Consider the following 55,456-nt stretch of genomic DNA (forward strand, 5'->3'; position numbering starts at 1 on the left):
CATCTGACCGGAGATGACCACGCCGAAGTGCTTGGCCTGGCAACTGTCTCCACCGACGACCGGCTTGATGCACTCCGACCATTTCCAACCGGGCTGCGCAGTCAGTCGGGCGGCCTTCTGCCCGTTCACGTCAACGACGTCCACCCGCGTCTTCTCCGGGCTTCGGGTCTCGTCGGGGCTGTCGAAACTGCGTGCCTTTACTCCTGCCATGACTCTCTCCTCACCAACTATCGCGATACCGATCTGGTACCCACTGTCGATCGTCGTCCCGTCGCCAGGACTGCGAAAGACATAGAGCCAGGTCGTCACCGTTCTGTCAGGAGCGGCTGCGCATGGCCTAGGTTCGAGGCGTGACGAAGACCCATCCCCCACTTCGAAACGGGTTGAATGCGGTCTCGATGCGGCTGCCGGCTGGTTCTTTCGCGACGGTCGCCGAGTATCTCGTCAGCCGGTTCGGAGAGACTGCGATCGAAGCCGTGAACAGCGAAAACGTGCTCGACGAGCGGTTGGCTCCGATCGACCTCGACACGCAGTATCGAGCGAACGCGACGATCTGGATCTATCGCGAGCCCGCCGAGGAGGTGGCGGTCCCGTTCGACATCGAGATCGTGCACCGCGATGACGATCTGGTGGTCATCGACAAGCCGCACTTCCTCGCGACGATGCCGCGCGGACGCCACGTGACCGAATCCGTGCTCGTGCGTCTGCGGAGGCTGCCCGGACTCGAAGCATGCTCCCCAGCCCACCGCCTCGACCGCCTGACCGCGGGCGTGCTGATCTGCACGGTTCGGCCAGAAGTCCGTGGCGCGTACCACGAACTTTTCGCATCGGGCCAAGCCGAGAAGACGTACGAAGCAATCGCCCCGGTCAGCGACGCGGAATTCCCGCTCACCTGCACGAGCCGGATCGTCAAGGAACGCGGCGTGCTGCAAGCCCGCGAGATCACGGGCGCGCCGAACAGCGAAACCGTCGTGTCGAAGGTCGAAACCCGCGGCGATTTCGCCCGCTACGAATGTCGTCCGATAACCGGGAAAACGCACCAGATTCGGGTGCACCTCAATGCGCTCGGCATTCCGATCGTCGGGGACCCGCTCTACCCCGAGGTGCTGCCGGATGCGGCTCCGGACTTCACCAATCCGCTTCGGCTACTGGCGAAGTCGATCGCGTTCCGCGATCCGATAACCAGCGTGCTCCGCGAGTTTCGGAGCCACCGAACACTCGATTGGCCGGATCAAGCGAAGTCAAAATAAGCGACCCAACGGTCCACGAGCGCCGCCTCGACCTCCTCGACGGTCGGCATCCGGTCGACGTTCACCTTGAGCGCGATGTACTGGGCCTTCTTGTATCCGAGCTGCTCGAGGATCGCGTGGAAGACCTTCGCCATCTCCATGCGATCTTCGACAACGGTCACGTGTGCGCGCTGCATACCCTCGCCAGTCGTGACGTCGATATCGGCGCCGCCGCGCAGGTTGTAGCGCCATTTCGCCCCGATGCTGGCGACAGTCCGGCCGTTGAGCTCGTGCCGCCCGATGAGCACGTCGAACTTCTTCCCCGACTTACGCCCGACGATGTGCACGATCATGAAGTTCTTGCCGACCTTCCGGCGCAGCGGCGACTTCAGAAGCAGCGTGATGACTCTGTTGGCGACGGCCTTCATGCGGTCCGGCGGGAAGAACGGCTCAACCGCGGGTGTCTCGGAGCTCATGGCGGCGAATGTAGCACCGAGTTATTCGCCAGGACGCTGATCCACGTCGTAGCGAGTTCGCTCCGGTGCCCGCCGCCGACGAGGTGCCCGTCGCAGTGCCCGGCTGACCCCGGAGATCGTGCCGTAGACGCCGTCCGCGATCGTGTCGTGGATTTCGTGGACCACCTTGGTGACCGGCGCGGTCGCCGGGATCGCCTCGAGAATGCCGAACGGAATGTTGGCGATTGCATGGTGGGCCTGCTGGACGATCGAGTTCGTCACCTCGACACTCGCCGTCGTCGCTTCGAGCGCTTCCAGGGCAGCGGCCATCCGCGCGTTCTCGGCGATGATCGCCCGCAGTCGTCGAATCTCGGCCGTGGTTCGGGCGGTTTGCGCGCGCTGCTGGATCACTACTCGACCGCCGGCACCCGTGAGGACGAGTGCGGCGAGGGTGAGAATCCAGCTAGCGGACATGAATCTTCACGTCCGCTTCGACGCCATGGCCGGCAAGTTGTTCGCGCAGAATTCCAGCGGCCTTGACGTACACGATCTGGTTGAGCAGGTTGGGCGCGACTGCTCCCGCGACCGGTGCCAACTTGTTCTCCGAGGCCGCCAACTCGCCTGGGTTGAGGATCTCGATGGTGATGAACCGGCCCCTCCCCGGCATCGCCGAGGCATCGGGACTCCGGACGGCTTCGGCACGCAGCGGAGCGACCGCGGCTTCGAGCTTGGCGTTCTGCTGACGGATCTTCATCGTTTGGGCGAAGAGCACCGCCAGCAGAACGGCGATACCGACCAAGACGATGAGGTGCACGATCTCCACCTCATCAGCCTAGGCCGTAATGGGACCCGGGGTCCCGGGAGATTTACTTCAGGCCGATGCGCTTCATGAGCGACAGGCTCACGGTCATGGCCTGCGCGTACAGCTTGTCCGAGACGCCGGGCGGCGGCGCGATCGGGTGGATGCGCTGTGCGGCGATCGTCTGGGTGCTGACGTACTTGAGGATGCCCTCGGTTCCGTGACGACGGCCGCTGCCGGAGTCACCGAGACCACCCGACGGTGCGTCCACGCTGCCCCACGCGGCGGCGAAGCCTTCGTTGATGTTCACGGCGCCGGCCTTGATCTGCTCAGCGACCTTCCGGCCCTCGCTGACGTCGCTGGTGAAGACGCACGCATTGAGGCCGTACGTGGTGTCGTTCGCGCCGTCGATGGCCTCTTGGTCACTGCTGACCTTGTAGATCGAGACCACGGGGCCGAAGGTCTCCTCGCGGAAGACGGTCATGCCTTCCTTCACGCCTTCGAGCAGCGTCGGCTCGTAGAAGAACTGCCCGAGGTCCGGACGCGCCTTTCCACCGACGAGCACCCGGGCACCCTTCGCGACCGCGTCGTTCACGTGCTCGTTCACGGTGTCGAGCTGGCGGGAGAACGTCAAGGAGCCCATATCGCTGTTGAATTCCAGGTCCGAACCGAGAACCATGTCGTTGATCTCGCTCACAAACGCCGCGACGAAGTCGTCGTAGACGTCCTCGTGGACATATGCGCGCTCCATCGACTCACACAGCTGCCCTGCGTTCGCGAAGCAGGCGCGGATGGCGTGCTTGGCGGCGGACTTGACGTCGGCATCGGCGCGAACCACCATCGGGTTCTTTCCGCCGAGCTCGAGCGAGCAGCCGATCAGACGGCTCGCGGCCTGCTGCGCGACGGTCTTTCCGGTCGCGGTCGAACCGGTGTAGTCAACGAAGTCGGTGCGCTTGATGAGCTCGTCGCCGATGACCCGGCCACGACCAAGGACTGCCTGCCACAAGCCGGCCGGCAAACCCGCCCGCTCGGCGAGTTCAATCGCATAAAGGGCGGTGAGCGCGGTCTGGTTGTCCGGACGCGAGATGACCGCGTTACCTGCGATGAGTGCCGGCAGCGCGTCCGACGCGGACAGCGCCAGCGGGTAGTTCCACGGCGAGATGACCGTCACGACACCCTTGGGTCGACGGATCTCCTCGGCCTGGGTCAGCAGCGGAATCGCGCCGCCGCGGCTCTTCTTGCTGAGCAGCCCCGGTGCGACCTTGCAGTAGTAGCGAGAGTTGTTCGCCACGTCCAGCACCTCGTCGAACGCGTGCAGACGCGACTTCCCCGACTCGGTCTGGAGAATGTCGAGCATCGTCTTCTGCTCGCTCAGGATGAGGTCGTGGAACTTGCTGAAGATGGCAACGCGCTTCGAGACGGGAAGCTCAGCCCATTCCTTCTGCGCGCGACGGGCGGTCGCGAAGGCGGCGTCGATGTCGTCGATGGAGGACTGCGGCAGATTGCCAATCTTCTTGCCGGTTGCGGGCGCGAAAACTTCGACCGATGGCGCACCGCCCGCAATGGCACGGGAAGTCAGCCGCTCAACGAGATCCGACGGGAGAGCCGTTTCGGTCGTCTGCTGCGGTGCAGTTGTCATCTTCGACAGTCCTTAGTGTTCGGAACATTGTTGGTTGTGCGGGAACACAGTGCCGGGGCGGAAATCGTGTTCGGCAGAACATTTCCTTAACAGCGGTGTTCGTCTAACAGTGATGTTAAGTTAAACGCGGTGAATCCATGAGTGTCAAGCAACCCACCCCGAAACGCGGCAGGCGTCCACAGTCCGCCGCGGAGTCTGATCGCGTCCGTGCTCATATCGTGTCAGCTGCGGGAGAAGTGTTTGCCGAATTCGGCTCGCGAGGCTGCAACGTTGCCCGAATCATTGAACGCGCCGAGATCGCCCGGCCGACGTTCTACCGATATTTCGCCAACGCGATCGAGCCGCTGAACGTCTTGCTCGACGACTCCGACGAAGCGTTGGTGAGAGGCGTCGCCGCGGCGGTCGCGAGCACCGACGACTCGATCGAGATGGGCATTCGGGTCATCGACGCCTACCTGGAATGGGCGCACACGCGCGGGAGCGTGCTGCGGCCGCTGTTCGCCGAGCTGTATGACCTCTCTTCTCCGGTGTGCGCACACCGGGAACGCGCCCTGGACCTGATCCGAAAGCTCATCGTCGAGAAGACCGTCGAACTCGGGCGGCCGGCGCCGAGCCCACTGGTCCTGGACTCCATGCTCAACGCCTGCGAGTTCGTCGTCTTCCGCGTTCTTTCCGAGGGCCTCCAAGACACGGAATCGCTTGCGGAAGCACGCATCACGATGATCCGGATGGCTCTGGTCACGGTGGGCAACACCGACGACATCGCGCGCGCGTTGACTGTGCCGGGTCTTTTTCTCGCACCTCCAACTCCAGGCGACCAAGCCTCCTAATGTGAGGGGCGACAGTCCCATCGTTCAGGAGGTCCGCCGTGACCGAAGCCGTCATCGTTTCCATTGCCCGATCCCCGATCGGCCGGGCCTTCAAGGGTTCGCTCAAGGACATGCGCGCGGACGACCTCACGACGCAGATGGTGCAGGCGGCGCTCGACAAGGTTCCGGCGCTGGACCCGAAGGACATCACCGACCTCATGCTCGGCTGTGGCCTGCCCGGTGGCGAGCAAGGCAACAACCTCGGTCGAGTCGTCGCGGTGCAGCTCGGCATGGACCACCTCCCCGGTACGACCATCACGCGCTACTGCTCGTCGTCGCTACAGACGACCCGCATGGCGTTCCACGCAATCAAGGCCGGTGAAGGCTCCGCGTACATCTCGGCCGGCGTCGAAACTGTGTCGCGTTTCATGAAGGGCAACTCGGACTCGCTGCCGGATACCCGGAACCCGCTCTTCCACGACGCCGAGGCGCGCACGAAGGCCGCCGAGGCCGGTGGTGTGAAGTGGCATGACCCGCGCGACGACGGCCAGATCCCCGACATCTACATCGCCATGGGACAGACCGCGGAGAACGTCGTCACGATCACCGGCATCTCCCGCGAGGAGCAGGACCGCTGGGGTGTCCAGTCGCAGAACCGCGCCGAGGCCGCGATCAACGCCGGTTTCTTCGAGCGCGAAATCACGCCCGTGAAGCTGCCCGATGGCTCGACCGTCTCCAAGGACGACGGCCCGCGCGCAGGCACCACCTACGAGGCTGTCTCGCAGCTCAAGCCAGTGTTCCGGCCGGACGGCACGGTCACCGCCGGTAATGCGTGTCCGCTCAACGACGGTGCAGCGGCGCTCGTCATCATGAGCGACAAACGGGCCAAGGACCTCGGACTGACGCCGTTGGCGCGAATCGCGGGTACCTCAGTCACCGGCCTGTCGCCGGAGATCATGGGCCTCGGCCCCATCGGCGCCATCCGAGCCGTTCTCAAGCAGACGGGAATGTCGATCGAGGACATCGACCTCTTCGAGATCAACGAGGCCTTCGCGGTCCAGGTCATCGGATCGGCGCGGGAGCTCAACATCGATCCGGAGAAGCTCAACGTCTCCGGTGGTGCCATCGCGCTCGGTCACCCGTTCGGCATGACCGGTGCTCGCATCACCGCGACGCTGCTCAACAACCTGCAGACGCAGGACAAGCAGTTCGGCATCGAGTCCATGTGCGTCGGCGGCGGCATGGGAATGGCGATGGTGCTGGAGCGGCTCAGCTGACCAGTTCGGTCGCGCAGACATCGGGCCGTGCGCTATTGCCTCCAGCGGGGCGGGCACATATCGTGCTATGTGAATTTCCATTAATTTGACATAGCTCGTTGCCGATCATCGCTTCAGGCACGCTCGAAGGAACCCCATGCACCTCACCCAGTCGCTGCACCGCGCCGTGCAGCAGCGCCCCAACGCCATTGCCACCATCTATGGCAATCGGAAGCGCACGGTTGCCGAGTCTGCCGATCGGATCGCGCGGTTCGCGGGTGCCCTCCGAACGCTTGGGGTGAGCAAGGGCGACCGCGTTGCGATTCTGGCGCTCAACAGCGATCGGTACCACGAGTACTTCTTCGCGGTGCCGTGGCTGGGCGGCGTCGTCAACCCGGTCAACATCCGCTGGAGCCCCGCGGAGATCGTCTACTCGCTGCAGGATTCGGACACGAAGGTCCTCCTCGTTGACGATGCCTTCGCACGGGCCCTGCCCGCAATCACCGCACAGCATGAACTCGAGCGCGTCATCTTCATCGGCGACGGTGAAGCGCCCGCGGGCACACTCGACTACGAAACTTTGGTGAGCGCTGCCGACCCGATCGAGGACACCGAGACGGGCGGCGACGAACTGCTCGGAATCTTCTACACCGGCGGAACGACAGGCTTCCCCAAGGGCGTGATGCTGAGCCACAACAACGTGGTCACCTCGGCCCTCGGCGGGGCGGCCACCACCGACCTCGTGATCCGCGGCGGAAACCTGCTCCACGCTGCACCGATGTTCCACCTCGCGGATTTCGCAGCCTGGAACCTCGGCAACATCTGCGGGTCGACGCACGTGATCGTCCCGATGTTCACACCCGGCGGAGTTCTGAAAGCCATCGCGGACCACCAGGTCACCGACTCGCTGCTCGTCCCGACGATGATCCAGATGCTCATCGACGATCCGTCCGTCGCACAATTCGACACGACGAGTCTTCGCCGAGTCCTCTACGGCGCCTCCCCGATCTCCGAGGCAGTCCTTCAGCGCGCACAGAAGACGTTCCCCGCGGCCGAATTCGCACAGGCCTACGGAATGACCGAGTTGTCACCGATCGCGACACTGCTCACTGCCGAAGACCACAAGCGTCCCGAACTGCTACGCGCCGCTGGCCGTGCGGTTGCGCACGCCGAGGTTCGCATCGTCGACGACGCAGGCAACGAGGTTCCCCGCGGCACTGTGGGCGAAATCGTCGTCAGCGGCGACAACGTCATGCTCGGTTACTGGAACAAGCCAGAGGCGACGGCCGAAGCCATCCGAAACGGCTGGATGCACACGGGCGACGGCGGCTACATGGACGAGAACGGCTACGTCTTCGTGGTCGACCGCATCAAGGACATGATCGTCACTGGCGGGGAGAACGTCTACAGCGCCGAGGTCGAGAACGCCCTGGCGAAGCACTCGGCGATCGCGCAGTGCGCGGTCATCGGCATCCCCGACGCCGAGTGGGGCGAACGGGTGCATGCCGTAATCGTCCTGGCGCCCGGACAGACCGCCACTGCCGAAGAATTAAGCACGCACTGCAAGACGCTCATCGCCAACTACAAGGTCCCGCGCAGTGCCGAGTTCGTCGACGCCCTACCTGTTTCGGGCGCCGGCAAGATCCTCAAACGCGAACTACGCAAGCCGTATTGGGAAAACGTTTCCAGCGGAGTTTCCTAGGGCGCCCAGCAGTTTCCATGAGCTGACCCCGGGTACTCGTCTGTTGCCAACCAAACCGGGAGGTCAACAAATGGTTGTCTTGGGTCTGCTCATTCTCATTCTTTCCGTCGTCGTCGGGGTCGGGGTCATCTTGATGCCGGACAACAACGACGCCGCCGACACCCTCACGGTGTTCGGCTTTCACGTCGACCTGTCGCAAGCCGGAGTGTTCATCTTCGGTGCGGCCGTCGGTGCGCTCGCTCTGCTCGGCCTAGCCCTGATGCTCAGCGCCCTACGACGTTCGAGCCATCGGCGTAAGGCCGCCGAACTCGACCACTATCGGCATGACGCCGAATCCGCGCGGCAGGAGCGCGACGAACTGCTCGAGGCACGCGAGCGTCAACTCGAGCAGGAACGCGAGCTCCACGCCCGGCACGAGCGGGAACTTCGCGAGGTGCGAGAAACAAGCACCACCCCCGAGGCCCTCGAGGATGCGCCGAGAGCCAGGGATACGCGGGAGCCCCGTTTAGACGAGCCAACGACCGTGACGTCTTCTCGCCGCGAGTCGGTCGAAGACACTCGTCGGGCCGTCCCGGAATCGCGCCAGCCTGCCGTCCACACCGACGACAGCGGGCACAAGGAAGGGCTCTGGCACCGTCTGACGCATAGCCCAGCCCATCGATCCTGATCCTGAATTCACCCGGGAGCCGCCGACATTCGTTCGGCGGCTTCCGTCTTTGGCGTTCAAATAGGCACGAACCGGGTACCCGAGACAAGACAGATCGTCGAGGCATTGGAGCTGTCATGGTTATTTTGGGATTACTCGTACTCGTCGCCGCAGTCGTCGCCGGAGTCGGCGTCTGGTTCAACAGCATGAACGAACACAGCGCGGACGTCGCCGTCTTCAACTGGATGCTGAGCGGTCAGATGAATCAGATCGTCATCATCGGCATGCTGGTCGGCGCACTGGGCATGCTCGGACTCATGATGGTCGTTGGTCGCACGTCTGCTATCGCGGGCGATCGCCGGGCCACCCGACGTGAGCTGCGGGAAATTAACCGCGAGAACAAGATGATGCGCAAGGACCGGGATCGCCTCGCGCGGGAGAACCGCGATCTTGCACAGACCACAGCTGTACGCGACGAACCGGGTTACGTGGCAGCGCCGCGGCACCACTGGTGGCACCGGTTCTCCCACCGTCAGCCAACGCACGCATGATCACCCCTTGACTTTCCTATGAGGAAAGTGGCAGCCTTACTTTCCAGACAGGAAAGTGAGGTAATGCCATGGGACACATCGCCCCCGAAGATGCTCGCGCCGCGCTCGACGCCGTCGAACACGCCAGAGCCAACATTGCCGAAGAGATCGGCCTCCCCCGCTGGTACTGGTGGGTGCTGGCGGCGGCCTGGCTCGGCTTGGGCATCGTCGGCGAGACGTGCCCCGAATGGGTCACCGCCGTCGCCACCCTGACGTTCGGTGCCGCGCACTCAGCCATCGCGTCACGTCTGCTGAGCGGACGTCGACGCACCGGTTCAGTGCAGGTCAGCGCGGACGTCGCCGGGCCACGCACTCCCGCGCTCGTGATCGGGATGCTGCTCGGACTCGTCGCACTGACGGTCGGGGCCGCATTCGCGCTGGCCGCCGACGGGGCGCGCCACCCGGGTATCGGCGCGGCTGTGCTGGTGGCCGCGGTCGTCGGACTCGGTGGGCCGGAGATCCTCCGGGTACTGCGGCGGTGGGCGCGGGCATGACCCCGCCCTCGAAGACCCCGGCGCGCTTCGATGAATTGATTCATCCGAGCACTCGGCTCGCCCTTGTGGCCACCTTGGCGGCCGCGGACTGGGCCGAGTTCGCCTTTCTCAAGGAGAAGCTGGCGTTGTCGGATTCAGCGCTGTCGAAGCAGCTCACCACGCTGGAGGAAGCCGGTTATGTCGCAACCGAGCGCCGTCTCGAAGGTAGCCGCCGAAAGGTCCGGGCACGGCTGACCCCCACCGGCCGAGACGCGTTCAACGGCCACGTTGCCGCGTTGCAGGCGATTGTGGGAGGGCCCTAGATACGCCGAAGAGCGGATCGACTGAGCTGGCCTGGCGCGGTGAATCCCGCCAGGCCCAGCGTCAGGTCGAACTCGGCGATGACGTTCCGCAGAACGTCGACAACGCCGTTGCGGCCGTCGAGCGCAAGTCCGTACATGTAGGGACGGCCCAAACAGACCGCATCCGCACCGAGCGCGAGCGCCTTGAAAACATCAGCGCCGCCACGAATTCCAGAGTCCACAAGAACCTTCGCCCGGCCGTCGACCGCGTCAACGACATCCGGCAGGGCGTCGATCGCCGAGATCGCACCGTCGATCTGCCGACCACCGTGATTCGACACCAGAATTCCCTCGACGCCCGCCTCGACTGCGAGCTTGGCGTCGTCCGGGTGCACGATCCCCTTCAGGACGATCGGCAGCTTCGTCTTCTTCCGCAGGTCAGCGACGTCATCCCAGTTGAGCGACTGGCGGGAGAACACATCCAGGAACGTCTCGACGGACGCCTTCGGTTCCGCCGCGATGAGGTTCCGGATGGTGTCCCCCGGGTAGTGCCGGGCCATCGATGCCAGCGACTTGATCGCCCCGAGAGTCACCCGGAGGTCCTGCTTGGTGCCCTTCGCATTCCGGATTCGCTCGGCGACGATCTCGCGGAACCGCGGGTCGGACGTATATTGCGCGATCCCCTCCCCTTGCGTGAACGGCAGCGAACCCAGGTTGAGATCCTGTGGGCGCCAGCCCAACTGGGTGGTGTCGAGGGTCAGCACGAGAGCGTTGGCGCCGACCGCTTCGGCCCGTCGAATGAAGCTGTCGGTGAGGGCATCGTCCTTCGACCAATAGAGCTGGAACCAGCGCGGCGCATCCTGGCGAACGCGGTCCATCGCGGCCGCGACGTCTTCCATCGCGTTGCATCCCTGGCTCGAGAAGATGTACGGAACGCCGAGTTCAGCGCCAGCTTCACCGATCGCAACGTCCGGGTCCGGACACACCACTTCGCCGGCACCGACGGGCGCAAGCAGCACCGGAGCGGGCAACTTCTGACCGAACAGTTCGATCGACAAGTCCCGGTCCGACACATCCCGAAGCATCCGGGGCAGGATCGCCCACCGCTTGAGTGCCTCACGATTGGCGTCCATCGTCTCGCCGTCGCCCGCCCCACCCGCGATGTAAGCCCAGGCTCGCTCACTCATCACCGCCTTCGCGCGGCTTTCGAGTTCGCTGAAGTTCGTGGGGACCTTCGGCTTCTCGCCGTACACCCCGTTGGTGTAGATCGTGCTCTGGCGGGTGCGACTGGACAGATCGGGTGCGCTGCTCACGGCTGCATCCTAAGTGCCATCCCGAGCGCCCGGGACGAAGAGCCGAAGGTCCCTGGTCCCTTGCGAAGGGGTCCGCCGGCCCTAACGGCGCACGGAGCCGCCAAGTCGAATGAGATCAATCTCTTCATCGACTCCGGAGGTTCCTGATGCATGCGGTGTTCGCGGCCCCACGATCGGCAACGACCAGTGAGTGGATCCGGACCGTCACGCTGGCCGAATTCGTCGGCTTCAGCGCGCCCGCGATCGCTGGTGCGCTGACGGTGAACATCGCCGAGTGGATCGCGTTCCTCATCCTGATCAGCGCCGGAACGCTCGAGGGCTTGGTCCTCGGAATCGGGCAAGGTTCGGTTGCCAAGCACGCTCTCCCCCGTTTCCCGAGGCGTGCCTGGGTGTCCGCGACCGCGCTCGGGGCGGGACTCGCCTGGCTGGTAGCGATGCTGCCGAGCATCTTCGGCGACCAACTGTCGCAAGCCTCGACGCCTACGCGCATCGCGGTCGTCGCGCTGGTTGGCACGATCGCTGTTTTGTCTCTCTCGGTACCGCAGTGGCTCGTCCTGCGACATGTTTCGCATCGCGCGTCGGAGTGGATCGCCGGTTCGGCACTGGGCTGGTGCGCGGGACTCACCGTGTTCGCCGCAATCGCGATGCCGCTCTGGAAACAAGGCCAGCCGATGCTCGTCGTGGTCGCCATCGGTCTGCTCGCCGGACTCGCCATGGCGTCGACCATGGCCACGGTGACCGGGATCTTCTTCGTCCGCATCGTGATCGACCGCAGCCGCTCCTGATCACTGACACCGAACTGAGGCGGCGCGATGGAACATCTCACCCCATTCGATGCACTCTTCCTTCAAGCAGAGGACGCAGATCCCCACGCCAGTCTCATGATCGGTGGCGTCGTGGTCATCGAAGGTCCGGTCCCGACTCATCGAGAGTTCCTCGACGCGGTGGCCTCGCGACTTGACGCGGTTCCCCACGCCCGCCAGGTAGTGCATGGTTTTCCGTTCGACCTCGGTGCCCCCGTTTGGGTCGATGACCCGTACTTCGACATCGCGCACCACGTTGGTCGAACGACGCTGCCTGCTCTGGGCGATGAGGCGGCCCTCGACCGACTCGTCGGACACGTCATGGACCCGAGGCTCGACCGCGAGCACCCCCTGTGGAAATGCTGGATTGTCGAAGGGCTGCCGGACGGGCGGTGGGCGATCCTGGCCAAAATGCATCGCTGCATGGCCGGCGGACTGTCCGGTGCGCGACTGATCGAGTTGCTGTGCGACTACGAAGCGGGCGCGCGCGTCGTCACGATCGCCGGGCCGCAGCCGAAGGTCTCGACGCGCTCGCTGAGTGACGTGATTCTTGAGGTCATCGACCTGGCGCTGTCACCACGCCGGCAGGCCGCCTTCATGGCGAGACAGCTGACCAGTCCCATTCGCTTGACCCGGACGTCGCTGCAGGTCATCCGCGGACTGATGCGATACGGCACCGACCTATTCGCCGGTTCGTCAGCGCCTGTTCTCAACAGCCACCTCGGGAGACATCGAGCCTTCGCGGCGGCCAGGACGTCACTGGATGACGTGCGCCTTATCAGGGACACCTTCGACACCACGGTCAACGACGTGGCGCTCGCCGCGATCGCCAGCGCCCTCCCCGTCCCGGTTCGAGCCGACGAAATCCTCAATGCGATCGACAACCGGATTTCAATCATGGTTCCGTCGCTCCCGGTCGAGGTCGCTGACCCGGTCGCACGACTCCTCGCAGTGAAGAACCGCGTCTCCACGCACGAGTTCAGCGCCGGGACAGAAGCGGAACATGCGATCGCCACACTCGCCGAGCGTTGGCCGTTCGCGCCGGTTGCGTGGACCGTCCAGATGGCGGCGCGACTGCCGCAACGTGCGATTGTCGCCGTCGGAGCGAACATCCCAGGACCGACCGAGCACCGGAAGTTCCTGGGTCGCCGCATCGTCGAGATCCTGGCTGTCGCGCCCATCTCCACGGGGTCGAGCCTCTCGATATCGATCTTCAGCTACGCCGGCCGTCTGACGTTCGGCGTCCACACCGACTTCGGCGCCATTCCGGACGTGGGCGCCATCGCCGCATCGATCGAACAAGAAATCGCCCGGATTACCGAAGCCGCGCGCCGAGTACAACAACGACGAACCACAGGAGCGAAGCGATATGAACACCTCACGTCCTGACGCCACAACAATTCGCGCCGCGATCGCCCTCGCGGTTCGAGCGCCTTCCGTGCACAACACCCAGCCCTGGCGGTGGCGAGTCGGTGATTCGACGATCCATTTGTTTGTCGATCCGGAGCGTCGAGTGCCCGAGACCGATCCCGACGGGCGAGATCAAATGCTCAGCTGCGGCGCCGCTTTGCACCACATGCGGGTTGCACTCGGTGCTCTCGGTTGGCAGGCAACCGTGCACCGGTTCCCCAACCCCGCGAACCCAACCCACCTTGCGGCGATCGAAGTGCACCGGCATCAGCCGACCGAGCAAGACATCGAACTGGCTGCGGCGATCCCGCGCCGGCGAACCGATCGTCGTTATTACAGCTCGTGGCCGGTCCCTACGAGCAGCCTCACCCGGATCACCGCATGCGCAGCCCACGAAGGAACACTGCTGACCCGGACCGAGTCCTTCGACTACCTCTCGCAAGCGTCGGCCGAGTCGGCGCGCGTGCACGCGGCCAATGACGACTACCGCTCGGAGATCGCACTCTGGACGGGCCGGAACGGGTCCCTCGACGGGGTACCCGCATCGAACATCGCCTCCTCGCATGCCACCGATCTCCTCCCCGCACGCCATTTCGCCCACGCCACATTGACGCAACCGGTGGGCGCGCGATCGGACCGCGACGGAAGCGTGATTCTCGTTCTCAGCACTCCGTCCGACGATCCGATGTCCCGATTGCGGGCTGGAGAAGCGACGAGCGCGGTGATGCTCACGGCCACCGTCCTCGGGATGGCGACGTGCCCGATCACCGAGCCACTCGAGGTCCGCGACACGCGCGACTTCCTGCGGCTGACCGTGCTCGAGGACAGTGGTTACCCCCAGTTGCTGCTGCGCGTCGGATGGGCACCGCTCAACGCGGACCCGCTGCCCGCGACCCCGAGACGGCACATCCGGGAGGTGCTGTCGGGCCTCGACGGGTAACCCTCGCTCAGAACCACCCTTTGCGTTTGGCCCAGATGAGCAGGCACGTCGAAATCGCCAGCATCAGGACGAGAGTCACCGACAGCTCGACCCATCGCGTGTGATCGTTGACGATGACGTTCATGCCGAGAATCGAGGACAAGGCCGTGATCGGCAACGTTATCGAAGCGATGACGGCAAGCCGTTCCGCAGCAATCGTCATCTTGGTGTTCGTGCGTGCCTGATAGAACTCGATCGTGCCCTGCAGATAGTCCTTCTGACGATCGGCCATCACCGCCAAGTGTTCGAATTGGTCGACCGCGTCACGCAACAAGTGCTGGCCCTGACCTTCTCCGAACGCCTCGATGGTCACCATCCGACCGTAGATTTCGCGGCTCAACGACGCCATCGTGCGAATCGTGAGGAGTCCATGGCGGGCCCGGAACATCTCGTCGAGGAACGACTCCGGATCGCCGAGGTGCCCCGCGGTGACTTGCTGCTCGAGTTTCCAGACGTCCTTCGTCAGCGCGGCGACGTAGGCCCTCATCCGGGCGGTCAGTGCCGCCAGCAGCGCAGAAGACAGTTCGAAAGCGTTGGCCGGCTTCAACTTTCCCGATTCGAGCCGACTCAGCACAGTGTTCACTTCGACCATCGCAGTCGACTGATCGATCGCCGGATTGATGGGTCCGTGCACGGTCACCAGAAAGCGGCTCCCGATGAACTGATCAAGTTCCACGTAGTGCACGTGGCCCCGAGCACCCTGCTGCGGCGCGTGCAGGACAAGGAACATGTGACCCGGATATCTGTGCAAAGCAGGGACTTGGTTCCGGTTCTTCGAGTCCCGGATGGCCAGGGGATGGAATTCGAAGACCTCCGAAAACGTCTTCTCGGCCTCGACGTCCCAGGTCGGCACGTCGACCCAGACCAGTCCGTCGGGGCGATCGAGGAGTGCCTTCAGTTCGGTTGCGGGATACACACGTACACCGTCGGAGATGAAGCGAACGTCCACGTCGGCCCCCTCAGATTTGAGCCGTCTTCTTCGTGATAGCACCAGAGAGGTTCCGGTGCAGGGCGACTCGTCGAATCTGAGAAGTTGGTCGACTCGCGGTGGAAAATCGAAGGAACTATGAGCGACCACCGGGATGCCCTCGCCGCCGAACTGGGTGGAAGTCTGCCCGACGGGTTCGCCGAGTTGCCTGTTGCGCGACTTGGGTGGCTCGTCGACAAGGTGCGTTCGGTGAAGGCAGAGACTGCGAAGTCACTGGAGAAGAGCACGACAGATTCGGTGAACAACCTCCCCGTCTTGCTACGCGGTCCGGCACGCGCGATCTTGGGGGCCGGCAAGTGACAACCGATGAGGCGGATCTGCACGCCGAAATGATCAAGCTCGGCCGGACTCTGCACTGCGATCCCGCGGAGCTGGCCTTTCTGGCTCCCCTCGGCTGGCAGCGTGTGCGCGAGTTCCGTTTCCAGGTAGTCGATCAACTTCAAGCGCACTGCAACGCACGATTCGGACACCTCGCGTCACTGGCCAACATCATTCCGGTCCCGATCATGGCCAAGCTCGGGCCGCAGTACTTCGAGCCGCAAATGTGCGCTTCCTTCGTCGGGCTGGTCGCCGAGGAGAAAGCACTCAAAGCCGTCTCCAAGCTCCCACCGACGTTCATGGCAGATGTCACGCCCTATGTCGACCCGCGGACCGTAGGCCCGATGATGGCAAAGATCGATATTGCGACCGGACGAAAAGTCCTGCCCATCCTCGTGGAGCGCGAGGAATTCGTGACGATGGGTCAGTTCATCGATTACGTGACACCCGAGCTGATCGAGGCGTTCCTGCCGATCATCCCCGATGAGGCGATCATTCGGACTGCGCAAGTCGCGGAGAACAAGGCGCAGTTCGATGTCGTGCTGCCGCTGGTCGATGATGCTCGAATCGCCCGGTTGATTCAGACCGCCAACGAGAAGCAGTTGTGGGACGTCGCACTCACCATGGTGGACGCCCTCAACTTCGAGAATCGGACTCGCCTGGCGAACATCGCGGCCCAGCAGACCGATGCCCTGCTCGAGTCGCTCGTCACCGCAGTTCACGAACAGAACCTGTTCGATCTGTTGCTCGCCATGACGAGCGTGATGAGCACGCCCAATCTCGCCCGGTTTGCGCGCCTTTCCATCCTCCGGGATCCCGCCGTGATGAGCGGCCTCGCGGAAAGCGCGATTCGCAACGACCTCTGGGCCGGAGTCGCCCCGATCATCCCGTTGATGCCTGAGTCAACGCTTCGGGTACTCGCCGACACCCAGATAGTGCAAGACCCAGAATCTGCCCGCAAGATCATGCGGGATGCACTTGCAGCGGTCGGGCAGTCCGGACCGGACAATCCACTCCTCGCCCAGCTCTTACCTCTCCTCCAGGTCGTGCCGTCGGCAACCAAACAGATCGTCGCCGACGAGCTGGGCAACCTTTCCGAGGGCGACCTGGATCGCTGCATTCACTCCGTGGTCGCTGCAGGTCAGGTGCCGAAGCTCATGCGCATCGTGCCGTTGCTGTCTCGACGTGCGCAACGCCGAGTAACGGCGGCTGTCGCGTCGTTCGACCGCGATGCGCTGCGATCGGAATTGATCGAGGCTCGCGACAACGGTGTGCTCCCGGAAATGCTCGGTGTCGTCGGTGACTTGCCCGCCGATCGGCGCGAGGAGACCTTGGGCATCATCACCGAGAGCGTCTATGACGAGGATCTGCTTGGAAACGACCTCGAACCGGAAGCGCAGCGCGCGATCTGGGGGCAAGTGCTCAGACTCGCTGCGGACCTCCCGGGGGCCGTGGACCGGCTGACCGAGGCGGCAGGCATGCTGAAGCTTGACGACGTATTGACTGCCATCCTCAGCGCTGCCGAGTCACCCGCGGACTGGGCGGTCGGCTTTGCCATCCTGGGCGGCATACATGACCGGGCGATGAAGGACGGACTCGCCGTCGAGACGACCGTTCAAGGCAAACTCGTACAGGCTGCGGCCGAGCAGGTTTCGAAGTCGGGTGCCCTCCAGCGATTCTGGTTTGCCGACGCGCTGCTCAAGGAGTACGTCAAGGATCAGGGCGTCGCGCGAGAGTTCGACAACACCACGATTCTCCTGGCCACGACCGCCCGAGAACTCCCGAAACAGCTGTTCGAGATCTCCTTCGGCAAACTGGAGGAAGGCGTCGCGCCGATTCGCACCTTGTTCGGAATCGCCACGTCTGCGGCGAAGAAGGCCAAACAACAGCTGGAATGACGGGCGCATTGCACCCGCGAACTCACGTCTTGGTCGCAGAGATCAGCCAGACGCCACTGGTGAACCGAACCCCCTCGGGGGTCTCGTGCGCCCGAAGCGCTGCTCTGAGCCGCTCGTGGGCCGCCGCCTTGGCGTCCGGGTCGAGCCCGTCCGAGAGTCCCTTCACGATCCCAATCTCACCGACGAACTTGTAGGCTGCCTCGGCGTCGACACCGAGCCAGACCGGCTCTTCGATGGAGGTGAAATCGATCGACTCGAAGCCAGCGCCGGCGAGCAGGCCGCGCACATCCTCCGGGTCGGCCAGCGCCATCGGGCCTGGCACGCCAGGCGACGGCATGGGAAGGTCCCGACCGGCGGCCAAGGTCTCGCGCACTTTCATGAACCACTCGTTCTTCCGGATGTCCTGCCACACCAACATCGCCAGCCGGCCACCCGAGCGGAGCGCTGACGCGATGTTGGCGAAGGCGGCAATGCGGTCTTCGAAGAACATCACGCCGAATCGGCTGATCGCGATGTCGAAGGCACCGGGATCGAACGCGTACACCTGCGCGTCAGCTCGTCGGAAGTCGACGTTCCGGACGCCTTCCGCGGTGGCGCGCCGCCGGGCGAGGGCGAGCATCGACGTAGACAGATCCACGCCGAGCGCAGATCCTTCGGGTGCTCGACGCGCCGCGTCGCGGGTTGACTGCCCATTGCCGCAGCCGATGTCGAGCACGCGGTCAGCACGCCCGATCGGTTCGGTCGCTAGGAACCGGGCCCAGATCGACCGGTTCGTGTTGTCGTACTCATCCGCGAACTGCGTCCACTGGTCACCCTCCTCACCGTCCCAGGCTTTCGCCATGTCGGTGTTGACGATTTCTTCCGACACGGTCGACTCCTTCCGACGGGACCGAGGTGGCGCCTCGATCAGTATCCACTCGTGAACGGTTTCAGCGGTCGGACCAGCGATTACCCGCTTTCGAGGGCGCGTTGAAATAATGCGGCGAAGTCTGCCGCTGCGGCGGCGTCGAACTGCGGATGCCGATAGCGGAACGTCAGGAACATTTCGTCGCCCATTGTGGCGACACCAAGCGTCACTCCCATCGGCATCGTCGCCGGTGCCGAGAAACCGAGTTCGGTCACGGCGCCGGCGGTTTCGCCCAGGTGGACGGGCAAATCCAATCTGCCGAGGTTGGTGAGCCAGGTGGTGTCAACGGCACGGTCCCCGACGAGAGGTCGACGCTGGATGAGCTTCTTGACTCCGGCCGGCATGATCTGTGAGACCTTGAGGAGGTCCACCATGATTCCTTGTGCGCCAATGCCTTTCATCTCGGATGTGCACTCGTGCACGGCTCCGGTCGCGGTGTGACTGTCCCGCTGACTCTTACGGGGAACGTTCACGGTGACATAGGAAGCGAAGTTGCCGAGTACTTCGTGCTGCCATTCCGCGGGCCGAACGTTCACCGGCACCGTGATCGAAACCCGCCGTGGCTTCTTGGTCCCGTGGGCGTCGTTCCAGCGTCGGATCGTCACGGCGAGTGCGCCGACGAGCAGGTCGTTGACGGTTGTCCCTTCGGGCCGACGAGCCAAGATCGCTGCAGTTTGCTCCGCGTCCAGACGCATCGGATGGCATCCGTACCCCGAGATGCGCGTCCCGCCCGACGTCTGGACGCGTGCTGGTTTGCGCAGGTTCTGTCGGAGGTAGCGGCCGAACCGTTTCGATCGCGTCCAGCGATCCTTTGCTCCGTGCGCTCCGATGATGTCGCGAACGTTGCGCGCTTCCAGTGGGTCGAAGCTCGGAACCGGATCTGGCTCGTTGGCGTAGTGGCGCAGGATCGAGGTCATCAGCCGATGCGCGGAGATCCCGTCACCGCCCGCGTGGTGGAGGTTGAGGATCAGATAGTCGCCGCCCGGAGCATGGGCCAGCAGGACTTCGAAGATGCGACGCTGCAGCTCCGGAGCTCGGCTGAGGAGTTTGTTGCGTGCCGTTGCGACATTGCCGGATTCAGCACAGTCGACGACCGTGAGCGGAACATCCCCCGGCTGATCGGAGATCTCCCACCAGTACCGGAAGTCGGTCGGCCTCCAGGCCACGATGTGCGCTCGTGCCAGCGGATGGGTCGCCATCGCTGCGACAACGGCCCGGCGGACGAGTTCATCGTCGAGTCGGCCTTCCACACGAATTTCCAGATGGACCGTCCACGGCTCATCGACCGAACCCACGTTCAGGCAGGCTTCATCGAGGCGATCGAGCCGCGTTCGTCTCATCCCCAGTCCTTTCCTTCGTTGGCGAGCTGGCCTACGACTCCCAGAGTTTCACGTAGAAGCGACTGCGGCTTCGAGCTCGGCGAGGGCGTCGGCCAGGTAGGTCGCCATCTTCTGCAGGTGCGGGAGTTGGTCGCGGCAGCCGACGAGGCCGATGTTCAGCCGGCCGCCGGTCGAGAATGCAGTGATGTTGAGGGCCTGGCTGTGCATGAGCATGGACAGCGGGTAGACCTCCTCCACCGTGGCTCCGCCGAGGTAATGCGGCGCGGACGGGCCGGGAACGTTGGACAACACGAGGTTCGCGTGTGGCAGACCCCCTCGGCCCGCGATCCCGAGCAGTGACTGCGCTACCAACGGGCCAGCGATTAGGACAGCTTCGCGTTCTCTCGCCGCGGGCGATTTCCGCATCAAGGCTTCTTTGCCGTCGCTGGTGGATCGATTGATCGCGAGTAGACGCTCGACCGGATCGGCGAGGTCAGTGTGCAGTTTGGCGATGACCATGCTGACCGCGTTGCCTCCCGAGGCCACACCGGGCTGGCGTAGGGACACCGGGACACCGGCGGTGAGGCTGCGGACCTGCGGTTCCCCGATCTCCTCGAGATAGCGGCGAAGTGCAGCGGCACAGATCGCGAGAAAGACGTCGTTAAGCGTCACTCCATGCGTGGCCGAGACGGCTTTGAGGCGAGTCAGTTCATAGGTTTGAGTGACCGCGCGGCGCTGGCGGCTGATCCTGCCGTTGAGCGTCGGAGAGACCGGCCCACGAAATGGCATGACGTTCTTGGGGTCGCGCGAGTCCGATACCTTCTTGGCGGCATCGATGACCAGTTTGCCGGCGTCCGCGGCCCCGGTGGCCATTCGTCGAAGACGTGCGGGCAAACTCGACGGCGTCGTCGGGCCCGTGTTGTCGCGTGGGTCGACTGTCCAGATCGGACGCGGAACGGGGTCGGCCGGGTCTGTGGCCAGGCTTTTGATGAAGGCCTGGGTTCCGGCAACGCCGTCCATGAGCGCGTGGTGAACCTTGAAGTACAGCGCGAACCGCCCGTCCTCGAGTCCTTCGATGATGTGTTGCTCCCACATCGGACGGCTCGGGTCCAACGGACGCGAGTGGAGCCTGGAGATGAGAATGCCCAGCTCGCGTTGACTGCCCGGACGGGGCAATGCCGAGTGCCGGAAGTGGTAGTCGAGGTCGACCTCGGCAGGGTCGAGTTGTAACCACGGTCCGAGAAGCAGCGGCGGGAGATGATGGGCCAGGGTGTAGGTGAACGTGGGGGCGACGTCGTGCCGTTCACGCATGCTCGCGACGAGTTCGCGAACGAAGTCCGGGCCGGCTCCCTCGGGCGGGGTGAAGATCGCGAGGAGCCCGACGTGGCAGTACGCCTCGTCAGATTCGAACAGGAAGAACCCGCGGTCGACGAGATTGAGCGGGTGCTTGACCGGGCTACGGGTCTGCTTACTCATGCGGACTGCCCCGATGGCACGTGTGTCCGAAGCGCCTTCTTGTCGATCTTGCCGACAGCGTTCTTCGGCAGCGCGTCCAAGACGTGGATCGTTGCCGGGCGCTTGTACCTGCTCAGATGAGTGGCGCACCGCTGTTCGAGCTGGTGCAGATCGATGGTCGAACCCGGTCGCGGTTGCACATAAGCGACCACGATCTCGCCCCACGTCTCGTCGGCCACGCCGATGACGGCGGCCTCGAGAACGTCTGGTTCGCCGGCGAGCACGTCCTCGATTTCCTTGGGGTAGATGTTCTCCCCGCCGCGGATGATCATCTCCTTGGACCGACCCACCAGGATCAGGTAGCCGTCGGCGTCCAGGTGCCCGACGTCGCCGGTACGCAGCCATCCATTGACGATGACCGCTGCAGTGTCATCGGCGCGTCCGAGATAGCCACGCATGACGTTCGGGCCGCGAACCACGACCTCCCCGTTCTCGCCCTGGGGAATTTCGTTGCCGTCGGAGTCGACGATGCGCAACTCCTGGCCAGGGAACGGACGTCCGACGGTGCCGGCTTTGCGCGGACCCGAGACCGGGTTGATCGTTGAGCCGCACGTTCCTTCGGAGAGGCCGTAGCCCTCCAGAAGCGGGAAGCCGTAGCGGTTCTCGAAGCGGGCCAGCAGCTCGGCTGAGGCCGGTGCGGCCCCGCACACGGCGAACCGGACCGACGAAGTATCGGGCTTCACCTCGTCCGGCAGTGCCGCGAGCATGCTGTAAATCGTGGGCACGGCGCTGAAGAACGTCGGGCGCACACTTTCGATCGTGGCGAAGAACGTCTTGGGGTTGAACCGGTCGGCGATCACCACACTTCCGCCCGCGCGCAGCGGCGTGAGCACGCTGACCACGATGCCGTTGACGTGGAACAACGGCAGAATCAACAGGCTGCGGTCGGCCGAAGTCATCTCGAGCGCCGCTTCGCCCATTGTTGTCATGGCGTCGAGGTTGGCATGGTCGAGCATGACGCCCTTGGGCGTACCGGTCGTTCCGCTGGTGTAGATCAGCAGCGCGATGGCGGACTGGTCCGAGTGCGGCGCGGGGCCGGGGTCAACTGACTCCTGGGCGATGTCGCTGACGTGCAGTGTCGGTACCACCATGGCCGGGGCGGCGTCGCTGTCGACCACGAGAAGGCGCGCACCCGAGTCGGCGAGCTGGCGTGCGACTTCAGTTGGCGTGAGGGCCGGGTTGACCGGTGTGACGGTGGCACCGATGCGCCAGGCTGCCAAGAGCAGCACGACGAATTCGGGTCGGTTGCTGAGCTTGAGTGCCACCACGTCACCGGGGCCGACGCCGAGGCCATTCAGCTGACCGGCTGCCGCTTGGACACGCTTGAGCAAAGTGGTGTTGGTGAACCAGCGATGGCCGTCGGAGATCGCGAGACCGTCCGGGTCGTGGGCCGCCCGGTGGTCCGGCAGAGTGCTGAATTTCATGGCGGTTAGCGGGCTTTCGGCTTCAGGTGGCGGGTCAGGAACTCGGTCTGGTCGGCAACGATCTCTTCGAACGGTTCGCCGAGATAGAACGCGAAGTGGCCGGCATCGTAGGTCTTGATTTCTGCGTGCGGAGCGGTGCGTGCGTAGCGGATCGTCTCCTCGGGCGGGGTGACGGAGTCGGTGTTGCTGACGCAGAACAGGATTGGCATCTTGACGTTCTTCGCTGACTTGCCTGGCCGGTAGGCCACGATCGTCGGGATGACACGGGCCGCGACCTCGTTGATGAAGGGCATACTCGGCGAAATCAGCGCCTCGTACCCGGGCAGTGCGTCGGGGGCGTTCATGAGGGCGAGTGATCCAGGAGGTCCCGCGAGCGGGATCATCGCGGGCTCACCACCGCGCACCATGGCGACCAGATCTTTGGCGAGGGTCGGCATGCCTTTCGCAGTCGCCTTCGGGCCTAGTGCCATCGCCGAGGCCAGGCCGTCGGTGAACGGGCACTGCGATACCGCGGCGAGCAGTTCGGGGTGGCGGGAGGCGACGGTGATCGAATGTCCACCGCCGAAGGAACTCCCCCACACTGCCAGGCGCTTGCCGTCGACATCGGTGCGGCTCTTGATGTGCGCGATCGCGGCGTCCCAGTCGGCGAGCTGCTTCTTGATCGACAGCAGCTGACGGGGTTCGCCGGTGCTGTCGCCGAAGTGCCGGTAGGTGAATGCGAAGGCCGCGATACCAGCCTGGGCGAATCGTTCGGCGAACGCGTCCAGCCGCATCTCGCGGGTGGCGCCGAGTCCGTGGCCGAGGATCACCACGGGCGGATTCGTGACGCCTTCAGGCAGGTAAAGCCACGCTGCGCAGGTGTCCTCACCCGAGCGGAAGGTGACGTCTTTACGAATGTAGGCAGGTGTTGAGGACATCAGCGGTTCACGGTTCCTTTGTTGCTGTTGCTGCGATTGCGGAGACCCGGCACAGTGCCGGCCTGGAGAGCGGTGTCGAAAACACCGGGGCGGTAGAGAGGCAGTTCACCATCGGCTTCGGTGGTGGCCATGTAGTCGAGCATCAGTTCCTGCCCGATCTTGGAGAGTGCGGTGGTGAGGAACTCGGCGCGCTCGATGTGCAGGCCCTCCTCCAGCGATGCCGATCCGCCGAAGTAGACCGACCGCTTGATCGCGGCAACGGATCCCTTCGGTCGCGAACCGAAGTGCTTCGCGAGTTCGATCGCCCGCTCCAAGACCTGGTCCTGCGGAACGACATCGTCAACCGCACCGTTGGCCAGTCCCTCGGCGGGAGTGAAGGGCTTGCCTTCGAGGATCGCGACCAGGGATTTATGAGTGCCGATCAGGCGAGTGAGCCGCTGCGTCCCGCCACCACCGGGCATGATGCCCAGCAGGATTTCGGGCTGGCCGATGAAGTAATCGCCATCGGCCATGACGCGCAGGTCGTTGGCCCACGAGAACTCGGCACCCAGGCCGAGGGCCGAGCCGTTGAGGGCGGCCACGAAGATCACGCCGCTGCGGTTCATCTTGAGGAACGTCTGGTGAACGCGTTCGAGCTGGACCGCCGGCCAGAGAGGCGTCTTGCCGAGGACGGCCTTGAGTCCGCCTACGGCGTTGACTCCCTTGGCGGTGCGTGCAAGCGTGGAGGCACCCTTGACGTTGACCGAAGGAACCTTCGCCCCGCCTTCTTGGAGCCAGCGGACTTCGGCGTGGCTGACGAATCGTTCCGGATGCGTTCCGGTGAATACCACGGCACGAATGTTCGGGTCGTTATCCGCGCGGTCCACCAACGCCTCGAGGCGTTCGGCGATGTCATTGCCGAACAGTCCGAGCGGGCCGCCGTCGATGCGGGCGACGAGTACCGCTCCACGGTCCTCGATCTCGATGTTGCCTCTGACTTCGTGTGTCACTTTGCTTGTTCCTTCGAATGCAGGTATTGGAGTTCTCGCTGTTCACGAAGCATTTCTTCGGCTCGGAGTGGCGATCCCTGCGATGACTATAACTTGGTTATAGTCCTGGCGGCAATAGTTTCGGCGGAAAATTATAACGAGGTTACAGAGGTGCCTGCAGACTGTTGACCCGAGCTATATAACGAAGTTACATTGACGAGGCCAGCTAAATCTAGGAGCTCTCCCATGACGAAACCCCGCCACGACAGCGGCCCAAACCCCATTCCCGCGCCGGACGTCGACTGGCTGGTGATCGGCTCGGGCTTCGGCGGAAGCGTGGCCGCCCTGCGCCTCGCCGAGAAGGGTTATCGGGTCGCTGTCATCGAGCGCGGACGTCGCTACGCGGACGAGGATCTTCCGGCCTCAGCATCGGATCGGGGTCGATTTCTATGGGCACCCGCATTCGGACTGCGCGGGATCATGCGCAACGTCCCGTTCCGGCACGTCTTCAGCTCGACCCAGACGGGCGTCGGAGGTGGAAGTCTCGTCTACGGCGGTGTGCTGTTTCGAGCCCAAGAGAAGTTCTTTCAGGATGCGCAGTGGCGCGAGCTAGGAAATTGGGCGCAGACACTCGACCCGCACTACTCCACCGCTGAGCACATGCTCGGAGTGCAGACCACGCCGTGGGAGTCGGTGACCATGGGGCTCACGCGCGAAGTCGCCGAGCAATTCGGGACGCCTGAAACCTTCGCTGCCGCACCGGTCGGCGTGTTTTTCGGCATGCCGGGAGTGCGGGTGGACGATCCCTACTTCGGCGGAGAGGGACCGGCGCGAACCGGTTGCACTCGGTGCGGTTCATGCATGGTCGGTTGCCGCGTCGGCGCCGCGAATCGACTGACAAAGAACTACCTCTGGTTCGCCGAGAAGCACGGTGCTCAGATCACCGCCGAGCGCGAGGTCATCGACGTCTCCCCGATCGGCTCACCGGATGGCCGCGACGGATACCGGGTGACCACCCAGCGGCCCGGCGCACCATTCAAGCGCGACCGAACGACCATCACGACCCGAGGGGTGGTGTTCGCCGGCGGCGCCGTCGGGACCAACGAACTGCTTGCTGACTGCAAACACCGGGGTTCGCTCCCCCGGATCAGCGATCGGCTCGGCACTCTGGTCCGCACGAACAGCGAGGCCGTTTTGTCGGTCCTGCTCCCCGAGGACCGGGAAACGTGGCGCGACGTCACTGCGAGCAGTCGAGTCATTCTCGATGGGGATACTCAGATCGAGTTCCTCACCTACGGGCAGAACGGCGACTTCATGCGCCTGATGTTCACCGTGCTCACCGGCGAGGGCGCGGCACCGAAGCGTCTGGCCAAGTGGCTGGTCAATGTTGCCCGCCATCCAGGCCAGTGGGTCGAGACCATGCGCCCGGGGTGGAGCAGTCGAACCTTGATGATGCTGGTCATGCAGGCACGCGACAACGCGATCCGCTTCAAGGCCACCAAGCGCCGGCTTGGTCGGGGCTATCGACTCACGACTGAAGTCGACAGCGAACGGCCCGCTCCGACGTACCTCGAGATTGGGCACCAGGTGGCGAAGTGGGTGGCGGAACGAACCGGCGGCATCGCCCAGAGCAGCATCTTCGAAGCGTTCGGGAACATCCCCATGACCGCACACGTGCTCGGTGGCGCCACGATTGGGGCCGACGCTCACTCCGGAGTCCTCGACCAGCAACTCAGGGTTTTCGGCTACGAAAACATGATGGTCTGCGATGCGGCCGCCCTACCGGCCAACCCTGGTGTGAACCCGGCACTCACCATCGCCGCGCTCGCCGAGCATGCAATGGCGCACGTACCGCTACGTGCGCCTCAGTAGTGGTGCGCGCGGGACGTAGGCCAGAACCCGGAACAGCTCGTCCATCAGCTGGCGCGTTCCGCTGCGAATCGCTACCCGGTTTTGCTTGATCGCCTGTGCGGGTGTCACTGAACGTAGTGCAAGTTCCATGAACGTCTGCAGATCACAGTCGATCCTGAGGTCGGGATCAGACGGCGAGGGGCCCGACCGCGGGAGGAACCAGCCGTGACGCAATTGGAAATGAAACACTTCATCGCCGACGTGAAATTCGAGCGTGTCCCGACGGCCAGACTCCAAGGGTTTCGTCTGGGTCCCGGTCAGACACAACGCAATCAGTTCGGCACGTGCACTTTGCGGGTCGATACGGTCGTCCATCGGCAGATCTAGACCCCATAAGCCGAGAGCGATCAGGGGCTCGCGGAGCCGTTCGCCGTCGTCGGTGAGTTCGTAGACGGGAACTCCCGCGGGCGCCGGGAGCGTGCCTTTGCGAACGATCCCGGCTTCGTCGAGCGCCTTGAGTCGGTCGGCGAGCCGGTTGGCACCGATCGCCGGTAGTGCGGCAAGGAGGTGCTTGAAGCGTTTAGGGCCCAGCAACAACTCCCGGACAACCAAAACCGTCCAGCGCTCTCCCAATACATCGAGCGCACGCGCCATCGGGCACACCTGCCCGTAGGTCTTGGTCGGCATCACTCGACGGTACCTTTTCGTCTCCGCGGTCGCCATACGAAATGTATAGCTACTCAATACCAATCGTATCCATTGACAATGGATTGCAGGTACGAGCACTATATTTTTCATATAGCGAATCGAGGACGGCGCGGACAGCACCGGACCACCCACTGCCAGCGAAAGAACCGATCATGAGCGCCACAAACAACGAACCGGTAGTCACCTCTTACGCCAAGGCGCCGACGCGGACCATAACCGCTGACGGCACGACGTACGCCTACCGGGAGCTGGGCCCCAAGGGCGGCATCCCGGTCGTGTTCTTCGTGCACCTGGCCGCCACCTTGGACAACTGGGACCCACGCATCATTGACCCGATCGCGCAGAATCGCCACGTCATCGCCTTCGACAACAAAGGCGTCGGTGCTTCCACCGGGAAGGTTCCCGGCACCATCGAGGAAGCAGCCGATGACGCCTACGCGTTCATCACCGCACTCGGGCTCAAGCAGATCGACATCTTCTCGTTCTCCATGGGCGGAATGATCGCCCAAGACCTGGTCCTTAAGCACCCGGACCTGGTCCGCAAGCTCGTTCTGACCGGAACCGGGCCACGCGGCGGCAAGGACATGGACAAAGTCGTCGCCACGACTTATTGGGACATCCTGCGCGCCACACTGACCCGGTCGGACCCCAAGGAATTTCTGTTCTTCAACCGCAATGCCACCGGCAAGCCGGCGGCGAAGGCTTTCGTCAAGCGCCTCCAGGAACGCACTGAAAACCGGGACAAGGACATGAGCCTTCCCGGATTCCAGACTCAGCTCATGGCGATCCGCAAGTTCGGCCGCTCCGCATCATCGGATCTGTCCAAGATCACCCAGCCGACCCTGATCGCCAACGGCGACAACGACCGCATGGTGCCTTCCGTCCTCTCGGAGGATCTGCACCGCCGGATCAAGAACAGTGAACTCGTCATCTACCCAGACTCCGGGCACGGCGGGATCTTCCAGTTCCACGACAAGTTCGCGCCGGTCGCCGTCAAGTTCCTCGGTAAGTGAGCCCACGAGGCGAAGCGAAGGCGGGCGACAATGCCGTCCGCACTGGGTAACCGGCGCCGGTCGCGGAATCGGCCTGGCCATCACCGAGCGCATGAGCGGACGAGGATGGGACGTGTATGCGACAGCTCGATCTGCCAAGGCACTCCATAGCCTCGGTCGCATACCTACCTCCAAGCACCCGAAATGTCGCTATCTATGCGACACCCTCAGCCGCGTACAGACGGCCGCCGTCTCCATGACTCCGACCGCGGTCAACGACGCGATCCTGTCAGCGGCCACCACATCCAAGAAGAGAAACTCCGCGTAACAGCTGATCGGCGCGACGTCGAGCCTGCGCCAACGGACCGAACTTCCTTTCCGGTAGCTCTTGCGCCCCACATAGCATTATAGTCATAATAGTATGAACGTAAGCCAATCTGATCCGAGGACCGCGATGCCTGAGCTCGCCGACACACTTGACCTTCCCAGCGGCCTCCGGCTGCCCAACCGAATCGCCAAAGCGGCGATGAGCGAGGCACTGGGAGATGCTGACAACTCACCCGACGGCCGAATCGTCACGCTCTATCGTCGCTGGGCACAGGGCGGGTACGGCCTCCTGGTGACCGGCAACATCATGGTCGACCGAGCCCACCTCGGAGAGCCCGGCAACATCGTGATCGAGGACGATCGAGCGCTTGCACAGCTCACCGAATGGACCAAGGCTGCGCACGACGGCGGAGCGGCAATCTTCGCCCAGCTGAACCACCCCGGCCGACAGTCGAACCTGTTTGCCATCGGTCACCAACCGGTCGCCCCCAGCGCGGTGCCGCTGGCGCTGCCGGGAGCCGTCACACCGCGTGAGCTGACTCCGGGCGAGATCGAGAACATCATCGAACGGTTCGCCAACGCCGCGCTCGTCTGCGAGACAGCCGGTTTCGACGGAGTCCAGTTGCATGCTGCGCACGGCTACCTGATCACGCAGTTCCTTTCGCCGCTGAGCAACCTGCGCACCGACGAGTGGGGCGGAGATCCCGAAAAGCGGATGCGGTTCCTCATCGAAGTCGTTCGACGTGTCCGGAGCCGCGTCAGCCCCGGGTTCGCGGTCAGCGTCAAGCTCAACTCCGCAGACTTCCAGCGCGGTGGATTCAGCGAGGATGACTCGCGCGGCGTCGTGTCGGCGCTGGCCCGCGAGTCGGTCGACCTGATCGAGGTCAGCGGTGGCAACTACGAGTCGCCGGCCATGTCGGGAACGGCCGCAGAATCGACCCGGGCGCGGGAGGCCTACTTCCTGGAGTACGCCCGTTCGGTCCGTAGCGAAGCCGGGTCAGTTCCGATCGCGGTGACGGGCGGGTTCCGCAGCCGCACAGCGATGCAGGAGGCTCTGGCCGCCGGAGACTGCGACCTCGTCGGCATCGCTCGACCGACCGTGACCACGACGAACGCGGCCGCGGTGCTGCTCGACGGGCAGGCGGACGCGCTGGAGACGCACGAAATCAAGGTCGGCATGCGGCGATTCCTCGGTCGATTCGCGGACCTGAAATCGATCGACGGTGTCCTGAATCTGAGCTGGAACGCCGATCAGCTGCATCGACTCGCCCGCGGTTTGGAACCAGACTTACAGCGCGGGCCGTTGAAGACAGCGGTCGCGATGGTGCGGCGCAACGGCCGAGTCTCCCTCAAGCCGAAGCGGGGTCTGGCATGAGCACGTCCACCAACCTGACCGGCAAAGTTGTCCTGATCACCGGCGGCAACGGCGGCATCGGCGCAGCAACCACACGCGAACTCCTCAAACGAGGCGCGAAGGTATCCATTGCTGATATCGACCCCGCGACCCCCGCTCGAGCTGCCCAACAGTCCGGCGAAGTCCTCGGCTGCGTCGCCGACGTCCGTGACCGCGCGTCACTCGACAACGCGGTTGCCCAGACCATCGATCGATTCGGCCACCTCGACATCGTCATCGCGAACGCCGGCCTCCTCGCCAAAGCCGCCACATTCCGCAACACGCCGATCAACGACCTCGAGTCGACCCTGGCAGTCAACGTCACGGGAGTCGCCAACACCGTGAAAGCAGCGCTCGAGCCGGTGATCGCCAGCCAGGGCCAGATCGTGCTGATCAGCTCGGTATTCGCATTCCTCAACGGCATGGGAACGATCCCGTACGCGATGAGCAAGGCGGCCGTGGAACAACTTGGGCGGGGATTGCGCGTAGAACTCGCGGACCACCACGTCTCGGTGCTGACGGCGTACTTCTCGCTCGTCGACACCAACATGATCAAAAACGGCGTTGACGAGGACCCGGTCGTGATGGACCTGCTCTCGACCCTGCCCAAACCAATGCTCAAGCGGGTCACCCCAGAATCGGCCGCCACCGCACTCGTGGACGGCATCCAGTCCAGATCCTCTGTGGTCGTTCACCCGGGCCTATGGCGACCCGTCTCGGCCTTGCGCGGACTGCTCGGCCCCACCCTCGATACCCGTTTCACCCGCGACCGCCGCATCCTCGACGTGCTCGCCCGACTCGACAACCGCACCCCGCACTCAAGCAAGAAGGAACTCAAATGACCACCTGGCGCACCGCCCCTACCCGCACTATCGACGTCAACGGCACCAAGTTCGCCTACCGCGAGCTCGGCGACCCGACCGGGGTCCCGGTGGTCTTCCTGCACCACTTCACCGCCGTCCTCGACGACTGGGATCCGCGCGTCATCGACGGCGTGGCCGCCAAGCACCACGTGATCGCCTTCGACAACCGCGGTGTCGGTTCGACCGGGTCGGAAGTACCCACCGACCTCGAGGAGATGGGCGCGGATGCGATCGCGTTCATCAAGGCGCTCGGATACGACAAGGTCGACCTGTTTGGCTTCTCGGTCGGCGGTGCCGTCGCACAGATGGTCGCTCTTCAGGCTCCCGATCTCGTACGCCGCATGGTGCTCGCCGGTACTGGGCCACGCGGTGGAGGCGGCATCTGGAAGATGCCGTTCATCGTCGGCGACGCCTACGCCAAGGCATTCCTCACTCGCAAGGACCCGCGACACTTCCTGTTCTTCCCCCGCAATGCCGAAGGGAAGAAGGCCGCCAACGACTACTTCGCCCGCCTCGCCGAACGGACGGCCGACCGCGACCAGCCGATCTCCCAACAGGCGCGCCTGGCTCAACTTCGTGCCATCACCGGCGGCGGACTTCACGCCCCAGACGACCTGTCCAAAATCACGGTGCCGGTCCTGGTTGCGAACGGCGACAACGACCTCATGGTCGCCAGCAAGCTCTCTGCCGACCTAGCCAACCGCCTCCCGAACGCCACCCTGCGGATCTACCCGAACTCCGGACACGGCGGCATCTTCCAGCACCATCAAGCCTTCGTCCCTGAAGTGCTCGACTTTCTGGCGAGCAAATCGGCGGTGGCGCGATGAGCTCGCCAGATTTCGTGACCATTGACGTCTTCCAGCGACCGCCTGGCGGCCGCATTCTCTGGTGGCTCAACCTCCGACGCCAACTCGCGCGGACTCCCGGTCTGCGGGGCGCGACGGTGAACCATTCGAACAATGGCACCCACGCGCTGATCCCGGCGATCATTCCCGGAGGGGGCGCGCTAGTCGCGGCATGGGAGTCACCAGAGGCCGCCGAAGCCGCCTTTCGCGGACCACTGCGCCGAGCCATCGACGGCCCGGGTCGCTTCAGCCTCGACGGTGAACTGGTCCGGGTCAGGGTGGATTCGGAATCCGAGCTTGACAACTGGCACGGGTGGGTGCCACGAGCCGACGGAGCCAAACCCCTCACCAAGGACGAGCCCATGGTGGCGATCGTGCACGGGATCTTGCACCGCCGCGAACTCGGCACCTTCCTGCGCAACAACATGCACGCAGCGAGCCGCGCTGCCCACCATCCCGGACATCGCGGCAGCGTCGACATCTCATCGCAGCTACCGTTCGAGCACACCTCGATCAGCTTGTGGAAGACCTACGCCCTGGCCCAGGACTATGCGTACAAGCCGGGCGGCCACGCCACCGCGATGAAACACACACAAACTGCCAAGGCACATCGGGTCGGAGTCTTCCTGCAAGTCCGACCCATTGCCTCAACCGGATCGCTGGGCATCGACTCCCCCGCATATCCAAACCTGCCGCCGGCAAATCGCGGTGGATTGTGACGTCTGCCGCGCTATAACTTGGTTACACAACCATTGACAGCGTCGGCCCTCCAGATATATAACGAAGTTACACACCGGTTGATGACAGCCGGGCGCTACAAGAAAGCAGACCGTCATGAAGGCATTCGTCGTCGACAAATACGGCAAGGACACGCTCCGCGCCGCGGACGTACCTCAGCCGACCGTGGGTGCCAACGACGTCCTGGTCAAGGTGAGCGCGGCGAGCATCAACCCCCTGGACAAGATGGTCCGCAACGGCGAGTTCAAGCAGCTGATCAAGTACAAGACGCCCTTCGTGCTCGGCCACGACGTCTCCGGAGTCATCACCCAGGTGGGCTCGGCGGTTCGCGACTTCAAGGTCGGCGATGAGATCTACTCGCGGCCTCGCGACCTGCACATCGGAACCTTCGCGGAGTACATCGCGATCAACCAGGACGACGTCGCCCTCAAGCCCGACTCGTTGAGTCTGCACGAGGCTGCCGCGGTCCCCCTGGTCGCCCTCGCCGCACAACAGGTCCTCGTCGACCGTGCACACATCAAGCCTGGCCAGAAGGTCCTCATCCATGCAGGCGCCGGAGGCCTCGGGTCCACCGTCATCCAGCTCGCCAAGCATCTCGGTGCCCAGGTTGCAACGACCGCTCACACCCGCGACGTCGATCGCGTGCGCGAGCTCGGCGCCGATGTCGTCGTCGACTTCACCAAGGACGACTTTTCCCAGGTGCTGTCCGGCTATGACTTCGTGCTGGACTCTCTCGGCGGGACCAACCTCGAAAAGTCCTTGACCATCCTCAAGCCGGGTGGTCTAGCCGTCGGTGTCGCCGGCCCACCCGACTCTGGTTTCGCCAAGCAGCTGGGTCTGCCGTCGTTCATGGGCTTGCCGATGGACTTCCTCAGCCGCAAGGTCCGCGGCGCGGCCAAGAAGCTGGGCGTGCGCTACGAGTTCTTCTTCATGAAGGCCAGCGGAGCGCAGCTGCGTGACCTCGCCGCTCTCTACGACGCCGGCATTCTCCGACCCGTCCTGGACCGGACGTTCCCGTTCGACCAGACCATCGAAGCCATGGCGTACGTCGAGCAGGGCAAAGCCAACGGCAAGATCGTCATCACGATGGACTGACCGCCCGTCTTAATCCACATCGCGAGCCCGCAGGGCGCGGGTCTATTTGTCGCGCCCTGCACCTCAGACCGCGGCGATCAGCAAGGACCGCCAGCAAGGAAGCATCATGGCCCTCAAACTCGTACGGAACGCCATCAACTCGCCGACCCTGACTGCCGACGTCGGCGGAACCCTGTTCACCTACCGCGAGTTCGGACCAACCGGCGGCGTCCCACTGGTGTTCCTGCACCACTTCACGGCGACGATCGACGACTGGGATCCCCGCGTCATCGATGGCTTCGCTGCTCAGCGACACGTGATCACGTTCGATAACCGCGGCGTCGGCGGCTCGCAAGGACATACGCCGACCACGGTGTCGGAAATGGCCGACGATGCGATCGCGTTCATCCGCGCGCTAGGCCTTGAACAGGTCGACCTCATGGGCTTCTCGCTGGGCGGCTTTGTGTCACAGATGATCGCGATCAAGCAACCCTCACTCGTTCGCAAGATCATCTTGGCGGGCACCGGCCCCGCGGGTGGAGACGGAGTTGGCGACGTCACCCGCAGGTTGCTCAGCGACACCCTCCAAGGCGTACTCACCCTGAAAGACCCCAAGCGGTACCTCTTCTTCACCAGAACTACCAATGGCAAAGCGCACGCGGAGGCTTACATGAGGCGGCTGAAGCAACGGACGCAGGACCGAGTCAAGCCCACCTCCGCGCGCAACATCGCCGCGCAGGTTGTCGCGATTCGCCGCTGGGGTGCTCAGCAGCCCATGTACCTGGGAAAGATCGAGCACCCCGTACTCGTCGCAAATGGCGAGGATGACCGCATGCTCCCGACACGGAGTTCGTTCGACCTCGCACAGCGCCTGCCGAACTCCTCGCTGCGGATCTACCTCGATGCCGGCCACGGCGGGGTCTTCCAATGCCACGAGCAGTTCGTCCCGCAGGCGCTGGAATTCCTCAAGTGAATTGGTTCTAACAGAGGCGTCAGCGGTCGATGGTGGACATATTCGCGTCGTCGTGGCGGGCCCCGACGGCCGGTGTGAGCCGGTCGAGCCGCGCGATCTGGTCCGCGCCAAGGACGACGGAATCGGCGGCGGTGTTCTCTTCGACGCGGGCAACCCTACGAGTGCCGGGGATGGGGGCGATGTCGTTGCCCTGTGCCAGCAACCAGGCCAGTGCGACCTGCGCGGGCGTGGCACCGACTTCGTTCCCGACCGCTCGGACCTCGTCCACAAGCCGCAGGTTCCGGGCGAAGGCATCCCCCACGAACCTCGGGTTGGTCTTGCGCCAGTCGTCGTCCGGGATGTCGGCAGGCGACCGGAGCTGACCGGTCAGGAAGCCGTGACCCAGTGGGGAGTAGGGCACGAAACCGATGCCGAGGTTGCGCAGTAACGGGAGGAGTTCGTCCTCGGGGTCTCGTGTCCACAGCGAGTACTCAGTCTGCAGTGCTGCCAGCGGGTGGACCGCGTGAGCGCGGCGGATCGTCTCGGGTGAGGCCTCCGACAGACCAATGTGCAGGACCTTGCCCTCGGCGACCAGGTCAGCCAGCGCGTCCATGGTCTCCTCGATGGGCGTATTGCGGTCCACACGGTGCTGGTAGTAAAGGTCGATCCGGTCGGTGCCAAGCCGCTTGAGAGAACCCTCCACCGCCGCCTTCACGTTCGCCGCGCGGCTATCGACGATGCCGGGCCCGCCGCCGGAGTGAGAGACCAAGCCGAACTTCGTCGCGACGACAACCTGGTCACGTCGCCCGGCGATGGCCCTACCGACTAACTCCTCGCTGTGGAATGGCCCGTAGATTTCGGCGGTGTCGATGTGGGTGACACCCAGGTCCAGCGCCCGATGAATGGTGCGGATCGACTCAGCGTCGTCCAGACCCCCACCGGACGTGTACGTTCCCGCCATGGTCATGGCTCCCAGACCTATTCGCGATACCTGCAGGGCGCCCAGGGCAGCGTTCTTCATCAGATGGTTCCTTCGTCTCGTTTGCCTGATGCACTAAGCGAACTCCGGTTCCCGCGGTCGAGGCAGAGTCTGACAAGAGGGGTACTCGCAGTGACCCTTTAATTTCCGACCGGGTGTTTACGCTCGATGTCATGGATGAGAAAGAGGCGGCACGCACGGCGGTACGCGAATTTCTCAGCACACGCCGCGACCGGATCTCACCGGGCGACGCCGGCCTACCGCCGACCGGGACCCGGCGTCGCGTGAAGGGCTTGCGGCGTGAGGAGGTGGCGTTGTTGGCCGGAGTCAGCCCGGAGTACTACATCCGCCTTGAACGTGGCCAGGCAACCGGCCCCTCACCCGCTGTCGTGGAGTCGATCGCCGCGGTTTTGCGTCTCGACGACGACGAACGTTCCCACCTTGATCGCCTACTCGCGGCACTGACCCCAGAGGCCCGAAAGCGCCACAAGCCAGCGGTCAAGGACACTGTCAGTCCCGGAATACGGACGCTGCTGGACTCCTTGGCGCATCTTCCCGCAGTGGTCTTCAACAGCCGTCTCGACATCCTTGCCGTTAATGATCTCGGACGATCCCTCTACGAAGGGATGCTCGACATTGGCGGCACAGCGAACGCAGCTAGCTTCATATTCCTCGAGGAGTACGCTGCCCGACGCATGTTCCCCGAGTGGGAACACATCGCCGACGACACCGTCGCCATCCTGCGTATAGAAGCAGGCCAACGCCCCGACGACCCCGCTCTGATCGCCCTCGTCGGCCAGCTATCCACGCGGAGCCAGGCCTTCCGCACTCGCTGGGCCGCTCACGACGTCAAGGCGCACCAGTCAGGGGCCAAGACATTCCGGCATCCCATCATCGGCGAAATAACCCTGCCCTTCGAGAACCTCACCGTCGACGCGGCCGGGGACCAGATCCTGACCGTCTTCACCCCACCGCCGGGCTCGCCCGAAAACGACGCGATCCAGCTGCTGGCCAGCTGGACTGCTCACTCCCGGACCAACCACCGTACGGAATAGGTGGCTGGTATCACTGGCGCAGCTGCGGATACAGGACTTCGAGAGGCTGGCTGAGGCCCGCCTTTACCTGCGCAGTCACCTCATCCGCGATGACTTCGAATTCGCCGGCCTCGACGGCTTCGAATACGGCACGAACCAAATCGGCCGGCAGCATCTTGGGTCCGGTCGCGTGCGCGGCCATTGCGGTATCGACATAGCCCACGTGGACTCCGACAACGTGGACTCCCTGGGGAGAGAGTTCGAGGCGGAGCGAGTTGGTCGCTGACCAGAGTGCAGCCTTGGACGCACTGTAGATCCCGGCGAATGCGTACCAACTCGCCACTGAATGCACGTCGATAAGCACAGATTCCGGGTGCGAAGACAGCACCGGCGCGAAGGCTTTCGCCATGAGCACGGGCCCAAAGAAGTTCGTCTCCATGCCCTCCCGCAGTTCCGCCTCCGACAAGTCCAAGATGTTCGACGACGGCGGCGTCGCGCCAGCGTTGTTGATCAGCACCGTGACGTCTTGAGCCGCAGAGACTGCGGCGGCAATGGAGGCGGCATCGTTGATATCGAGGGCTAGCGGCACGATCCTTTCGTCGTCCCAGGTTCGCGGACTGCGAGCCGTGGCGTAGACCTTCGTTGCGCCGCGGTCGAGGGCGCCTTTGACGAACTGGGTCCCGATTCCACCATTGGCTCCCGTAACGAGAACCACAGATCCACTGATTGAGGGCATTCGGCCACATGCTTCCTGTGCAGATGCGCCACGCCGGGTAACTGTGATCCGCTATCCGATGGTGACGGAGATTATATGTTAGTCATAATATTACATTCGACATTCTTTCGTCTATACTCATAAGCGACGGAATTTTCGACCATGAACGGAGCAAGCGCGTGGTGCGCTACGACAAGGAGCACAAGCTTGCGACGCGGCGGCGGATAACCGAGACGGCTGCTCGGCGGTTCAAGCAGGACGGCATCGACGGCTCGGGCATCGCCGCCCTCATGGCCGATGCCGGACTCACCAACGGCGCCTTCTATGCGCATTTCGCATCCAAGGAAGACCTTGTCGCCAATGCCATCGCTGACGAGCTACGAATTCAGCACGAGCGACTGACCGCGCTCCCCCCAGGTCGTGAGTCGCTGGAAGCGTTCGTGCGCGAATACCTTTCGCCCGACCATCGGGATTCGCGGACGACCGGATGCCCCTCGGCGGCCCTACTTGACGAGGTCGGCCGCTGCGCCCCAGAGACCCGGCAGGCCTACACCGAAGGTGCAGGCGCAATCGTCGACACGATCGCCGCGCACATCACGCCCGACGATCCTCGAAGTGCACGTGGCCAGGCCCTCGGGCTTTACACACTCCTGGTCGGAACCCTGCAGTTGTCGAGGGCACTGATCGACGCCGACTTCTCGGATGAGGTACTCGAGCAGGGCATCCAGAATGCGCTTACCCTCCTGGGCTGACGTCACTACCTTGCGAGTCCAGGCCGATCTGCGCGACCACCGCGGCGTGTGACGCCATGGACTGCTCGCGCGTATCGCCGAGCCCCACGGCGAACGTGATTCCCATCGGCAGCAAGACCTGAGCGGCGGGGTCTTCAAACTGCGAGAAGTGTCCGGCGAGTTCGAGAGTCACATAGCCGTGCACGTAGCTCCACAGCTGGGCTGCAACGACCTCGACCGACTCCTGGCGGACCCGCCCCGAATTGACCAATCGCGCGCAGGCAGCGACCAGGTGCGCGTACACCCTTTGAAAGGCCGGCGAATGACCGCTCAGTCGGAGATCAGAGTCCGATAGCGGGCGATAAGTGGCGCGGGTCGACAACCCGAACATGAGGTCATACAGGTGGGGGTTTCGCTGGGCGACGACCCGACATGCCAGCGCCATCGTGAACAGATCCGCGACCGGGTCATCGGTGATCGGAAGCTCCGCCAGAACGCGTTCGAAGTCTCGGAAGCCCTCGTCGACCACCGCGCGCACCAGCTCTGGAATTCCGCCGAAATGGTGGTACACGACCATGGTCGACAAGCCACTCGCTGCAGCGACCGAGCGTGCCTTGATAGCGGACGGCCCCTGCTCGGCGATCAGACCGATCGTTGCCCTGATCAGCCGCTGCGACGGCGTTTCGGTGGCCAACTCCTCCGACATGTCCTCACACTCTCTTCGGGTCCTACGCTCGGTCAGAGAACGCTCGCTGCCCACACGATTCCCGTCGAGCGACCAGCTTAACGGCGCAATGCTCCGGGACGGCCTCGTCCGACTCCGTCAGGCGGTTGCGAGCCGCAGCAACCACTGTAACTTTGTTATAGTCGCAGGCGCAACCCCGCCACAGCTGATGGGTGGCAAGAGCGACCGCTGCCGGCGCCCATAGTTTGCGCAGTTGTCTCCCCACGTTGCGGCCCTGTGAAGATTCCCACTTGCGTTTGAGGGACGAGAAAGTCGTCCTTACTGTTTGCGTTATCGCTTCAGCAAGGTGAGCGACAGCGAGGTTCTCACGCCGTCCATATCTCCGGGGGGTTCCGGAAGATGTAAGAACGCAGGGAATCTCATGACTAGACCAGTGGGCTCGAACGATTCCAGAGCCGTCCTCCATAGCTACGTGCGTATGAGCCGTCGTCTCGTTGAACTTGGCCGAAAGCGGCTCGTCGAGGCACTGCCGGCCGACCGCCTCAGCGGCCGAGTAGCGGTGATAACCGGAGGCTCGTCCGGCATCGGATTAGCTACCGCCGAGGCCTTGGCGAGGCGCGGGGTAACCGTAGTAGTCGTCGCTCGAGGCGTCGGCGATGTCAAGAGCGCCGTCCAGAGAATCCGAGATAACGGCGGTAGCGCGTACGGTTACCCCTGCGATGTGACTGATCACTACGCCGTTGCCGGCCTGGCAAAGGTCGTGCTGAAAGAGCATGGGCACGTTGACTTTCTGGTGAACAGCGCAGGCAAGTCGATTCGCCGTGCTGTCGTCAGTTCGACTGATCGCTTGCACGACTACGAGAGAACCATGGCGGTCAACTACTTCGGCGCCGTCGACATGATTCTCGCCTTTTTGCCATCGATGCGTGAGCGGGGCTTCGGCCACGTCGTCAACATCTCGTCCATCGCCGTGCAGACGAAAGCACCGCTGTTTTCGGCCTACGTTGCCAGCAAGTCTGCTCTCGATGCTTTCAGCGTTATTGCTGCGGCAGAGAACGCCGATGCGGGTGTCTCGTTCACATCAATTCGAATGCCGTTGGTTCGGACACCCATGATCGCACCGACAGCCGCGTACTCGACGCTGCCGGTCGATACCCCAGAGCAGGCTGCAGAGCGAGTGGTTCGGGCACTCGAGGAACGCCCGGCTCGCATCGACACGCCGGTCGGAACCCTCGCCGAGTACGTGGGATTCTTCTCGCCCCGCGTAGAGCGCTCGATACTGCACCAGGTCTATAAGGCTTTTCCTGAATCGGACGCCGCCCGGGCAACAGTGACCAGACGTGAACTAGCCCCAACGTCGGCTTCCGGCAACCAAATCGCCAAGAGGCTACTCACGCCGCTGATGGCCCTGCCGACACCTGGGATCAGGTTCGCGAGATGGGTGCCCGGCTTGAATTGGTAGCCCCCATCCAGACGAAAGCACGGGGCCGATTGGCATCAAGCTCTCCCAGATAGGCAGGTCCACCCAAACCAGTCCATCGGGACGGTCGAGCAACGCCTCCAGTTCCGAGCGACGGTCTCATACGGCAGCCTCGAGCAGGGTGCCCGCCTCGAGCGGCATCGCTGCGGCCTCGAAGTGCAGATGACTGTCGTCGATCGTGTCCTCGCGAAGCATCCTCGAGTCGCGCTTGTAGTTCATCAGGACCTTCCAGGGGCCACGAGCTCCCTGCCGCGGCAGCTTTTCCTTGCCACGCTGCACGTACCCGGACTGCAGCGCGTCGAAGATGCCGTCGTCGAGGGCTGAGTCCTCGAGATCCCGAGGAGTCGCGACGGCGTGTCCGTTGGCGTCCATGTGCTCGAGCAGGCGGCAGATGTACTCACCGGCGAGGTCGGACTTCAGCGTCCACGGCGCGTTGGTGTAGCCGAAGATCCAGGCCAGGTTCGGAACGTCTTCGAGCATCACTGCCTTGTACGTCATGCGGTCGCGCAGCTCGATGGCCTCACCGTCGACCGACAGCTGCAGGCCGCCGAGGGTCTGAATCTGCAGGCCCGTCGCAGTGACGATGATGTCGGCCTCGAGCTCCTGGCCGGACTTGAGCAGGATGCCCTTCTCGGTGAACGTGTCGATGTGGTCAGTGACGATCGACGCCTCGCCGGACTTCAGCACCTTGAACAGGTCACCGTCGGGGACTGCGCACAGGCGCTCGTCCCACGGCATGTACTTCGGGGTGAAGTGGGTCATGTCGAAGTCGGGACCGAGGTGGTTCCTCACCTGCGACAACAGGAAGCGCCGCATCATCTTGGGCCAGCGCTTGCACGCCACGTAGAGGGCGCGCTGGATGCTGATGTTGCGCTGCCGGGCGCACTGGAACACCCATTTGGCGGGCAGGAACCGGCCCAGCACCGCAGAGATCTTGTCCAGGGCGGGCACCGCGAAGATGTAGGACGGCGAGCGCTGCAGCATGGTCACATGGGCGGCCGTGGGGGCCATCGATGGAACCAGGGTGACGGCGGTTGCGCCGCTGCCGATCACGACGACCTTCTTGCCGGTGTAATCGAGATCCTCGGGCCAATGCTGGGGGTGCACGGTTTGACCCTGGAACCGGTCGATGCCCGGGAAGCTCGGCCGGAAGCCCTGGTCGTAGTTGTAGTAGCCGGTGGCGCTGATGAGGAATCCGGCCGTGTAGAGGCGCGTCTCGCCGGTCGCTTCGTGCTCGGCGGTGACCGTCCACTGAGCGTGCTCGCTCGACCAGTCGGCAGCCACGATCTTGAGGCCGTAGTGGATCTTGTTGTCGACGCCGTACTCCGTTGCGGTGTCCTCGATGTACTGGCGGATCGTGGCTCCAGGTGCGAGCACCTTGAGGTCGTGCCACGGACGGAACTTGTAGCCGAAGGTGAACATGTCGGAGTCCGAGCGGATACCGGGGTACTTGAACAGGTCCCAGGTGCCGCCGAGTCGCTCGCGCCGTTCGAGCACGGCGATGGACTTGTTCGGGAACTCGCCGGCGATCTGGCAGGCGGTGCCGATGCCGGACAGGCCAGCGCCGATGATCAGGACGTCGAAGTGCTGTACGTTCATGGCTTCCTTCTTGGTTGTTGCGTGCTGTGGGTCACAGGACGGAGTACAACCAGAATGGGCGCCAGGGAAGCGCAATCCTATGTGCGATGGTTTAGCAATTGGCGGCACCTATATGCAGCGGCACACACGCTGACTAGGCCGACCGGACCAGCACCCGCGGACCGAGCCGATGAGCTAACTCGAGTGCGAGCGCAAGCGCCAGGCGACGCTCGCCGATCTCGTGGCCGAGCAGTTCAGTCGCCCGTGCGATCCGCTGCAGGACCGTGTTGCGGTGGGTATGCAGTCGGATTGCCGCCCTCGGTGCGTTGTCTGCCTCATCCAGGAACACCCGCAGCGACTCACGCAGCCGGGCCGCATTCGGCTCGTCGGCGGCAAGCGGCCCCAGCGTTGCCTTGATGAACTCCGCGGCGCGCCGCTCGTCATGGGCGGCAAGCGCGGTCACCTCGAGTTCGGCGTACGTCGCGAAGTGCTCGCCCTCGGATTGGCCGGCGAGGAGCCGATGAACTCCGACCGCGGCGTCGTGGGAGCGGCGAAATCCGACGATGCCCCGTTCGGTGGGCCCGACCGCAGCGCGAATGTTCTTGGGGGCCTTGGCGAAGGCCGCGCGAAGCGCCGCGGCCGTCGGATCAGCCTCGGTGCCGATCCAGGCCCACAATGTCGATGTTCCGGCGACCAGCGTGAGGGGCCGGCGCCCGCCCGCGGCCTGAGCGAGCAACTCAGCCGCAGACTCCAGGGCACCCTGGGGAACTCTGACCTCAGCCCACAGCACCACCGCAGTGTGGCGACGACGCAGCTCGTAGCCGAGACGATTGCTTGCGGCGCGCTCATCGATGGGCGCGTGATCGAGGATGAGCCGGACGGTTTCCGCACGACGCGCAAGGGCTCCACCCAGGATCTCCTCGCGCTCATGCTGCGCCTCCGCCAGCACCCGGCTCAGCACGTCGTCGACGTACTTGAAAAGCAGTGCGAGCGACGCTTCGAGCACCGCCGCGAACTCGGGCCCCGACCCAACGACTTCGGTCGCGGCTTCGAGCCAGCGCTGCCACGCGACCTGCTGGCCAGCGCGATAGCCCTGGAAGATAGCGTCGAACTCGATGCCTCGACGTACGAGCGTCCGCGCGATGTCGAGCGCCTCCGGAGGCACATCGACGGGCGGCGGCGAGTCCGCGTGCTGTGCCACGGTCACGAACCGGCGAAGGTTGCCACGGTTGCTGGCACTGGCCTCCGCCATGATCGCGGCATCGGCACCGAAGACGGGCACCAGGGCGATCACGGCAGAGTCCATCGCCTGAACGATCTCGTCCTCGTTCGCGAGCATTCGTCCGGCGATTGCGCGGATGAGCTCGCTCATGTGCTTGTCGATGGCCACCACCAGAGTGTGCCACAGCACATTCTTATGGCGTAAGTATGGGCTGCAGCCCGTATCAAGTGTGCCCGATCGCTCGTAACTTCGTTGCATGACCGAAAAGCGCGAGCTCACCTTCACCAGCAGCGGCACTCGCTGCGCAGCCTGGCACCTGACTGCCGCGAACGCCGACTTCGCCGGCGAACACGGCGTGCCATGCGTCGTCATGGCCCACGGATTCGGCGGCTCGCGCGACACCGGACTCCTTCCCTACGCGGAAGGATTCGCTGCCGCCGGGCTCGACGTATTCGTGTTCGACTACCGCGGATTCGGCAGTTCGGAAGGTACTCCCCGGCAACGGGTTTCCTACCGCCGCCAACGGGCCGACTACCACGCCGCGATCGCCGCGGCACGACAGATCGATGGCGTCGACCCCGAGCGGATCGTCGTTTGGGGCACGTCGTACTCGGGCGGCCACATCGTGCCGGTCGCCGTTGCGGACCGCCGGATCGCGGCCCTGTTGTCGCTGACGCCGGCCATGGACGGGCTCGCGGCGCTGGGCGCGATCGTGAAACGCCACCCGCGCAAGCTTGGACCACTCATCGGACACGGCCTGCGCGACGCGGCCCGCGTACTGCTTCACCGCGAACCGCACCGCATTCCGATCGTCGGCAAGCCCGGATCGACGGCCGTCATCAGCTCTTCCGGCGCGCTCGAGGGGTACCTCGCGCTCGCCGGACCGACGTGGCGGAATGAGGTGTGCGCACGCGCCATTCTCGAAGTCGCGGCCAATCGCCCCGGTCGCTTGGCGCATCGGCTCCGCACCCCGCTCCTCGTCCAGTACGGAGAGCACGACGCCGTCGCGCCCGCCAGCGCAGCCAAGCGAGCTGCCGCCAAAGCCGGCCGCTACGCCGAGGTCCGGGCCTACCCCGTCGACCACTTCGACGTCTACCAAGGCTCGTGGCAACACCGCGCCCTCACCGACCAGATCGAGTTCCTCAGTCGGCACCTAACCGCAAGCACCAGCACCAAGAAAGCAGTTCACTCATGAACACCTTCCCTGTTACCGACAAAGTTGCACTCATCACCGGCGGCGCCCGCGGTATCGGCCTCGCCACTGCGCGAGACCTCTACGAGCGCGGCGCACACATCGTGCTCGTCGACCTCGACGCGGTCGCCACCGCACAGGCCGCCAGTGAACTCGGCGGCCGCGCGATCGGATTCGGCGCCGACGTCACCGATGTAGACGCCATGCACGACGTCGTCGCCCAGGCCGTACAACGATTCGGTCGCCTCGACATCGTGGTCGCCAACGCCGGCATCGCCCCCAAGCCACAGACCGTCGAGTCGATGGACCCAGAGACGTTCGCGCGAGTGATCGACGTCAACTTGCTGGGCGTTTATAAGACGGTTCACGCTGCGCTGCCGCACATCATCGCTAACAAGGGCCATGTCGTCGTGGTCGCGTCGGTCTACGCCTTCGTCAATGGCGTCATCCTGGCCCCGTATGCGATGGCCAAGGCCGGCGTTGAACAGTTCGGCCGCGCGCTTCGTGGCGAGCTCGCTCAGCATGGCGCATCGGCGAGCGTGGCGTACTTCGGCTTCATCGACACCGTGATGGTCCGCGAAGGCTTCGCGTCCCCAGTCGCTCAGCGCTTCGAAGCCACGTTCCCGGGGTTTCTTCGCAAGCGCCTCGTGCCCGCCGCGGCCGGCAAGGCGATCGCTGCCGGGATCGAGCGCCGTGCGCCGCGGATCATTGCTCCCAAGCGTTGGACCGTTTACTCGGTGCTCCGCGGTGTGCTCAATCCCCTGCTCGACGTGCGTACGGAACGCGACGCGACTATCCAAGGCGTCCTTCGCGACGCCAATGTGAAGGACGTCTCCCCCGCACCGGTAGCCGTCGCACTACACGAGGTGAACGCATAAGCATCTGAGCTGCAGACGGTTCCCTATCGAGGTGGACCAATTTGCAGGACTTCTGGGTGGCCAAACGCTCGACGAGTTCAGGTAAGCCTGCCGTGGTCGCCATATCGAGATCGCGGCGACACCCCTCAACCACTGCCAGGATCTCGGCGAAGGTGGCGTGCACACCGAACCGTTCGTGCAGGCGCACCCCGACCTCGACCAAATGTCGAGTCACGTCCGAGGAGTCTGCGCGCCCGGCCATGACCGGAACCGGCGGAGTCAGCCGATAGGCCCACGGTCGTTGCTGGGGGCGGGAAAGAGTGCCGACGGTACCCGAGTGCGAATACACGCTGTGGACAGCCATTGCTGCCGTTCCCTTTCTTCCAGTAGTTGTGTGTTGCGGTGCTCAAGATCCAAGACCATCGCGATGCCGGCGAGGTTCAGGCCATGGGAGAGCAGATCGGCGATGCGCCGTAACCGGTCCAGATCGTTGGCGCTGTACCGGCGGGTCCCGCCCTCGCTGCGCGTTGGGGTGAGCAGACCCCGCGTCTCGTAAAGACGCAAGGTCTGCACCCCCATCCCGACCAGCTCGGGGCCACCGAGATCCCATAAACGCCCTGATCAGTGCGTTCTGTCCTGCGTTCAACGGTGCTGCGTGACCGACTGCTCAGGTCTCTCTGGACATGTTGCGCCCGGGCCGCGCCCGCACCCGCACCCGCACCCGCACCCGCACCCGCACCCGGAGAACACGGTCGCACCGCAACCTTGGTCGGCGCAAAGATCTGAACGCCGTTAACGGGCCTCTGTGAGGTCCAACATTCACGTTCAGCGCCGAGCTCAGCCGGGGTCGTATTACCCGCCATACGTATCGCCACTCAGACGCACCCGACAACAGCGAATTGTTCACTGCAATTGGATCATCCGTTCAGCCGTGAATCTCACGGCCCTCTCGCCGGCCTGGATGAACTTTGTCGGACGAACGACTAAGCGACACACCGGGTGGGTTCGGAGCGGTAACGCGACGGCCGGCCGTCCACGCCGGCTAACTTCCAGGCTGGACGGGTCAGCGGCGTGAGGAGACTCGTTTCGATAGCCAGGGCGCGGACATCTGCGGCGCAATCGGCGCGCAGTCGGCTGAGCAACGGACTGTTCCACCCGTAAGCCTCGCCAAAGACTTCGGGCGGGATGCCCATCGCTTCGACGTCCTTCGGACTGGGCACCATAATCGCCCAGAATCCGATCGTCATGAGGAACGGCGTCGCCAACCCAGTCGCAATTCGAGTCAGCGCCGAACGGGACGGGGCGTGACGCTCGAGCCACGCGTGAGCAAACCCGATGTGGCGCGCCTCCTCGGCAACGTGAATCTGCATGATTCGGTCGAGTAGCGGGTTGGTCCCGCCACTGCGCAAGATGCTCTTCTGGACGTGATCGATCGGCTCCTCGCCGGCGAGGATGATTTGAAAGAAGAACGATGGCCACAAGGTCCCGAGCATGCCGACCAGCGGGAACACGTTCTTCAGCCAAGGCCGTAGCCCGGTGGCTTCAGGGCAAGCGCGGTTGGTGAACTCCTGAAACATTTGTATGTGGTGGGTTTCCTCGGTGAGTTCGTGCATGAAGTAGCGGAACTCCGGGTTGCCGTTCTTCAGCCCCATCAAGAACTGGGTGCCACCGAGCAGAAGCAGCTGTTCGAACTGGGAGCCGCACTTCGTGATGGCAGCGAGCCGAAGCCGCGCAACTTCAGCCCGACGTTCGGCCGGCAGGTTGCGGTACCAGTCAGTGTGGGCGAGCGGGTCGATGTCCGGGAGTTTCCACTCCGTTGTCGTGCCGTCGACATCGAACTCCGGTGAGTCCCACGCGATGTCTTTGAACGCTTCGAACCGGGTTCCGTGTGCTGACGCCTCCGAGAGGGTTCGGAGCGTTTCCTCGTAGGCGTTTCGGCTGGGCGTATCGGACGTTCTAGCTGTGGTTTTCCCGCCAGCCCCCAATTCAGCAAGCTTGAGGGCGCCGCCGATTACCCCGGTTGCAGCCTGCGCCGCACCAACCACGGAGCGAATGACGGCGTTGTCAGTCACGTGTCCCACTGATCCTCCTCGGATTTACATTGGACGGTGCATCCAACGTAACACCACGACTGGACGCAGTGGTCAAATCTGTCAGTTTCGTGGACAACACAGCCTGTTTGTCAGGCGATGTCGGCATGCTTGATCGAGGGACACGCAGCCTGGGAATCCGCCGCGCACTGCGGCAGATTGTGCAGAGAATGCAAAAAGCCCGGCCATCGGCCGGGCTTTTTAATGTGGCCAGAGCCGGGATCGAACCGGCGACCTTCCGCTTTTCAGGCGGACGCTCGTACCAACTGAGCTACCTGGCCGGACAGTACCAAGGGCACTGTATCGCAAATATTTTGCGACCCTGACGGGACTTGAACCCGCGACCTCCGCCTTGACAGGGCGGCGCGCTAACCAACTGCGCCACAGGGCCTTGCTTTCCGTCCGAAGACGGTCGTACTCCCTACGGGATTCGAACCCGCGCTACCGCCTTGAAAGGGCGGCGTCCTAGGCCACTAGACGAAGGGAGCTCGTCAGGTCTGTCCTGCCGATCTCATCAACGGCTATCCGTTGGGAGCGAAGTTAGCTTAGGACACAATCGCTTGATTCCCCAAACCGTGAGTTCAGAACGGTTTTGGATGATCAGCTCGCGGTCCACCCCGGTGCGGCCATCGCCGCAACGAAGATGTCGAAGACCTGCCGGAAGCGAGTCCTCAGGTCGGTCGCGTCACCCAGTCCGTTGACGAAGAACTGGCCGATGAGCGTCGCCAGCAGGAGACGGCAGAACTGTTTGGGGTCGACATCTTCGCGCAACTCCCCCGCTTCCAGAGCCCGCTGTGCCACATCTTCGAACGTAAGAAGCCAGTTCGCCGACGCCGCCAACACGTCTTGGAAGAAATCCGGGTCCTGAGTCAGGCGGAAGCCGGCTTGCACGACCATCTCGTCGATGAGCGCCCCAGCGATCTCGTCGCAAAAGAGTCGGAGCGAATTCAGGGGCGTGATCTCGGGATTGGAGAACAGCGGCTCGGTGATCGCCACCTGTTGTTCGAGCGCCGCCTCGAGGACAGCCTTGGCCAGGTCTTCCTTCGAGTCGAAGTGGAAGTAGAGGGCGCCCTTCGTGGCGCCCGAACCCTCGAGAATCCGGTTGAGAGACGCAGCCGCGTACCCGCTGCGACCGAACTCGATCGCAGCTGAGTTGATGATCGAAGCACGCGTCCGCTTCGCCCGCTCTTGCTGCCGCGCCATTGGGCCCGTGCCCCTCCGTCCCCCTAGACGACACCACACTAAGCGATCAACAGCCGCAACCGTCAGAAATGCGTGGTGTGCCCGGTACAGGTCTGGTCCAAGAGCCGATTACAATCGCTCCCGCGCCCCTATAGCTCAGTTGGTAGAGCTACGGACTTTTAATCCGCAGGTCGTAGGTTCGAGTCCTACTGGGGGCACAAGATGCCGGTCGGGGCTGGGGAGTCACACCTCAGCCCCGACGCCACATCACCCAACCCAACCTGAAGCTCGAGTTCGTCCAGCCAGCTTCAAAGCTTCTGAGTGTCATTCGTTCGAATGATTGTGGAAAAAATTCGCGAAGCCGAGCGTCAAAATTGATCGCCAGGCAATCGCAAGGAGCCCGTCGTGGTCATGAAGCATGTCACCGCGATAACCTCCACCGCCCACGACCCCCGGTGGGCGTATCGGGTGTTGGCGGCGCTGGCATTTCTCGTCACGATGTCGGTCAGTCCGGCTCCGCGGGCAGCAGCCTTACCAGTCGTGGATTGGGCGTGGCCCGGCATGCAGTACGACATCTATAAGAACAATCAGTGGTACGAAGGGTGCAGCGTCGGCTTCCCCGCCTGGGACAATGACGGCAACCACTACATAATCTCCGCCGGCCACTGCTTCCGAGCAGACGACGGAACGCAATATCTAAATCCTGGCGGCTACGGCCTCAACATCTACGCACCCTCGAACCACAACGAGGCGGTGGGCTGGGAAACGATCTACACCAATCCCAGCAACGGCATGTATGTAGACGTGGCGCTGATAGAGATGTATGCGGACAGCAAGCTCGACGGCACCGGATGGCCGAACATCCCAGATAATCCAGTCGACGCGGCCGTAGGTGATAGCGCATGCCTGGCCGGTAATCGCCACGATTCGGCGATCTGTGGAACCGTGACCGCAGTCGGTGCGAACGAGCAGATGATCGGATATCCCTGGACCGAAGCGGTCACCTTCGCGTCATACTGCGGACTGCCGGGCGACAGCGGTGGCGCGGTCTATAACGCAAAAGGCGCCCTCGGTATTCACATCAGCGCGGACGATGAACAAAACGGCACGGGCGAGAATTGTTCGAGCCAGTTCATCCCGCTATCACTGGTCCTTTACGAGCTGCGACTGACCGTCCCGTCACTCACCATCTGACACGCCCCTAAGGACGCCAAGGGGGTGCGATTTGGGCCGCCTTCGCCGCACGGGTTCAGGTCACCGACGGTCGCCGCAGGCACGTACTGATACCGAACGACAGGCCCACGCGCGCTTGCGGCGAGAAGCCCTAGATCGGCGGGACGAAGGAACAGTCGTTCAGCCAATTGAGCAACCAGTCGAGCGTGCTCAGCGTCGTTGTACACGGTCGCCGACCTTAAGAGTTGGCTGTGACCACCGCGACCAGGCGGCTTGCCATCAGTGATGTATTCACCCACTTAGCATCTGCTCGTCACGCCCCATTCACCCGACGCGTTTCCCGTGCCGATCGGATCGATCATCAGGCCGAGACCGGACTGGAATCGACTGTTCAACCGACATTCGGTCGCCGTCAAACGACGTTCGGTCGGCCTGCACTGACACTTGTCGACATGACAACCAGCATCGTGAGGGCGACGCTGAACTCGCCGCCCCTAGTGAAATACGTCCACTGTGAACGCACGCCCGAGTCGACAATTGCCGCACCGAAGGAAACCGAGCAGGCCCGACAATTTCTCCGCGCGCTGCGTGAAGAACTCAATACTTGCAGCTCAGCCGACACTTCAGACCGACACCAGTCCGCTCAGGTCATCGCCCTGCGCCAGATGGTTCGCGACCTCGAAATCCGGTTCCCGAACGCATCTCGGTCGCTCGACGCCGAATCAGTGCTCTAGAAGGTCCACGCAACAACCCGTCAACGTACGAAATGAAGGTGAACAGACGAGCGGTCACATCGTGAGGGATGTCTCACAGGCTCGCGCTGAAACGATGTGGCCGCTCCGGATCGATCTATCGCACGCAATGACGTACGCAGACACTGGCATTGGTGCCGACCACAGCCGCGAGCAAGAACAAGCTCGACGCTTCCACATCACGTTGATCGACCAGCTGCGGACAACGCGAGCCGAGCTTCAGTCGGCGAGGGCAGCGGCCAGAGAGTCGGGCGACGTCGTAGCACGCGACACCCTGTTCCGAGTGGCGAAGTTGGCGCGCGAAGTCGTTGAAGTCCGCCACATGATCGCCCGGATTCACTCGCGGTTTCCCGCTCTGGGTGCTGACGAAAGACGCTAAGCCCAGATTGAGGGTCTACACCCCGAAGCGGGCACGCAAGTTCGACCGCATCCGGTTCATGGCCGCCAGCTCCGCATCCTTCGCCTTGATCTGCACGCGGAGACGCGACCGATACCCGCCGGAACGGGCACCGTTCGAGCCGCGCTCGAGGTTGGCGATGACGCGCTCAAGTTGGCGGATTGCGTCGTCCAGTTCGTCAGCAAGACGCGCGGCCTGAGCAGTGTTGGTGTCGAGCTCTTCCGTGACGGTCACGCGAACGAGGCCGGCATGACGTCGTCATGCTCACCGAGCACACGGTGAACACGGCGCTCGACGAACAGCGGGACGAAGTCGCGGATGCGCGCCGAGTCGAAGGTCCCGTACGCCATAGTGACAACCTCGGTGATCTTCTCGCGTCCGAGCTCAGGATGAATTTGCGTCAGCCGTTCGATGAGATCGGCGATCGAACGGCGTTCCTCGTTGGACACCATAAGGGCGAGGCTACGCTCGCCATGAACTGCACGAATGACATCCCAGGGAACCGTAATCCAGTTTTCAAAACCGTCGATGACGCGTTACATCGGGGCGGCACTCAGCCGAACGCGACCGGGTGTTTCGGCTCGTAGATGCCGACCTCGGCGCCGCTCGGCAGCTTGATCGCGGTAAGCCGTCCCCACCGCAACTCACTCACTCCCCCAACGAATTCGACGCCCTTTTCAGCGAGGTCACGCATCGTTTCCTCGATGTCGTCGGTCATGAAGTACAGCTCGTGCTTCGGCGCATCCTCGGTCGGATGTACGGCTATCTCCGCCGGCGGCAACGCCACGATCGTCCAACCCCCACCGGCGTCGACGGCACGGGTGCCGAGGATGTTCTGCAGGAACGCGCGATCGGCGTCCGCGTCGCTGCTGTAGAGGATGACGTGCGCGCCGCTGATCATGAATCCCAAGCGTAGGTGCCCTAGTCGGTGAACGGCCAGCCTTTGCGTTCGAGCCGGGCGCGGACCCGCTCGATGTCTTCCTCGGCAGGCAATTCATTGGTCCGACCGGTGATCGCCACGGCCGCATCCACCCGAGTGATGGGCTCGATGCCGTCGGTCGTCACCCGCGCGCCATGGATCAGCTCGCGGGTGACCTCCTTGACTTCTTTCCATGTCAGTCGACGTTCGAGCAGCGCCAGCAACGGCTCGTAACCGGTCTTCGGCACGCCGTGCGCATAACCGGCCCGAAACCACCGCACGAGCCGGTTCAACGCCTCCCGAACCGCCATCTCTCAAATTTAGTTGCTGCCGAACCCCGACAACGGCCAACCGCCGGCCGCGAGCTTGGCCGCGACAAGATGCAGCTCGTCCAAGCCGGGCTCACTCTGCTTGACGCGCGTGATCGCCTCGTGGATCTGCTCCTTCGTCACTTCGTTCGGCCGTGCGGCGAGCAGTTGGCCGATGACTCGATCGACCTCTTCCTCGGTCAGCGATTTCCGCAGGAGAGCGAGCAGCGGAAAGTAGTCCTTCGGCGGAATTCCGTCCGGATATCCGGCACGCAGCCAGTCCAGAACCTGCGTCAACACGTTTTCGTTGGCCATTGCCGGCTCCTACTTCTTGTCGACGAGGGTCGGGTAGATGTGCTCGAAGCTGACCTTCATCCCGAATCCGGACGAGACGATGATCGTGATGCCAAGGACGATCGCCGCGATCACGACGACGAAAGCCACCGCGGCGAGAACGTTCCCGAGCGGATTGGGACGATGGATCGTTCCGTCTGCCGCTTCGTGGCCATTACCGATGGCGAGACCCCGCACCCCGGTCGCGAACAGCGCGGGCAGTCCGGCACCCAGCAGGATGCCGATGAGCAGCACCTTCCAGACCGATTCGATGACGAGCTTGAGAGTTTCCATCGGTTAGACCCCCACGGTCTGCTTCGGGGCGGGAACAGTCGAGTTCGACGACTCGTCCCACTCGGCGTTGACGTTGTTGTGGTCGACCTTCTGCTGCTGGGCCCGCCGGTACAGGTAGCCCGACAGCGCGAGGAGCATCGCGAAGGCGACGAGCGGGCCGGCCAATCCCGGGATCTTGGCGGCCACGACCCACATGATCGCGCCGACGACACCAGCGGCCGGCAGCGTGATCATCCAGGCCACGACCATGCGCAGGGCCACGCCCCAGCGGACCCGTGCACCCGGCTTTCCGACCCCCGAGCCGAGGATCGAACCGGTTGCCACGTGCGTCGTCGAGAGAGCGAAGCCGAGGTGGCTCGAGGCCAGGATGACCGTCGCCGAAGCGGCTTCGGCGGCCATGCCCTGCGGCGAACTGATCTCGACGAGTCCCTTTCCGAGGGTCCGGATGATGCGCCAACCGCCGAGGTAGGTGCCGAGCGCGATCGCGAGAGCACACGCGAACTTGACCCACAGCGGAACACCGTGAGTGTCATGCCAGGCAAGCGGCCCGGTGGAATCCGGAGTCGAGGCGCTGTAGCCGATGAGTGCGAGCGTGATGACACCCATCGTCTTCTGGGCGTCGTTCGTGCCGTGCGCCAGCGACACCAGCGATGCCGTACCGATCTGACCCCAGCGGAAGCCCGTCTCGGTGAACCGCTCGGCCACTCCGGCAACGATCTTGAAGATGAGGAACGTGCCGAGTGCAGCGACGATTCCGGCGACGACCGGTGAGAACAGCGCCGGCATGATCACCTTGCCCACGACACCGTCGATCTTGCCGTGACCGATCCATACGACACCACCGGTGCCCAGCGCGGCGAGCGCAGCACCAATGAGGCCGCCGAACAGCGCGTGCGAACTCGAACTCGGCAGACCGAGCAACCACGTCAGCAGGTTCCAGATGATGCCGCCGATGAGGCCGGCCATCACGATCACCAGGAGCGCGTGCCCGTGATCGGCGACGAAGGCGGCTTTCGGTGAACCGTCCTTCTCCTGGATCTTGATGACCGCGTTGGTGACCGTGAGCGCGACCTCGACCGAGAGGAAGGCGCCGACAAGGTTCAGAATCGCCGAAAGCGTAACGGCCGTTTTGGGTTTCAGGGCACCCGTGGCGATCGATGTTGCCATCGCGTTGCCCGTGTCATGGAAGCCGTTGGTGAAGTCGAAGGCCAGGGCCGTGACGATCACCAACAGCAGAATGATCAATTCGCTGCTCATAGTCCCGATCTTCGGCGCGAAACGACCGGCGCGTTAGTGGCCAAAGCATCTATTTGAAATGACTACATTCCACCTTCGCCAGCTGTTAACCAAAGCCTCCTAGCGTAACCGCGTGAGCATTCTTGGTGAGCTGCATGGTTTGCGCGTTCTCGACGATGACGACGACGATCCCGTGCTGGTCAAGGCCGATGGCAGCCCCGTCGACACCTGGCGCGAGGACTACCCATACGACGAGCGCATGCCACGTCACGAGTACGAACTCGAGAAGCGTTTGCTGCAGATCGAACTGCTCAAACTCCAGTCCTGGATCAAGAGCACCGGCCGCCGCCACATGGGCATCTTCGAGGGCCGGGACGCCGCGGGTAAGGGCGGAACGATCAAGCGATTCATGGAACACCTGAATCCGCGCGGTGCGTCCGTCGTCGCGCTCGAGAAGCCGAGCCCGCGCGAAGCGACCCAGTGGTACTTCCAGCGCTACGTGCAGCACCTGCCGGCCGGCGGCGAGATGGTCTTCTTCGACCGCTCTTGGTACAACCGGGCCGGCGTCGAGCGCGTGATGGGCTTCTGCAGCGCGGGGCAGTACAGCGCGTTCCTCGAGCAGGTTCCGCTGTTCGAGGAGATGCTCGTCGCCGACGGCATAAACCTCACCAAGTTCTGGTTCTCCGTCACGCCGTCCGAACAACGGACTCGCTTCATCATTCGCGAGGTCGACCCGGTGCGGCAGTGGAAGCTCTCGCCGATGGACATCGCCTCGCTCGACAAGTGGGACTCCTACACCGCGGCGAAGGAAGACATGTTCCGCGCGACGGACACCGACCATTCCCCGTGGATCGTGGTCAAGAGCAACGACAAGAAGCGCGCCCGCCTCGGCGCGATGCGCTACGTGCTGAACAAGTACGACTACCCCGGCAAGGACCACGAGATCGCGACGCCACCCGACCCGCTCATCGTGGGTCGCGCGTCGGATCTGTTCGGGGAGTAACCCATGCGCCGGGAGTGAATTCAATTACACGTTTCTGTGGAGCCATCTCTCGATTTGCGTCACTAATAAGCGCTGGTTGAATACTTGCCAAGAGTGTTGTGACACTCGGCCCACATTGATGGACTTTCGTCACAATTTCACTTCCAATCTCGCCCGCCCCCGCGTTTCGGGTCCGGAGGGGACGCTCACGGTCCCGTAGCCTGACCAAGTTCCCGCCTGTGAACACGCTCTTGCTCCCTCCCGGGGGCACAGCCCCGAGCGCACCACGAGCACTACGACGCGAAGCACAAAGGGGTAGAAGACACATGGCACGAGAGCTGACTCAGCTCGAGCTTCTCAAGGAGCTCGAGCCGGTTGCCGAGGAAAACGTCAACCGTCACCTGTCGATGGCCAAAGAATGGCACCCACACGACTATGTCCCGTGGGACGAGGGCCGCAACTTCGCCGCAATGGGCGGAGTCGACTGGGAACCAGAACAGTCGAAGCTGAGTGAAGTCGCCAAGGCTGCGATGATCACCAACCTCCTCACCGAGGACAACCTGCCTTCGTACCACCGCGAGATCGCCGAGAGCTTCTCTCAGGACGGCGCGTGGGGCACCTGGGTAGGCCGCTGGACCGCGGAAGAGAACCGGCACGGAATCGCCCTGCGCGACTATCTCGTCGTCACCCGCGGCGTGGACCCGGTGGCGCTCGAGCAGGCCCGCATGGAGCACATGACGCACGGCTTCGCCGCCACCGAGGAAGAGAAGTCCAAGCTCGAAGAGGGCTTCCTGAACTCGGTCTCGTACGTCACGTTCCAGGAGCTCGCCACCCGCGTGAGCCACCGCAACACCGGCCGGGCATGCAACGACCCGATCGCGGACCGCCTGCTTCAACGCATCGCCGCGGACGAGA

The 55,456-nt window shown here is 63.8% G+C and carries 59 protein-coding genes and 4 tRNA genes (2 of these 63 only partly in view); 31 read left to right on the forward strand and 32 right to left on the reverse strand.

Annotated elements, in window-relative coordinates:
* Window positions 1–210, reverse strand: the 5' portion of a protein-coding gene (locus tag F600_RS27585) for a cupin domain-containing protein (protein ID WP_051090784.1). It extends 192 nt beyond the left edge of the window; only the first 210 of its 402 coding nucleotides appear in the window; it begins with the start codon at window positions 208–210; the stop codon falls past the left edge of the window.
* Window positions 211–398: 188 nt separating this feature from the next.
* On the opposite strand from F600_RS27585, the gene F600_RS0109055 reads away from it, so the two are divergent.
* Complete coding sequence (locus F600_RS0109055) at window positions 399–1,250, forward strand: pseudouridine synthase (protein ID WP_018160289.1); 852 nt, start codon at window positions 399–401, stop codon at window positions 1,248–1,250.
* Here F600_RS0109055 and F600_RS0109060 read toward each other — a convergent pair.
* Genes F600_RS0109060 through F600_RS0109075 form a run of 4 tightly spaced genes read right to left on the reverse strand, consistent with a single transcriptional unit; the run spans window position 1,232 to window position 4,122 of the window.
* The gene (locus F600_RS0109060; protein WP_018160290.1) at window positions 1,232–1,705 is read right to left on the reverse strand and encodes a hypothetical protein; all 474 of its coding nucleotides are present in this window, start codon (window positions 1,703–1,705) and stop codon (window positions 1,232–1,234) included. The genes F600_RS0109055 and F600_RS0109060 overlap by 19 nt on opposite strands.
* Before the next feature lie 21 nt (window positions 1,706–1,726).
* The gene (locus F600_RS0109065; protein ID WP_018160291.1) at window positions 1,727–2,158 is read right to left on the reverse strand and encodes a hypothetical protein; all 432 of its coding nucleotides are present in this window, start codon (window positions 2,156–2,158) and stop codon (window positions 1,727–1,729) included.
* The gene (locus F600_RS0109070; RefSeq protein WP_018160292.1) at window positions 2,148–2,507 is read right to left on the reverse strand and encodes a hypothetical protein; all 360 of its coding nucleotides are present in this window, start codon (window positions 2,505–2,507) and stop codon (window positions 2,148–2,150) included. The genes F600_RS0109065 and F600_RS0109070 overlap by 11 nt, the downstream gene beginning before the upstream one ends.
* Window positions 2,508–2,550: 43 nt before the next feature.
* Window positions 2,551–4,122, reverse strand: coding sequence for a succinic semialdehyde dehydrogenase (locus F600_RS0109075; RefSeq protein ID WP_018160293.1), 1,572 nt, complete (start codon window positions 4,120–4,122; stop codon window positions 2,551–2,553).
* 218 nt (window positions 4,123–4,340) lie between these two features.
* On the opposite strand from F600_RS0109075, the gene F600_RS0109080 reads away from it, so the two are divergent.
* From F600_RS0109080 to F600_RS0109110, 7 genes are all read left to right on the forward strand, one after another.
* Entirely contained in the window at window positions 4,341–4,952 is a 612-nt protein-coding gene (locus tag F600_RS0109080) for a TetR/AcrR family transcriptional regulator (protein WP_245541505.1), read from the forward strand.
* A gap of 38 nt (window positions 4,953–4,990) precedes the next feature.
* Window positions 4,991–6,208, forward strand: a complete 1,218-nt coding sequence (locus tag F600_RS0109085; RefSeq protein WP_018160295.1) for an acetyl-CoA C-acetyltransferase — start codon at window positions 4,991–4,993, stop codon at window positions 6,206–6,208.
* A gap of 136 nt (window positions 6,209–6,344) precedes the next feature.
* Entirely contained in the window at window positions 6,345–7,889 is a 1,545-nt protein-coding gene (locus F600_RS0109090) for a long-chain-fatty-acid--CoA ligase (RefSeq protein ID WP_018160296.1), read from the forward strand.
* 70 nt (window positions 7,890–7,959) lie between these two features.
* Window positions 7,960–8,556 (forward strand): hypothetical protein, encoded by a 597-nt coding sequence (locus F600_RS30260; RefSeq protein ID WP_018160297.1) that lies wholly within the window; start codon window positions 7,960–7,962, stop codon window positions 8,554–8,556.
* 116 nt (window positions 8,557–8,672) lie between these two features.
* Window positions 8,673–9,086: a hypothetical protein gene (locus F600_RS0109100; protein ID WP_018160298.1), complete on the forward strand. Its 414-nt coding sequence runs from the start codon at window positions 8,673–8,675 to the stop codon at window positions 9,084–9,086.
* A 68-nt stretch (window positions 9,087–9,154) separates the two neighbouring features.
* Window positions 9,155–9,619 carry a hypothetical protein gene (locus F600_RS0109105; RefSeq protein WP_018160299.1) on the forward strand — a complete coding sequence of 155 codons (465 nt, stop codon included), beginning with the start codon at window positions 9,155–9,157 and terminating at the stop codon, window positions 9,617–9,619.
* Window positions 9,616–9,921 (forward strand): transcriptional regulator, encoded by a 306-nt coding sequence (locus F600_RS0109110; protein ID WP_026306334.1) that lies wholly within the window; start codon window positions 9,616–9,618, stop codon window positions 9,919–9,921. Before F600_RS0109105 ends, F600_RS0109110 begins: the two co-directional genes overlap by 4 nt.
* Here F600_RS0109110 and F600_RS0109115 read toward each other — a convergent pair.
* On the reverse strand, window positions 9,918–11,213 hold the full coding sequence (locus F600_RS0109115) for a lactate 2-monooxygenase (RefSeq protein ID WP_018160301.1): 1,296 nt from the start codon (window positions 11,211–11,213) through the stop codon (window positions 9,918–9,920). The genes F600_RS0109110 and F600_RS0109115 overlap by 4 nt on opposite strands.
* 146 nt (window positions 11,214–11,359) lie before the next feature.
* On the opposite strand from F600_RS0109115, the gene F600_RS0109120 reads away from it, so the two are divergent.
* Genes F600_RS0109120 through F600_RS0109130 form a run of 3 tightly spaced genes read left to right on the forward strand, consistent with a single transcriptional unit; the run spans window position 11,360 to window position 14,366 of the window.
* On the forward strand, window positions 11,360–11,998 hold the full coding sequence (locus F600_RS0109120) for a hypothetical protein (RefSeq protein ID WP_018160302.1): 639 nt from the start codon (window positions 11,360–11,362) through the stop codon (window positions 11,996–11,998).
* Between the two features lie 27 nt (window positions 11,999–12,025).
* Window positions 12,026–13,405, forward strand: a complete 1,380-nt coding sequence (locus F600_RS27595; protein ID WP_018160303.1) for a wax ester/triacylglycerol synthase family O-acyltransferase — start codon at window positions 12,026–12,028, stop codon at window positions 13,403–13,405.
* Window positions 13,386–14,366, forward strand: coding sequence for an Acg family FMN-binding oxidoreductase (locus F600_RS0109130; protein ID WP_026306336.1), 981 nt, complete (start codon window positions 13,386–13,388; stop codon window positions 14,364–14,366). Before F600_RS27595 ends, F600_RS0109130 begins: the two co-directional genes overlap by 20 nt.
* Window positions 14,367–14,373: 7 nt before the next feature.
* Here the strand turns inward: F600_RS0109130 and F600_RS0109135 are convergent, their stop codons facing one another.
* Window positions 14,374–15,354: a magnesium transporter CorA family protein gene (locus F600_RS0109135; protein WP_018160305.1), complete on the reverse strand. Its 981-nt coding sequence runs from the start codon at window positions 15,352–15,354 to the stop codon at window positions 14,374–14,376.
* Between the two features lie 117 nt (window positions 15,355–15,471).
* Between F600_RS0109135 and F600_RS0109140 the strand changes: the two genes are divergently transcribed.
* Complete coding sequence (locus tag F600_RS0109140) at window positions 15,472–15,693, forward strand: hypothetical protein (RefSeq protein WP_018160306.1); 222 nt, start codon at window positions 15,472–15,474, stop codon at window positions 15,691–15,693.
* Window positions 15,690–17,609 carry a hypothetical protein gene (locus F600_RS0109145; protein ID WP_018160307.1) on the forward strand — a complete coding sequence of 640 codons (1,920 nt, stop codon included), beginning with the start codon at window positions 15,690–15,692 and terminating at the stop codon, window positions 17,607–17,609. Before F600_RS0109140 ends, F600_RS0109145 begins: the two co-directional genes overlap by 4 nt.
* A gap of 22 nt (window positions 17,610–17,631) precedes the next feature.
* On the opposite strand, the gene F600_RS0109150 is transcribed toward F600_RS0109145, so the two are convergent.
* From F600_RS0109150 to F600_RS0109175, 6 genes are all read right to left on the reverse strand, one after another.
* Window positions 17,632–18,477, reverse strand: a complete 846-nt coding sequence (locus F600_RS0109150; protein WP_018160308.1) for a class I SAM-dependent methyltransferase — start codon at window positions 18,475–18,477, stop codon at window positions 17,632–17,634.
* A gap of 80 nt (window positions 18,478–18,557) precedes the next feature.
* On the reverse strand, window positions 18,558–19,856 hold the full coding sequence (locus tag F600_RS0109155) for a hypothetical protein (RefSeq protein ID WP_018160309.1): 1,299 nt from the start codon (window positions 19,854–19,856) through the stop codon (window positions 18,558–18,560).
* Between the two features lie 48 nt (window positions 19,857–19,904).
* Window positions 19,905–21,311, reverse strand: a complete 1,407-nt coding sequence (locus tag F600_RS27600) for a wax ester/triacylglycerol synthase family O-acyltransferase (protein WP_018160310.1) — start codon at window positions 21,309–21,311, stop codon at window positions 19,905–19,907.
* Window positions 21,308–22,774: a class I adenylate-forming enzyme family protein gene (locus F600_RS0109165; protein ID WP_018160311.1), complete on the reverse strand. Its 1,467-nt coding sequence runs from the start codon at window positions 22,772–22,774 to the stop codon at window positions 21,308–21,310. The genes F600_RS27600 and F600_RS0109165 overlap by 4 nt, the downstream gene beginning before the upstream one ends.
* A 5-nt stretch (window positions 22,775–22,779) precedes the next feature.
* Window positions 22,780–23,691 carry an alpha/beta hydrolase gene (locus tag F600_RS0109170; RefSeq protein ID WP_018160312.1) on the reverse strand — a complete coding sequence of 304 codons (912 nt, stop codon included), beginning with the start codon at window positions 23,689–23,691 and terminating at the stop codon, window positions 22,780–22,782.
* On the reverse strand, window positions 23,691–24,680 hold the full coding sequence (locus tag F600_RS0109175) for an enoyl-CoA hydratase/isomerase family protein (RefSeq protein ID WP_018160313.1): 990 nt from the start codon (window positions 24,678–24,680) through the stop codon (window positions 23,691–23,693). Before F600_RS0109175 ends, F600_RS0109170 begins: the two co-directional genes overlap by 1 nt.
* A gap of 225 nt (window positions 24,681–24,905) precedes the next feature.
* On the opposite strand from F600_RS0109175, the gene F600_RS0109180 reads away from it, so the two are divergent.
* Window positions 24,906–26,531 (forward strand): GMC oxidoreductase, encoded by a 1,626-nt coding sequence (locus tag F600_RS0109180; protein WP_018160314.1) that lies wholly within the window; start codon window positions 24,906–24,908, stop codon window positions 26,529–26,531.
* Here the strand turns inward: F600_RS0109180 and F600_RS0109185 are convergent.
* Window positions 26,514–27,197: a winged helix-turn-helix transcriptional regulator gene (locus F600_RS0109185; protein WP_040630999.1), complete on the reverse strand. Its 684-nt coding sequence runs from the start codon at window positions 27,195–27,197 to the stop codon at window positions 26,514–26,516. The genes F600_RS0109180 and F600_RS0109185 overlap by 18 nt on opposite strands.
* 173 nt (window positions 27,198–27,370) lie before the next feature.
* Between F600_RS0109185 and F600_RS0109190 the strand changes: the two genes are divergently transcribed.
* From F600_RS0109190 to F600_RS0109225, 7 genes are all read left to right on the forward strand, one after another.
* Window positions 27,371–28,231: an alpha/beta fold hydrolase gene (locus tag F600_RS0109190; RefSeq protein WP_018160316.1), complete on the forward strand. Its 861-nt coding sequence runs from the start codon at window positions 27,371–27,373 to the stop codon at window positions 28,229–28,231.
* A gap of 433 nt (window positions 28,232–28,664) precedes the next feature.
* A complete protein-coding gene (locus F600_RS0109200) occupies window positions 28,665–29,912 on the forward strand; it encodes an NADH:flavin oxidoreductase/NADH oxidase family protein (protein WP_018160318.1) in 1,248 nt (415 codons plus the stop codon).
* Window positions 29,909–30,772, forward strand: a complete 864-nt coding sequence (locus F600_RS0109205) for an SDR family NAD(P)-dependent oxidoreductase (RefSeq protein ID WP_018160319.1) — start codon at window positions 29,909–29,911, stop codon at window positions 30,770–30,772. The genes F600_RS0109200 and F600_RS0109205 overlap by 4 nt, the downstream gene beginning before the upstream one ends.
* The gene (locus tag F600_RS0109210) at window positions 30,769–31,620 is read left to right on the forward strand and encodes an alpha/beta fold hydrolase (protein ID WP_018160320.1); all 852 of its coding nucleotides are present in this window, start codon (window positions 30,769–30,771) and stop codon (window positions 31,618–31,620) included. Before F600_RS0109205 ends, F600_RS0109210 begins: the two co-directional genes overlap by 4 nt.
* On the forward strand, window positions 31,617–32,357 hold the full coding sequence (locus F600_RS0109215) for a hypothetical protein (RefSeq protein WP_018160321.1): 741 nt from the start codon (window positions 31,617–31,619) through the stop codon (window positions 32,355–32,357). The genes F600_RS0109210 and F600_RS0109215 overlap by 4 nt, the downstream gene beginning before the upstream one ends.
* Window positions 32,358–32,472: 115 nt before the next feature.
* A complete protein-coding gene (locus F600_RS0109220) occupies window positions 32,473–33,471 on the forward strand; it encodes an NADP-dependent oxidoreductase (protein WP_018160322.1) in 999 nt (332 codons plus the stop codon).
* A 106-nt stretch (window positions 33,472–33,577) separates the two neighbouring features.
* Window positions 33,578–34,423 (forward strand): alpha/beta fold hydrolase, encoded by an 846-nt coding sequence (locus tag F600_RS0109225; protein WP_040631001.1) that lies wholly within the window; start codon window positions 33,578–33,580, stop codon window positions 34,421–34,423.
* A gap of 19 nt (window positions 34,424–34,442) precedes the next feature.
* Here F600_RS0109225 and F600_RS0109230 read toward each other — a convergent pair whose 3' ends face one another.
* Complete coding sequence (locus F600_RS0109230) at window positions 34,443–35,423, reverse strand: aldo/keto reductase (protein ID WP_026306339.1); 981 nt, start codon at window positions 35,421–35,423, stop codon at window positions 34,443–34,445.
* A gap of 131 nt (window positions 35,424–35,554) precedes the next feature.
* Here F600_RS0109230 and F600_RS0109235 point away from each other — a divergent pair, with 131 nt between their 5' ends.
* Window positions 35,555–36,436 (forward strand): helix-turn-helix transcriptional regulator, encoded by an 882-nt coding sequence (locus F600_RS0109235; RefSeq protein ID WP_040631003.1) that lies wholly within the window; start codon window positions 35,555–35,557, stop codon window positions 36,434–36,436.
* Window positions 36,437–36,446: 10 nt separating this feature from the next.
* Here the strand turns inward: F600_RS0109235 and F600_RS0109240 are convergent, their stop codons facing one another.
* Window positions 36,447–37,151, reverse strand: a complete 705-nt coding sequence (locus F600_RS0109240; RefSeq protein WP_026306340.1) for an SDR family oxidoreductase — start codon at window positions 37,149–37,151, stop codon at window positions 36,447–36,449.
* A gap of 158 nt (window positions 37,152–37,309) precedes the next feature.
* On the opposite strand from F600_RS0109240, the gene F600_RS0109245 reads away from it, so the two are divergent.
* Window positions 37,310–37,882 carry a TetR/AcrR family transcriptional regulator gene (locus tag F600_RS0109245; protein WP_018160327.1) on the forward strand — a complete coding sequence of 191 codons (573 nt, stop codon included), beginning with the start codon at window positions 37,310–37,312 and terminating at the stop codon, window positions 37,880–37,882.
* Here the strand turns inward: F600_RS0109245 and F600_RS0109250 are convergent.
* Window positions 37,866–38,567: a TetR/AcrR family transcriptional regulator gene (locus tag F600_RS0109250; RefSeq protein WP_018160328.1), complete on the reverse strand. Its 702-nt coding sequence runs from the start codon at window positions 38,565–38,567 to the stop codon at window positions 37,866–37,868. The genes F600_RS0109245 and F600_RS0109250 overlap by 17 nt on opposite strands.
* Window positions 38,568–38,892: 325 nt before the next feature.
* On the opposite strand from F600_RS0109250, the gene F600_RS27605 reads away from it, so the two are divergent.
* Window positions 38,893–40,008, forward strand: a complete 1,116-nt coding sequence (locus F600_RS27605; protein ID WP_245541506.1) for an SDR family NAD(P)-dependent oxidoreductase — start codon at window positions 38,893–38,895, stop codon at window positions 40,006–40,008.
* 117 nt (window positions 40,009–40,125) lie between these two features.
* Here the strand turns inward: F600_RS27605 and F600_RS0109260 are convergent, their stop codons facing one another.
* Both F600_RS0109260 and F600_RS0109265 read right to left on the reverse strand, forming a co-directional pair.
* Window positions 40,126–41,625, reverse strand: a complete 1,500-nt coding sequence (locus F600_RS0109260; RefSeq protein ID WP_018160331.1) for a flavin-containing monooxygenase — start codon at window positions 41,623–41,625, stop codon at window positions 40,126–40,128.
* Window positions 41,626–41,758: 133 nt separating this feature from the next.
* On the reverse strand, window positions 41,759–42,976 hold the full coding sequence (locus F600_RS0109265; protein ID WP_040631007.1) for a PucR family transcriptional regulator: 1,218 nt from the start codon (window positions 42,974–42,976) through the stop codon (window positions 41,759–41,761).
* Window positions 42,977–43,082: 106 nt separating this feature from the next.
* Between F600_RS0109265 and F600_RS0109270 the strand changes: the two genes are divergently transcribed.
* Together F600_RS0109270 and F600_RS0109275 are read left to right on the forward strand one after the other, a co-directional pair.
* Window positions 43,083–44,021, forward strand: a complete 939-nt coding sequence (locus tag F600_RS0109270; protein WP_018160333.1) for an alpha/beta hydrolase — start codon at window positions 43,083–43,085, stop codon at window positions 44,019–44,021.
* Window positions 44,018–44,896: a short-chain dehydrogenase/reductase gene (locus tag F600_RS0109275; protein ID WP_018160334.1), complete on the forward strand. Its 879-nt coding sequence runs from the start codon at window positions 44,018–44,020 to the stop codon at window positions 44,894–44,896. Before F600_RS0109270 ends, F600_RS0109275 begins: the two co-directional genes overlap by 4 nt.
* 258 nt (window positions 44,897–45,154) lie before the next feature.
* Here F600_RS0109275 and F600_RS30265 read toward each other — a convergent pair whose 3' ends face one another.
* The 6 genes from F600_RS30265 to F600_RS0109305 all read right to left on the reverse strand — a co-directional run bounded on the left by F600_RS30265 (window position 45,155) and on the right by F600_RS0109305 (window position 48,168).
* Window positions 45,155–45,454, reverse strand: coding sequence for a MerR family transcriptional regulator (locus F600_RS30265; RefSeq protein WP_018160335.1), 300 nt, complete (start codon window positions 45,452–45,454; stop codon window positions 45,155–45,157).
* Window positions 45,455–45,858: 404 nt separating this feature from the next.
* Window positions 45,859–46,956, reverse strand: coding sequence for an AurF N-oxygenase family protein (locus F600_RS0109285; protein ID WP_245541507.1), 1,098 nt, complete (start codon window positions 46,954–46,956; stop codon window positions 45,859–45,861).
* A gap of 216 nt (window positions 46,957–47,172) precedes the next feature.
* Window positions 47,173–47,246: transfer RNA gene (locus F600_RS0109290), tRNA-Phe, on the reverse strand.
* Between the two features lie 36 nt (window positions 47,247–47,282).
* Window positions 47,283–47,356, reverse strand: a tRNA-Asp gene (locus F600_RS0109295).
* A 24-nt stretch (window positions 47,357–47,380) separates the two neighbouring features.
* Window positions 47,381–47,453 (reverse strand) — tRNA-Glu (locus tag F600_RS0109300).
* A 112-nt stretch (window positions 47,454–47,565) separates the two neighbouring features.
* Window positions 47,566–48,168 (reverse strand): TetR/AcrR family transcriptional regulator, encoded by a 603-nt coding sequence (locus F600_RS0109305; RefSeq protein ID WP_018160337.1) that lies wholly within the window; start codon window positions 48,166–48,168, stop codon window positions 47,566–47,568.
* Between the two features lie 124 nt (window positions 48,169–48,292).
* On the opposite strand from F600_RS0109305, the gene F600_RS0109310 reads away from it, so the two are divergent.
* The 3 genes from F600_RS0109310 (at window position 48,293) to F600_RS0109325 (ending at window position 50,054) form a co-directional block, all read left to right on the forward strand.
* Window positions 48,293–48,365: transfer RNA gene (locus tag F600_RS0109310), tRNA-Lys, on the forward strand.
* Between the two features lie 193 nt (window positions 48,366–48,558).
* A complete protein-coding gene (locus tag F600_RS0109315) occupies window positions 48,559–49,341 on the forward strand; it encodes a S1 family peptidase (protein WP_156024499.1) in 783 nt (260 codons plus the stop codon).
* Window positions 49,342–49,772: 431 nt separating this feature from the next.
* On the forward strand, window positions 49,773–50,054 hold the full coding sequence (locus F600_RS0109325) for a hypothetical protein (RefSeq protein ID WP_156024500.1): 282 nt from the start codon (window positions 49,773–49,775) through the stop codon (window positions 50,052–50,054).
* 412 nt (window positions 50,055–50,466) lie between these two features.
* On the opposite strand, the gene F600_RS0109335 is transcribed toward F600_RS0109325, so the two are convergent.
* The 7 genes from F600_RS0109335 to F600_RS0109365 form a co-directional block, all read right to left on the reverse strand.
* Complete coding sequence (locus F600_RS0109335; protein WP_018160342.1) at window positions 50,467–50,703, reverse strand: hypothetical protein; 237 nt, start codon at window positions 50,701–50,703, stop codon at window positions 50,467–50,469.
* A complete protein-coding gene (locus F600_RS0109340; RefSeq protein ID WP_018160343.1) occupies window positions 50,700–50,921 on the reverse strand; it encodes a three-helix bundle dimerization domain-containing protein in 222 nt (73 codons plus the stop codon). Before F600_RS0109340 ends, F600_RS0109335 begins: the two co-directional genes overlap by 4 nt.
* 101 nt (window positions 50,922–51,022) lie before the next feature.
* Window positions 51,023–51,370, reverse strand: coding sequence for a VOC family protein (locus F600_RS0109345; protein WP_018160344.1), 348 nt, complete (start codon window positions 51,368–51,370; stop codon window positions 51,023–51,025).
* A gap of 20 nt (window positions 51,371–51,390) precedes the next feature.
* Entirely contained in the window at window positions 51,391–51,699 is a 309-nt protein-coding gene (locus F600_RS0109350) for a DUF3349 domain-containing protein (RefSeq protein WP_018160345.1), read from the reverse strand.
* Window positions 51,700–51,708: 9 nt separating this feature from the next.
* Window positions 51,709–52,011: a DUF3349 domain-containing protein gene (locus F600_RS0109355; RefSeq protein ID WP_018160346.1), complete on the reverse strand. Its 303-nt coding sequence runs from the start codon at window positions 52,009–52,011 to the stop codon at window positions 51,709–51,711.
* 9 nt (window positions 52,012–52,020) lie between these two features.
* A complete protein-coding gene (locus F600_RS0109360) occupies window positions 52,021–52,323 on the reverse strand; it encodes a hypothetical protein (protein ID WP_018160347.1) in 303 nt (100 codons plus the stop codon).
* Window positions 52,324–52,326: 3 nt separating this feature from the next.
* Window positions 52,327–53,580, reverse strand: a complete 1,254-nt coding sequence (locus F600_RS0109365; RefSeq protein ID WP_018160348.1) for an inorganic phosphate transporter — start codon at window positions 53,578–53,580, stop codon at window positions 52,327–52,329.
* 112 nt (window positions 53,581–53,692) lie between these two features.
* Between F600_RS0109365 and ppk2 the strand changes: the two genes are divergently transcribed.
* Both ppk2 and F600_RS0109375 read left to right on the forward strand, forming a co-directional pair.
* Window positions 53,693–54,562, forward strand: a complete 870-nt coding sequence (gene ppk2, locus F600_RS0109370; protein WP_018160349.1) for a polyphosphate kinase 2 — start codon at window positions 53,693–53,695, stop codon at window positions 54,560–54,562.
* 305 nt (window positions 54,563–54,867) lie between these two features.
* Window positions 54,868–55,456, forward strand: the 5' portion of a protein-coding gene (locus tag F600_RS0109375; protein WP_018160350.1) for an acyl-ACP desaturase. Its footprint extends 380 nt past the window's final position; only the first 589 of its 969 coding nucleotides appear in the window; its start codon is at window positions 54,868–54,870; its stop codon lies off the right edge, out of view.

Source organism: Smaragdicoccus niigatensis DSM 44881 = NBRC 103563 (genome assembly GCF_000380645.1).
GTDB classification, from domain to species: domain Bacteria; phylum Actinomycetota; class Actinomycetes; order Mycobacteriales; family Mycobacteriaceae; genus Smaragdicoccus; species Smaragdicoccus niigatensis.

Excerpts from the sequence above, each read along its gene's own strand:
- F600_RS0109240 (WP_026306340.1), bottom strand. The coding sequence starts at position 37,151 with ATGCCCTCAATCAGTGGATCTGTGGTTCTCGTTACGGGAGCCAATGGT.
- F600_RS0109185 (WP_040630999.1), bottom strand. The coding sequence starts at position 27,197 with ATGCCGACCAAGACCTACGGGCAGGTGTGCCCGATGGCGCGTGCGCTC.
- F600_RS0109075 (WP_018160293.1), bottom strand. The coding sequence starts at position 4,122 with ATGACAACTGCACCGCAGCAGACGACCGAAACGGCTCTCCCGTCGGAT.
- F600_RS0109360 (WP_018160347.1), bottom strand. The coding sequence starts at position 52,323 with ATGGAAACTCTCAAGCTCGTCATCGAATCGGTCTGGAAGGTGCTGCTC.
- F600_RS0109225 (WP_040631001.1), top strand. The coding sequence starts at position 33,578 with ATGGCCCTCAAACTCGTACGGAACGCCATCAACTCGCCGACCCTGACT.
- F600_RS0109345 (WP_018160344.1), bottom strand. The coding sequence starts at position 51,370 with ATGATCAGCGGCGCGCACGTCATCCTCTACAGCAGCGACGCGGACGCC.
- F600_RS0109205 (WP_018160319.1), top strand. The coding sequence starts at position 29,909 with ATGAGCACGTCCACCAACCTGACCGGCAAAGTTGTCCTGATCACCGGC.
- F600_RS0109200 (WP_018160318.1), top strand. The coding sequence starts at position 28,665 with ATGCCTGAGCTCGCCGACACACTTGACCTTCCCAGCGGCCTCCGGCTG.
- F600_RS0109130 (WP_026306336.1), top strand. The coding sequence starts at position 13,386 with ATGAACACCTCACGTCCTGACGCCACAACAATTCGCGCCGCGATCGCC.
- F600_RS0109220 (WP_018160322.1), top strand. The coding sequence starts at position 32,473 with ATGAAGGCATTCGTCGTCGACAAATACGGCAAGGACACGCTCCGCGCC.
- F600_RS0109180 (WP_018160314.1), top strand. The coding sequence starts at position 24,906 with ATGACGAAACCCCGCCACGACAGCGGCCCAAACCCCATTCCCGCGCCG.
- F600_RS0109365 (WP_018160348.1), bottom strand. The coding sequence starts at position 53,580 with ATGAGCAGCGAATTGATCATTCTGCTGTTGGTGATCGTCACGGCCCTG.
- F600_RS0109210 (WP_018160320.1), top strand. The coding sequence starts at position 30,769 with ATGACCACCTGGCGCACCGCCCCTACCCGCACTATCGACGTCAACGGC.
- F600_RS0109230 (WP_026306339.1), bottom strand. The coding sequence starts at position 35,423 with ATGAAGAACGCTGCCCTGGGCGCCCTGCAGGTATCGCGAATAGGTCTG.
- F600_RS0109315 (WP_156024499.1), top strand. The coding sequence starts at position 48,559 with ATGAAGCATGTCACCGCGATAACCTCCACCGCCCACGACCCCCGGTGG.
- F600_RS0109055 (WP_018160289.1), top strand. The coding sequence starts at position 399 with ATGCGGCTGCCGGCTGGTTCTTTCGCGACGGTCGCCGAGTATCTCGTC.
- F600_RS0109155 (WP_018160309.1), bottom strand. The coding sequence starts at position 19,856 with ATGAGACGAACGCGGCTCGATCGCCTCGATGAAGCCTGCCTGAACGTG.
- F600_RS0109270 (WP_018160333.1), top strand. The coding sequence starts at position 43,083 with ATGACCGAAAAGCGCGAGCTCACCTTCACCAGCAGCGGCACTCGCTGC.
- F600_RS0109350 (WP_018160345.1), bottom strand. The coding sequence starts at position 51,699 with ATGGCGGTTCGGGAGGCGTTGAACCGGCTCGTGCGGTGGTTTCGGGCC.
- F600_RS0109340 (WP_018160343.1), bottom strand. The coding sequence starts at position 50,921 with ATGGTGTCCAACGAGGAACGCCGTTCGATCGCCGATCTCATCGAACGG.
- F600_RS0109100 (WP_018160298.1), top strand. The coding sequence starts at position 8,673 with ATGGTTATTTTGGGATTACTCGTACTCGTCGCCGCAGTCGTCGCCGGA.
- F600_RS0109275 (WP_018160334.1), top strand. The coding sequence starts at position 44,018 with ATGAACACCTTCCCTGTTACCGACAAAGTTGCACTCATCACCGGCGGC.
- F600_RS30260 (WP_018160297.1), top strand. The coding sequence starts at position 7,960 with ATGGTTGTCTTGGGTCTGCTCATTCTCATTCTTTCCGTCGTCGTCGGG.
- F600_RS27595 (WP_018160303.1), top strand. The coding sequence starts at position 12,026 with ATGGAACATCTCACCCCATTCGATGCACTCTTCCTTCAAGCAGAGGAC.
- F600_RS0109215 (WP_018160321.1), top strand. The coding sequence starts at position 31,617 with ATGAGCTCGCCAGATTTCGTGACCATTGACGTCTTCCAGCGACCGCCT.
- F600_RS0109120 (WP_018160302.1), top strand. The coding sequence starts at position 11,360 with ATGCATGCGGTGTTCGCGGCCCCACGATCGGCAACGACCAGTGAGTGG.
- F600_RS0109305 (WP_018160337.1), bottom strand. The coding sequence starts at position 48,168 with ATGGCGCGGCAGCAAGAGCGGGCGAAGCGGACGCGTGCTTCGATCATC.
- F600_RS0109235 (WP_040631003.1), top strand. The coding sequence starts at position 35,555 with ATGGATGAGAAAGAGGCGGCACGCACGGCGGTACGCGAATTTCTCAGC.
- F600_RS30265 (WP_018160335.1), bottom strand. The coding sequence starts at position 45,454 with ATGGGGGTGCAGACCTTGCGTCTTTACGAGACGCGGGGTCTGCTCACC.
- F600_RS0109065 (WP_018160291.1), bottom strand. The coding sequence starts at position 2,158 with ATGTCCGCTAGCTGGATTCTCACCCTCGCCGCACTCGTCCTCACGGGT.
- F600_RS0109060 (WP_018160290.1), bottom strand. The coding sequence starts at position 1,705 with ATGAGCTCCGAGACACCCGCGGTTGAGCCGTTCTTCCCGCCGGACCGC.
- F600_RS0109325 (WP_156024500.1), top strand. The coding sequence starts at position 49,773 with ATGACAACCAGCATCGTGAGGGCGACGCTGAACTCGCCGCCCCTAGTG.
- F600_RS0109090 (WP_018160296.1), top strand. The coding sequence starts at position 6,345 with ATGCACCTCACCCAGTCGCTGCACCGCGCCGTGCAGCAGCGCCCCAAC.
- F600_RS0109170 (WP_018160312.1), bottom strand. The coding sequence starts at position 23,691 with ATGTCCTCAACACCTGCCTACATTCGTAAAGACGTCACCTTCCGCTCG.
- F600_RS0109190 (WP_018160316.1), top strand. The coding sequence starts at position 27,371 with ATGAGCGCCACAAACAACGAACCGGTAGTCACCTCTTACGCCAAGGCG.
- F600_RS0109260 (WP_018160331.1), bottom strand. The coding sequence starts at position 41,625 with ATGAACGTACAGCACTTCGACGTCCTGATCATCGGCGCTGGCCTGTCC.
- F600_RS0109110 (WP_026306334.1), top strand. The coding sequence starts at position 9,616 with ATGACCCCGCCCTCGAAGACCCCGGCGCGCTTCGATGAATTGATTCAT.
- F600_RS0109140 (WP_018160306.1), top strand. The coding sequence starts at position 15,472 with ATGAGCGACCACCGGGATGCCCTCGCCGCCGAACTGGGTGGAAGTCTG.
- F600_RS27600 (WP_018160310.1), bottom strand. The coding sequence starts at position 21,311 with ATGAGTAAGCAGACCCGTAGCCCGGTCAAGCACCCGCTCAATCTCGTC.
- F600_RS0109165 (WP_018160311.1), bottom strand. The coding sequence starts at position 22,774 with ATGAAATTCAGCACTCTGCCGGACCACCGGGCGGCCCACGACCCGGAC.
- F600_RS0109250 (WP_018160328.1), bottom strand. The coding sequence starts at position 38,567 with ATGTCGGAGGAGTTGGCCACCGAAACGCCGTCGCAGCGGCTGATCAGG.
- F600_RS0109265 (WP_040631007.1), bottom strand. The coding sequence starts at position 42,976 with ATGAGCGAGCTCATCCGCGCAATCGCCGGACGAATGCTCGCGAACGAG.
- F600_RS0109355 (WP_018160346.1), bottom strand. The coding sequence starts at position 52,011 with ATGGCCAACGAAAACGTGTTGACGCAGGTTCTGGACTGGCTGCGTGCC.
- F600_RS0109105 (WP_018160299.1), top strand. The coding sequence starts at position 9,155 with ATGGGACACATCGCCCCCGAAGATGCTCGCGCCGCGCTCGACGCCGTC.